At 41.4% G+C, this 57671-nt stretch carries 49 protein-coding genes and 1 pseudogene (2 of these 50 cut by a window edge); 43 read left to right on the top strand and 7 right to left on the bottom strand.

Annotated features, from left to right (window positions below; all coding sequences use genetic code 11):
• A protein-coding gene (locus tag IGJ45_RS12920) for a YccF domain-containing protein (RefSeq protein ID WP_003125563.1) crosses the window boundary here: on the top strand, positions 1-101 show its 3' portion. Its footprint begins 271 nt before the window's first position; 101 of the gene's 372 nt are visible here — the last part of the coding sequence; the start codon falls outside the window, past its left edge; it ends in the stop codon at positions 99-101.
• A 131-nt stretch (positions 102-232) separates the two neighbouring features.
• On the opposite strand, the gene IGJ45_RS12915 is transcribed toward IGJ45_RS12920, so the two are convergent.
• Positions 233-772: a VanZ family protein gene (locus tag IGJ45_RS12915; protein ID WP_349703655.1), complete on the bottom strand. Its 540-nt coding sequence runs from the start codon at positions 770-772 to the stop codon at positions 233-235.
• Positions 773-1052: 280 nt separating this feature from the next.
• On the opposite strand from IGJ45_RS12915, the gene kdpA reads away from it, so the two are divergent.
• The 5 genes and pseudogenes from kdpA (at position 1053) to IGJ45_RS12890 (ending at position 8626) form a co-directional block, all read left to right on the top strand.
• Positions 1053-2729: a potassium-transporting ATPase subunit KdpA gene (gene kdpA, locus IGJ45_RS12910; RefSeq protein ID WP_138371160.1), complete on the top strand. Its 1677-nt coding sequence runs from the start codon at positions 1053-1055 to the stop codon at positions 2727-2729.
• Between the two features lie 10 nt (positions 2730-2739).
• A pseudogene (kdpB, locus tag IGJ45_RS12905) lies at positions 2740-4776 on the top strand (potassium-transporting ATPase subunit KdpB); the annotation flags it as partial.
• A gap of 24 nt (positions 4777-4800) precedes the next feature.
• Positions 4801-5322 carry a potassium-transporting ATPase subunit C gene (locus IGJ45_RS12900; RefSeq protein WP_003125567.1) on the top strand — a complete coding sequence of 174 codons (522 nt, stop codon included), beginning with the start codon at positions 4801-4803 and terminating at the stop codon, positions 5320-5322.
• Between the two features lie 25 nt (positions 5323-5347).
• Positions 5348-7924: a sensor histidine kinase gene (locus tag IGJ45_RS12895; RefSeq protein WP_195957397.1), complete on the top strand. Its 2577-nt coding sequence runs from the start codon at positions 5348-5350 to the stop codon at positions 7922-7924.
• A gap of 15 nt (positions 7925-7939) precedes the next feature.
• A complete protein-coding gene (locus IGJ45_RS12890; RefSeq protein ID WP_021150372.1) occupies positions 7940-8626 on the top strand; it encodes a response regulator transcription factor in 687 nt (228 codons plus the stop codon).
• 261 nt (positions 8627-8887) lie between these two features.
• Here the strand turns inward: IGJ45_RS12890 and IGJ45_RS12885 are convergent, their stop codons facing one another.
• The gene (locus IGJ45_RS12885; RefSeq protein WP_003125570.1) at positions 8888-9736 is read right to left on the bottom strand and encodes a MurR/RpiR family transcriptional regulator; all 849 of its coding nucleotides are present in this window, start codon (positions 9734-9736) and stop codon (positions 8888-8890) included.
• 151 nt (positions 9737-9887) lie between these two features.
• On the opposite strand from IGJ45_RS12885, the gene gnd reads away from it, so the two are divergent.
• The 15 genes from gnd (at position 9888) to IGJ45_RS12810 (ending at position 23865) form a co-directional block, all read left to right on the top strand.
• Positions 9888-10790 carry a phosphogluconate dehydrogenase (NAD(+)-dependent, decarboxylating) gene (gene gnd, locus IGJ45_RS12880; protein WP_252711554.1) on the top strand — a complete coding sequence of 301 codons (903 nt, stop codon included), beginning with the start codon at positions 9888-9890 and terminating at the stop codon, positions 10788-10790.
• Between the two features lie 16 nt (positions 10791-10806).
• Positions 10807-11811, top strand: coding sequence for a D-isomer specific 2-hydroxyacid dehydrogenase family protein (locus IGJ45_RS12875; protein ID WP_103300213.1), 1005 nt, complete (start codon positions 10807-10809; stop codon positions 11809-11811).
• A gap of 12 nt (positions 11812-11823) precedes the next feature.
• On the top strand, positions 11824-12927 hold the full coding sequence (locus IGJ45_RS12870) for an iron-containing alcohol dehydrogenase family protein (RefSeq protein ID WP_156231863.1): 1104 nt from the start codon (positions 11824-11826) through the stop codon (positions 12925-12927).
• Between the two features lie 11 nt (positions 12928-12938).
• Complete coding sequence (locus tag IGJ45_RS12865; RefSeq protein WP_003125578.1) at positions 12939-13769, top strand: PTS mannose/fructose/sorbose/N-acetylgalactosamine transporter subunit IIC; 831 nt, start codon at positions 12939-12941, stop codon at positions 13767-13769.
• Positions 13770-13790: 21 nt separating this feature from the next.
• Complete coding sequence (locus tag IGJ45_RS12860; RefSeq protein WP_003125580.1) at positions 13791-14648, top strand: PTS system mannose/fructose/sorbose family transporter subunit IID; 858 nt, start codon at positions 13791-13793, stop codon at positions 14646-14648.
• A gap of 18 nt (positions 14649-14666) precedes the next feature.
• On the top strand, positions 14667-15173 hold the full coding sequence (locus IGJ45_RS12855; protein WP_003125581.1) for a PTS system mannose/fructose/N-acetylgalactosamine-transporter subunit IIB: 507 nt from the start codon (positions 14667-14669) through the stop codon (positions 15171-15173).
• Between the two features lie 123 nt (positions 15174-15296).
• On the top strand, positions 15297-16169 hold the full coding sequence (locus IGJ45_RS12850) for a hypothetical protein (RefSeq protein WP_349703654.1): 873 nt from the start codon (positions 15297-15299) through the stop codon (positions 16167-16169).
• Positions 16170-16215: 46 nt separating this feature from the next.
• Positions 16216-16671, top strand: a complete 456-nt coding sequence (locus tag IGJ45_RS12845) for a PTS sugar transporter subunit IIA (RefSeq protein ID WP_349703653.1) — start codon at positions 16216-16218, stop codon at positions 16669-16671.
• A 15-nt stretch (positions 16672-16686) separates the two neighbouring features.
• A complete protein-coding gene (gene uxuA / locus IGJ45_RS12840) occupies positions 16687-17781 on the top strand; it encodes a mannonate dehydratase (RefSeq protein ID WP_349703652.1) in 1095 nt (364 codons plus the stop codon).
• Between the two features lies 1 nt (position 17782).
• On the top strand, positions 17783-18415 hold the full coding sequence (locus tag IGJ45_RS12835; protein WP_103300216.1) for a bifunctional 4-hydroxy-2-oxoglutarate aldolase/2-dehydro-3-deoxy-phosphogluconate aldolase: 633 nt from the start codon (positions 17783-17785) through the stop codon (positions 18413-18415).
• A gap of 74 nt (positions 18416-18489) precedes the next feature.
• Positions 18490-19206 carry an HAD family hydrolase gene (locus tag IGJ45_RS12830; RefSeq protein ID WP_349703651.1) on the top strand — a complete coding sequence of 239 codons (717 nt, stop codon included), beginning with the start codon at positions 18490-18492 and terminating at the stop codon, positions 19204-19206.
• Positions 19207-19523: 317 nt separating this feature from the next.
• Positions 19524-20507 carry a LacI family DNA-binding transcriptional regulator gene (locus IGJ45_RS12825; protein WP_349703650.1) on the top strand — a complete coding sequence of 328 codons (984 nt, stop codon included), beginning with the start codon at positions 19524-19526 and terminating at the stop codon, positions 20505-20507.
• Positions 20504-21898, top strand: a complete 1395-nt coding sequence (locus IGJ45_RS12820) for a glycoside hydrolase family 1 protein (protein ID WP_349703649.1) — start codon at positions 20504-20506, stop codon at positions 21896-21898. Before IGJ45_RS12825 ends, IGJ45_RS12820 begins: the two co-directional genes overlap by 4 nt.
• Positions 21899-22141: 243 nt before the next feature.
• A complete protein-coding gene (locus tag IGJ45_RS12815) occupies positions 22142-22945 on the top strand; it encodes an AraC family transcriptional regulator (RefSeq protein ID WP_113849328.1) in 804 nt (267 codons plus the stop codon).
• Positions 22942-23865: a DMT family transporter gene (locus IGJ45_RS12810; RefSeq protein WP_349703648.1), complete on the top strand. Its 924-nt coding sequence runs from the start codon at positions 22942-22944 to the stop codon at positions 23863-23865. Before IGJ45_RS12815 ends, IGJ45_RS12810 begins: the two co-directional genes overlap by 4 nt.
• A 424-nt stretch (positions 23866-24289) precedes the next feature.
• On the opposite strand, the gene IGJ45_RS12805 is transcribed toward IGJ45_RS12810, so the two are convergent.
• Positions 24290-25456, bottom strand: coding sequence for an ROK family transcriptional regulator (locus tag IGJ45_RS12805; protein WP_349703647.1), 1167 nt, complete (start codon positions 25454-25456; stop codon positions 24290-24292).
• Between the two features lie 250 nt (positions 25457-25706).
• On the opposite strand from IGJ45_RS12805, the gene xylB reads away from it, so the two are divergent.
• The 8 genes from xylB (at position 25707) to rbsK (ending at position 35222) form a co-directional block, all read left to right on the top strand.
• Entirely contained in the window at positions 25707-27203 is a 1497-nt protein-coding gene (gene xylB, locus IGJ45_RS12800) for a xylulokinase (RefSeq protein WP_219645140.1), read from the top strand.
• Positions 27204-27299: 96 nt separating this feature from the next.
• Positions 27300-28607, top strand: coding sequence for a xylose isomerase (xylA, locus tag IGJ45_RS12795; protein WP_349703646.1), 1308 nt, complete (start codon positions 27300-27302; stop codon positions 28605-28607).
• A 532-nt stretch (positions 28608-29139) separates the two neighbouring features.
• Positions 29140-29946, top strand: a complete 807-nt coding sequence (locus IGJ45_RS12790) for an alpha/beta hydrolase (RefSeq protein ID WP_349703645.1) — start codon at positions 29140-29142, stop codon at positions 29944-29946.
• A 296-nt stretch (positions 29947-30242) separates the two neighbouring features.
• On the top strand, positions 30243-31268 hold the full coding sequence (locus IGJ45_RS12785) for a LacI family DNA-binding transcriptional regulator (protein ID WP_003125597.1): 1026 nt from the start codon (positions 30243-30245) through the stop codon (positions 31266-31268).
• A 233-nt stretch (positions 31269-31501) separates the two neighbouring features.
• The gene (rihC, locus tag IGJ45_RS12780) at positions 31502-32419 is read left to right on the top strand and encodes a ribonucleoside hydrolase RihC (protein WP_081131945.1); all 918 of its coding nucleotides are present in this window, start codon (positions 31502-31504) and stop codon (positions 32417-32419) included.
• 11 nt (positions 32420-32430) lie between these two features.
• Positions 32431-33801, top strand: a complete 1371-nt coding sequence (gene dcuC / locus IGJ45_RS12775) for a C4-dicarboxylate transporter DcuC (RefSeq protein WP_349703644.1) — start codon at positions 32431-32433, stop codon at positions 33799-33801.
• A gap of 4 nt (positions 33802-33805) precedes the next feature.
• Complete coding sequence (locus IGJ45_RS12770) at positions 33806-34306, top strand: GNAT family N-acetyltransferase (RefSeq protein WP_171917279.1); 501 nt, start codon at positions 33806-33808, stop codon at positions 34304-34306.
• A 4-nt stretch (positions 34307-34310) separates the two neighbouring features.
• The gene (rbsK, locus tag IGJ45_RS12765; RefSeq protein ID WP_349703643.1) at positions 34311-35222 is read left to right on the top strand and encodes a ribokinase; all 912 of its coding nucleotides are present in this window, start codon (positions 34311-34313) and stop codon (positions 35220-35222) included.
• Positions 35223-35370: 148 nt separating this feature from the next.
• On the opposite strand, the gene IGJ45_RS12760 is transcribed toward rbsK, so the two are convergent.
• Positions 35371-36462 carry a GntR family transcriptional regulator gene (locus IGJ45_RS12760; protein ID WP_096710731.1) on the bottom strand — a complete coding sequence of 364 codons (1092 nt, stop codon included), beginning with the start codon at positions 36460-36462 and terminating at the stop codon, positions 35371-35373.
• A gap of 201 nt (positions 36463-36663) precedes the next feature.
• On the opposite strand from IGJ45_RS12760, the gene IGJ45_RS12755 reads away from it, so the two are divergent.
• From IGJ45_RS12755 to IGJ45_RS12730, 6 genes are all read left to right on the top strand, one after another.
• Positions 36664-37551 carry a carbohydrate ABC transporter permease gene (locus tag IGJ45_RS12755; RefSeq protein ID WP_103300226.1) on the top strand — a complete coding sequence of 296 codons (888 nt, stop codon included), beginning with the start codon at positions 36664-36666 and terminating at the stop codon, positions 37549-37551.
• A gap of 13 nt (positions 37552-37564) precedes the next feature.
• Entirely contained in the window at positions 37565-38431 is an 867-nt protein-coding gene (locus IGJ45_RS12750; RefSeq protein ID WP_003125605.1) for a carbohydrate ABC transporter permease, read from the top strand.
• An 18-nt stretch (positions 38432-38449) separates the two neighbouring features.
• Positions 38450-39709, top strand: a complete 1260-nt coding sequence (locus tag IGJ45_RS12745; protein ID WP_176332942.1) for an ABC transporter substrate-binding protein — start codon at positions 38450-38452, stop codon at positions 39707-39709.
• Positions 39706-40749, top strand: coding sequence for a glycoside hydrolase family 76 protein (locus IGJ45_RS12740; RefSeq protein WP_349703642.1), 1044 nt, complete (start codon positions 39706-39708; stop codon positions 40747-40749). Before IGJ45_RS12745 ends, IGJ45_RS12740 begins: the two co-directional genes overlap by 4 nt.
• Positions 40750-40956: 207 nt before the next feature.
• Positions 40957-42246: a glycoside hydrolase family 125 protein gene (locus IGJ45_RS12735; RefSeq protein WP_113849336.1), complete on the top strand. Its 1290-nt coding sequence runs from the start codon at positions 40957-40959 to the stop codon at positions 42244-42246.
• 12 nt (positions 42247-42258) lie between these two features.
• Entirely contained in the window at positions 42259-43128 is an 870-nt protein-coding gene (locus IGJ45_RS12730) for an ROK family protein (protein WP_349703690.1), read from the top strand.
• A 189-nt stretch (positions 43129-43317) separates the two neighbouring features.
• Here IGJ45_RS12730 and mgrA read toward each other — a convergent pair whose 3' ends face one another.
• Positions 43318-44316: an L-glyceraldehyde 3-phosphate reductase gene (gene mgrA, locus IGJ45_RS12725; protein WP_113849338.1), complete on the bottom strand. Its 999-nt coding sequence runs from the start codon at positions 44314-44316 to the stop codon at positions 43318-43320.
• Between the two features lie 176 nt (positions 44317-44492).
• On the bottom strand, positions 44493-45707 hold the full coding sequence (locus tag IGJ45_RS12720; protein WP_311809700.1) for an amidohydrolase family protein: 1215 nt from the start codon (positions 45705-45707) through the stop codon (positions 44493-44495).
• A gap of 153 nt (positions 45708-45860) precedes the next feature.
• On the opposite strand from IGJ45_RS12720, the gene IGJ45_RS12715 reads away from it, so the two are divergent.
• From IGJ45_RS12715 to IGJ45_RS12700, 4 genes are all read left to right on the top strand, one after another.
• Positions 45861-47999, top strand: a complete 2139-nt coding sequence (locus IGJ45_RS12715) for a glycoside hydrolase family 65 protein (RefSeq protein WP_349703641.1) — start codon at positions 45861-45863, stop codon at positions 47997-47999.
• Between the two features lie 382 nt (positions 48000-48381).
• Positions 48382-49173 (top strand): MurR/RpiR family transcriptional regulator, encoded by a 792-nt coding sequence (locus tag IGJ45_RS12710; RefSeq protein WP_349703640.1) that lies wholly within the window; start codon positions 48382-48384, stop codon positions 49171-49173.
• A 4-nt stretch (positions 49174-49177) separates the two neighbouring features.
• Positions 49178-50620: a glycoside hydrolase family 1 protein gene (locus tag IGJ45_RS12705; protein WP_029486467.1), complete on the top strand. Its 1443-nt coding sequence runs from the start codon at positions 49178-49180 to the stop codon at positions 50618-50620.
• A gap of 235 nt (positions 50621-50855) precedes the next feature.
• On the top strand, positions 50856-52691 hold the full coding sequence (locus IGJ45_RS12700) for a beta-glucoside-specific PTS transporter subunit IIABC (protein WP_029486468.1): 1836 nt from the start codon (positions 50856-50858) through the stop codon (positions 52689-52691).
• A 397-nt stretch (positions 52692-53088) separates the two neighbouring features.
• Here IGJ45_RS12700 and IGJ45_RS12695 read toward each other — a convergent pair whose 3' ends face one another.
• On the bottom strand, positions 53089-53961 hold the full coding sequence (locus tag IGJ45_RS12695) for an AraC family transcriptional regulator (protein WP_029486470.1): 873 nt from the start codon (positions 53959-53961) through the stop codon (positions 53089-53091).
• Positions 53962-54277: 316 nt separating this feature from the next.
• Here IGJ45_RS12695 and IGJ45_RS12690 point away from each other — a divergent pair, with 316 nt between their 5' ends.
• The 4 genes in view from IGJ45_RS12690 to IGJ45_RS12675 are tightly spaced (at most 41 nt apart) and all read left to right on the top strand, a layout consistent with a single transcriptional unit that may run on beyond the window.
• A complete protein-coding gene (locus IGJ45_RS12690) occupies positions 54278-55651 on the top strand; it encodes an ABC transporter substrate-binding protein (RefSeq protein ID WP_103300235.1) in 1374 nt (457 codons plus the stop codon).
• Between the two features lie 12 nt (positions 55652-55663).
• On the top strand, positions 55664-56593 hold the full coding sequence (locus IGJ45_RS12685; RefSeq protein ID WP_103300236.1) for a carbohydrate ABC transporter permease: 930 nt from the start codon (positions 55664-55666) through the stop codon (positions 56591-56593).
• Positions 56590-57420: a carbohydrate ABC transporter permease gene (locus tag IGJ45_RS12680; protein WP_003125619.1), complete on the top strand. Its 831-nt coding sequence runs from the start codon at positions 56590-56592 to the stop codon at positions 57418-57420. Before IGJ45_RS12685 ends, IGJ45_RS12680 begins: the two co-directional genes overlap by 4 nt.
• 41 nt (positions 57421-57461) lie before the next feature.
• Positions 57462-57671, top strand: the beginning of a protein-coding gene (locus tag IGJ45_RS12675; RefSeq protein ID WP_113849344.1) for a glycoside hydrolase family 2 protein. The gene runs 1584 nt beyond the window's last position; only the first 210 of its 1794 coding nucleotides appear in the window; the start codon lies at positions 57462-57464; the stop codon falls past the right edge of the window.

Genomic DNA, 57671 nt, shown 5'->3' with positions numbered 1-57671 from the left:
CGATTACGATTATTGGGATTCCTTTTGCGAAACAGTCGCTGAAACTAGCGGGTCTAGCATTGATGCCTTTTGGTGCCACGATCGTTTCAACAAATCGCTAAACAAAGTGATCTGCTTGATTTCCGGCAACAGCAATACTCATCTAGTAAAACTGCAAGATTTTCTTTTCGAATAGACAGATACGAAAAAGAGCCTTTTGACGGGCTCTTTTTTGCTTGCTCCGATAGTTGATTTACGACTCACTAGGGGAATGAAGCATAAATTTTCTAAGAAAGGATCGCTCAGGCAGCACAGTGAAAAGAAAGCGACTGAGTAAATAACCAAGTAATGCCCCAAAGGTATTTGCAATCAAATCTACGACATCTGCCCCTCGCCAGCCGCCTAGGAAATAATTGCTTAAAAACTGCAGTACTTCGATACTAAAGCTGACTAAAAAACCTAGCAGAACAGCTCGTAAGGCAGAAGTTTTTTTTACCATCAGATAATAAAAAACAGCTAATGGCGCCAACATAATGAGATTAGGGAGTATCGAAAGATCTGCTGCTAAGGAGAAGTTGATGCGACTAAGCCAATCGGATTGATTGGCATAGACCCCTGTTTGGATTTGAAAAGGGAAAAAAGTCAAGTAAAGGACAGCGAAACTATAGAAAACAAAGGCTCCAACCGTTATTTTTTGAAAAAGTGAAAGCTGAGCAGCATTGTAACGCAGAATCAAATAGCAAGTAACAAGAAATAACGGGATTAAGACCAGACCCGAGATCGTAAACTGCATTATTGATTGCTCCTTTCTAGATTAAGTGAGACAAGTATAACCAAATATAACAGGGTGGGCAAGAAGATAAATCCGCTAATTCGCTGTAAACAGACAGATTGTGTTACAGCTCATCGTATAAAGAAGATATAAAGAAATCCAGCGAACCTTGATACTATCTTTACAACATTTTTTTTAAGATAAGATCAAAGGAGAGGAAGAAGATGTTACTACTTTTAGGATGTTTGAGTTTTGGATTGATGCTTTATCTATTTTGGTTTCTGTTCAAGGGGGAAGAGTTATGATGAGTTTTGTTTTTCAAGGGCTGTTTTTCTTTTTTGTATTACTGATTTTAGCAGCCCCTTTAGGGTTTTATATCAAGATGATCATGACGGGGGAGACGCCCCGTTTCGTCCGCTTTATCCAACCGATCGAGCGTGGTTTCTATCGGTTGATCGGTTCAGAAAGTCAGCGAAAAATGTCCGCAAAACGTTATTTGATCAGTGTATTAGGGCTAGGAATCAGTTCGCTGCTGTTTTTGACGGTACTTTTAATGGTTCAAGGCTGGCTGCCGGGTGGAGCAAAGGTTGATAATCTGTCTTTTGATTTAGCACTTAATACAGCTGTCAGCTTTATCACTAATACGAACTGGCAAGCATATTCTGGCGAGTTGGCACTATCCAATAGTACGCAAGTCTTTGGTTTGACTGTCCAAAATTTCTTGTCGGCGGCAGTTGGATTGGCTGTTCTTTGTGCATTCATTCGTGGATTGGTTCAGAAAAAAGAATCCTATTTAGGCAATTTTTGGCAAGACATGGTTCGCGGATTATTGTATATCCTATTACCACTGTCCACGATCATTGCGATTTTATTGATCTCTCAAGGAGTCGTTCAAACCTTCAGTAGCGGAATGGCCTACAACAGTTTGGAAGGAGAAAATCTTTGGTTATATCTTGGCCCTGTTGCTAGTCAGGTGGCTATCAAACAGTTAGGGACGAACGGTGGCGGCTTTTTTGGGGCCAATTCGGCCCATCCATTTGAGAATCCGACGATTTTTTCAAACTTTATCGAGAATTTAGCCATTCTCCTTTTACCAGCTGCGCTGATTTTTGCTTTTGGCTTTTGGGTAAAAGACTGGAAACAAGGACGAACGATTTTATTTGTTTCGCTGTTCTTCCTATTTGCCGCTTTTTTAGGTGTATTGATCAGTGAAAACTATGGACCGATTTTCAACGATGTCGTTGGTTCAGCCAATATGGAAGGCAAAGAAATTCGCTTTGGGATTGGCTGGTCGAGTTTGTGGGCAGTCAGTACCACGGCAGCTTCCAATGGATCGGTCAACGCGATGTTGGATAGCTTCACTCCATTAGGCGGTGCAGTGCCGATGTTTCTCATGCAACTAGGGGAAATCATTTTTGGTGGTGTCGGTAGCGGGCTTTATGGGATGTTAGCATTTCTGCTTTTAGCAGTGTTCATTGCCGGACTGCTTGTTGGACGCACACCAGAATATTTAGGCAAGAAAATCGAAGCCTTTGATATCAAAATGGCAAGTTTAGTCATTTTGACGCCGCTTCTGCTGACGCTGTTTGGGGCGATGGCGCTTGCGATGCACCCGGATATTTTGGAATGGTTGACCAACAAAGGGGCTCACGGATTTAGTGAACTGTTATACGGAGCAACATCATTGGCTAATAACAACGGAAGTGCATTTAATGGGTTGTTAGCAGATACCCCATTCTTGAATGTCTTAGGTAGTGGACTCATGCTTTTCTCTCGGTATATTCCGATCATCGCCGTTTTATTTTTGGCTGAAAACATGGGACGCAAGAAGAAAGTAGCTGTGAATGACGGTACTCTTTCTACCGTCAATCCGACATTCGTCACGATGTTGATGATTGTGATTTTAGTGATCGGGGCATTAAGTTTTCTACCTGCATTGGCATTAGGTCCGATCGCAGATTTTCTTACACTGAAATAAAAAGGAGAAGAATAAAATGAAAAAGATATATCGCTGGGCAATCAAGCAAGCATTTCTCAAACTAGATCCGCGGCAACAAATAAAAAATCCAGTGATGTTCGTGGTTTATATTGGTGCCATCGCAGCGACGGTTCTCTGCTTTGAACAATCTGACATTCCATTGTGGTTTACCATCACGATCACCAGCTTACTTTGGCTCACATTGCTGTTCGCAAATTTTGCTGAAGCGGTCGCGGAAGGTCGTGGGAAAGCTCAGGCAGATAGCTTAAAACAAGCCAAAAAAGACGTCATGACTTACAAAATCAATGATTTACAGGATATCCAATCAGAGCAGTTCATCGAAATGAAGTCATCAGATTTGAAAAAAGGTGACTTGGTTTATGTCGTTTCTGGACAACAGATTCCGGCAGACGGCGATGTCATTGAAGGTGCTGCCTCGGTAGATGAAAGTGCCATTACGGGTGAATCAGCGCCAGTAATTCGAGAATCAGGCGGAGACCGCAGTGCAGTCACTGGCGGGACAACGGTGGTTTCCGATTACTTGGTCATTCGAGTGACGTCTGAAAATGGACATTCGTTTTTGGATAAAATGATTTCAATGGTAGAAGGGACACAACGCAAAAAAACGCCTAATGAAATAGGGCTGCAGATTTTTCTGATCACATTGACGATCATCTTTTTAGCGGTGGCAGTAACATTAGTCCCATTTACGGAACTAAGCAGTATTCTTTCGCAAAAAGGAACCGCGCTTTCTAGTATTGTAATTATTGCATTGCTCGTTTGTCTAGCCCCAACGACCATCGGTGCACTGATCTCTTCGATCGGGATTGCTGGAATGAGCCGTCTGACGAAAGAAAATGTTATTGCCATGAGCGGTCGTGCCATCGAAGCGGCTGGTGATGTCGATATTTTGTTATTGGATAAAACAGGAACCATTACACTGGGAAATCGTCGGGCAAGTGCCTTTCTACCTGTAGCCGGTATTAGTGAAGAACAATTAGCAGATGCCGCGCAGCTTTCCTCATTAGCTGACGAAACGGCAGAAGGCCGCAGTATTGTTATTCTAGCCAAAGAAAAATTTGGGATTCGAGAACGCGCTTTTGAACAATCCGAAGTGAAATTTATCGATTTTAGTGCCAAAACACGGATGAGCGGCATGGATTATCGTGGCGATCAAATTCGTAAAGGTGCGGCGGATACGATCAAGAAATATGTGCTCGCTCGTGGCGGTACCTACCCACCGCAGTGTGACCAAATCGTAGCCAAAGTGGCGCACTCTGGGGGTACCCCGTTGGTAGTTGTCAAAAATGACCAAGTCATGGGGGTCATCTATTTGAAGGACATCGTCAAAAACGGTGTACAGGAAAATTTTGCCGATATGCGGAAAATGGGTATCAAAACTATCATGATCACAGGAGACAACCCGTTGACCGCAGCAGCGATTGCAGCAGAAGCGGGAGTCGATGATTTCCTCGCTGAAGCAACGCCAGAAAACAAAATGGAGTTGATTCGGCAATACCAAGAAAAAGGACACTTGGTTGCCATGACCGGCGACGGAACCAACGATGCACCAGCATTGGCTCAAGCAGATGTGGCAATGGCTATGAATACTGGAACACAGGCTGCCAAAGAGGCTGGCAACATGATCGATCTGGATTCCAGTCCAACCAAATTGCTGCAGGTCGTACGAATCGGTAAACAGCTGTTGATGACTCGTGGTGCATTGACGACATTCAGCATTGCCAATGATGTGGCGAAATATTTCGCCGTGATCCCTGTTCTTTTTTATGGCATCTATCCTGAACTGGCGCAATTGAACGTGATGCAGTTAGGTAGTCCACTGACGGCGATCTTGTCAGCCGTGATTTACAATGCGGTCATTATCGTTGCTTTGATTCCATTAGCTCTAAAAGGAGTCAAATACAAAGAAAAACCAGCCAGCCAAATTTTGCGCCACAATTTACTGGTATATGGACTAGGCGGATTGATCGCACCTTTCATTTTTATCAAATTGATCGATATCGTGCTAAGCTTTTTCCTACTATGAACAAATTGAAAGAAGGATGCAGAAATGAAAAAGATTCTAGGGACTCAATTGCGTTTCTTGGTGTTTAGTATTTTGTTTTTTGGCGGGGTGTATACTGCTGTGATCACTGGTGTCGGTCAATTGCTATTTTCCAACCAAGCCAATGGTAGTCAACGAATGGTAGAGGGAGAAGTAGTTGGTTCAACACTGATTGGTCAGCAGTTCCTGCAACCAGGCTACTTTGCTGGCAGAAGCAATGCGGTCTCCCAATTGTCTCCGGTCTCTGCGGAACAAGAGGGACTGGTATCCGACAGAAAGACCGCGCTTCAAAGAGAAAATCAAATCACAGAGGTACCGGTTGATCTGGTGACTGCATCAGCCAGCGGATTAGATCCGCATATTAGTGTCGCTGCAGCCGAGATACAAGTACCTCGCATCGCCAAAGAACGTAAACAGAAGGAAACAGCCATTCGTGCTATAATAAAAGAAAAGACACAAAAAGATTGGTTTTCTGATCGAACATTTGTCAATGTGCTTGAACTGAATTTAGCATTAGATAAACTGTAAGTGATTGTTGATGGGAGAAGCAAACATGGATAGACCAATATCAATAGATACATTGAAAGCAGAAAATCGAAAAAAAGGCCGGCTGCGGGTGTACTTTGGCTTTGCTGCAGGAGTAGGAAAAACTTACGCCATGCTTTTAGAAGCACAGGAACTAAAAGCCCTCGGCAAAGATGTGGTGATAGGCTACATCGAACCCCATGATCGTCCAGATACCAATAGTCTGCTGGCTGGTTTGCCGCAGATTCCGTTGAAAGAAATCCAATACAAAGGGATCACGTTGACTGAACCAGATATCGATGCGATCATTCAGCAGCAGCCTGCGATTGTCTTAATCGATGAATTGGCCCATACGAACGCTGAAGGATCAAGAAATCGCAAGAGGTATCAAGACATTGAAGAACTTTTAAATGCCGGTATTGATGTGCATACGACGGTCAATGTCCAACACATTGAAAGCTTGAATGATATTGTAGAAGAAGTAACTGGGATCGAAGTCAAAGAGACGGTCCCAGATACATTCTTCCAACAAGCAACATTGAAAGTGATCGATGTCGAGCCAGATGAGCTGATCGATCGGTTGGCACAAGGAAAAATCTATGCCAACGAAAATGCCAAGCGAGCGTTGCAGAATTTTTTTATTCCCAAAAAACTGGAACAACTGCGGGGATTGGCGATTCAGCGGGCTTCTGACCACATCAATCGAATCAGTGGCCGAACCAATGGAATCCAGAGCAAACTGATCACGATTGTCCAGGATGCATTCCCTAAAATGGCAGAAAAAAGTATTCGTTGGACAGCGCGATTAGCGCAAGGCCTAGGTGCTGAATGGACTGTGCTTTACATACGTTCGGAAGAAAAAAATGAAGCAACGACATTAGCCGAAAAGTTAGGCGCGGAAGTCGTTGTCATTGAAGAAGACAATTATTTTGAAACAATCATCGAATATGCCAAGCTGGTGGGAGCCACCGATATCATCATGGGTAAAAACCTGGCCAAGCCATGGTATGAGAAACTGTTTGTGGAAGAACTTGATGTGCGGCTACTGAAACGGTTGCCTGACACTGAGATTCATTTGATTCCTTACAAAGAGGAGCGTGCTTCTATTTTTTCTCTTTCCAAGAAAGTCATCGAAGGAGGGGGAAAGGATCTAGCGATTGCCCTGATCAGTGTTTTCTTAGCGACACTGACGACTGAAGTGATGCAGTATTTGCATTTTGGTGATCAGAATTTGATGCTCGTCTACATTTTTTTTATTCTACTTGTGGCGCGTCTAACTTCAGGCTATTTCTGGAGCGCTCTTTCTTCGATCCTGAGCGTCCTAGCCTTCAACTGGTTCTTCGTTGAACCACTGTACTCCTTGACCGTCTATAAACAAGGTTATCCGATTACGTTAGTCATCATGCTGCTTGTCGCACTAATGATCAGTAATCTAATGGTTCGTTTAAAAAAACAAGCTGTTCATTCAATGGAAAAAGAACAGCAGATGGAAATACTTTATGAGTTGAACAAGCAATTTGTTCTAGCAGAAGACCGGCAGCAGATTTTTGATTTGTCAGCCACCTATCTGGCCCGCTTGTTAGATCGCGAAGTGATTTTGTATGATGCACAAGCGCAAAAACAAAGCCAATATGGAGCAAAAAAACAATCCGCATTGAGTCATCCGGAAGAAGCGGCTGTTGCTTATTGGTCTGCCAAAAATCAGAAAGAGTCTGGCTATGGGACCGATACATTAAGTGGTGCAAAGGGATTTTATTTACCGATTATTGCCAACAGCAAAACACTGGCCGTTTTAGGAATTCGCAGAAGCCGTAATTTTCCACTTGAGAACAGCCAACTAAATTATCTGCGCTTAGTGTTGACCCAGTTAGCTGTGATTTTAGAACAAACAGAATTGAAGGATGAAAAAGAAAAAATTGAATTAGAAAATGAACGAGAAAAAGTTCGCAGCAATTTGTTGCGGGCCATCTCTCATGATTTACGGACACCTTTAACGGCGATTTCAGGAATTGCGGAGACACTCTTACAAACTAATAACTCTTTAAAAGAAGCGACTCGCAGCAAGTTATTGAGAGACATCCAAAGTGAGTCCCAATGGCTGATCCGCATGGTGGAGAATTTGCTTTCGATCACTCGTATCAACATGGACACAATGCAAGTCAAGAAAACCCCAGAACCAATCGAAGAGATCATTGGCGCAGTCTATGAACATGCCAAAAAAGTCTATCCGGAAAAAGAGTTGATCGTTCAGTTGCCGGAATCGGTCCTGTTCGTAGAAGTAGATCCGATTTTGATGGAACAAGCGATTTTTAATTTAGTAGAAAATGCCTTTCGACATGGTTCAGACTCGGAAAAAGTCTACTTGTCTGTATTTCAAGAAGGAGCAAAAACGGTATGTGAAATAAAAAATACCGGGGAAATATCGATGAAGCAGTTTGAACGGATCCAATCAAATCTGTCTTCAGACAATGAAGTGCCGGTAGACTCAAAAAATGGTCTCGGCATCGGCCTGAGTATCGTCAAAACCATTGTTCATGCCCATCATGGCAAGTTGGAGATGGCCGTAGCAGATGGTCAAACGGTCGTACGCATTTATTTGAATTAACTGGAGGTGGGCATCATGGGAAGAACTGTCTTGCTGATTGAAGACGATCCGACGATCGCCGATTTTATGGAAGTCGTTTTAGAAAAAGAAAGGTATCATATTCGAGTAGCAGAGACTGGAATGGCTGCTCTGACGATTTTTCAGGAACAATCCTTTGACTTGATTTTACTTGACCTAGGACTACCCGATATTGACGGCATGGAGTTATTGAAAATCATTCGCAAACGGATGGCGGTGCCATTGATCGTGATTTCAGCTCGCAGCAATGAAAGCGAGAAAGTCAAAGCGTTGGATCTTGGTGCGGATGATTATGTGACCAAGCCATTTGGTATGAATGAATTGCTTGCAAGGATCCGCACAGCATTCAGGCATCGGAAGCAAGAGCCAATGCCGCTAGTCATCAAGAATGGTGAATTAACACTTGATACTGAAAGGCAGCTTTTGACTAAGGCCGGAACAGAGATTCATTTAACCAAAAATGAGTACCGAATTTTAACTGTTTTGTTCCAACATCTAGGCAAAGTCGTAACGTACCAAACGTTGGCGACAGAAGTTTGGGGGCCTTATGGCACTGATCCGCAAGTATTGCGGGTCAATATGTCAAATATACGAAAAAAGATCGAGACCAATACCATCAGTCCCGAATACTTGATCACTGAGATCGGTCTCGGTTATCGCTTAAGGGATCATCGCGACTTGTGAGGATTTTTAACAAGAGAAAGCAGACTGTTTTTCTATGAGGAAAGACAGTCTGCTTTTTTCTATTATCATGGGCTAAAAATCGAACACGCTTATGCTTAGACGGTATCAGAACTTTAATCGTTAGCTTTGGTTTTTATTTAGACTAGCCATCAATCCTCTGAAGTCCAAAGAAAGGAGAGCAGAGGAAATTACTTTTACATAACCCATTAGTACATGATTGAAAGGTTTTAAAGATTAGGCTGCTACGCTATTTAAAGAAGGCTATTCTTTGATTTTAGAAATCGTACGTCGAACTTTCGCAATGGAGTCTTGGGATTTGTTGCGGTTGATAAACATCAAAATCACATAGAGCGAATCGATGATACTTAGTTGAGAGATTCTGGAAGCAAGAGCTTCTGAACGAAATTCGATCTCTTCGGAAACAGAAATAAATACGACATCCCCTAATTTGGCTAGCGGAGATGCTGCGTGACTGGTAATAACGATAACTTTGGCGCCGCAATCTTTGGCGACTTGCGCAAGTTCAATCGTTTCTTTCGATTTACCCGTATGAGAAATCAACAGGGCACAATCTTCTGGGGTCAGTAACGCTGCTTCCATCAACTGAATGTGATAATCCGCACTGTGAACGACAGAAATCGGTGAGCGCAAGAATTTATGGTATGCATCAGCTGCAACGATTTCAGAACCGCCTACGCCAAAAAAGAACAATCGCTTGGCACTGTCGATCATTTGGACGGCTTGTTTCAAATCTTCTTCTTGCAGTAGTTTTCGCGTATCGGTCAATGTGGTGAGGTTGGAATCAAAGACTTTGCGCGCCATGGTCAGCTCGTTATCTGATTGCTGAATATTTTCGTGGAAAGAGATGGCGGATAAATCATTTTCTTGCATCAACATGGCCATCTTAAAGTCTTTAAAACCGTTGTAACCAAGTTTTTTTGTAAATTGAAAAAATGTCGAATCCGCCATTCCTAGCTCATTTGCTAAATCACTAATGGAACTATGGCTAACCTTACTGGGGTTTTCGAGTATGTAATCGGCGATTGCTTGTTCTTTGGGGCTTAAGTCTTTATAGAGGGTCTTGATTTTTAAGCGAATCGATATAGTCATAGTGTTTTTCTCCTTTTTCAATACATTCCGAAGCCTTCATTTTTAAAGTACAACGATTTCCAAAGAAATGCAAATAAAAAATATTTTTTATTATTTATATTTACAAAAAAATATTTTTTTGTATAATGAAGATAGAAATGGAGGCGCTATCATGGAGATTGGTATTATCGGTCTTGGCAAAATGGGCTTGAACTTAGCAAGCAATTTAAAAGATCATGGCTATCGAACGAAAGGGCTGGATCTTTCAGAACAAGCACGACTTGCTGCACGAAGGGAGGGAATAGAAACATATGAGACTATCAGCCAAATGGTCGCTTCATTTACTGGCAAACGAGTCATCTGGCTGATGCTGCCAGCAGGGGAAATCACAGAATCGGTACTAAAAGACTTGCTGCCACTTGTTTTGCCAGAAGATATCGTGATAGAAGGTGGAAATTCAAATTATAAAGATTCGATTCGACGAGGGAAACAATTTGCAGACAAAGAGGTTGCCTATTTGGATTGCGGCACTTCAGGAGGAATCTCCGGTGCGCGCAAGAATGCTTGTCTGATGGTCGGCGGCGACTTAAATGCCTTTCATTCGATCGAACAAGTATTCAAAGATGTTGCTATTGAAGGCGGATATCTTTATGCAGGCGCATCAGGAAGCGGTCACTTCTTGAAGATGATCCACAACGGGATCGAATATGGCATGATGCAAGCAATCGGTGAAGGGTTCCAACTGATTGAGCAGAGTGAGTATGCTTTTGATTTAGCAGCAGTAGCCCATGTCTGGAACCACGGATCGGTAATCCGCAGCTGGCTGATGGAGATTGCCGAAGCACAATTTTCCAACAGCCCCCACTTAGAAGAATATCGGGGTATCGTTGCTGCTTCAGGAGAAGCCAAATGGACGGTGGAAACAGCACTGGAAATGGACGTTGCCGTTCCAGCGATTGCATTAAGTCTTTTCATGAGAAATTTATCACAAGAACAAGACAGCTTCTCAGCAAAAGTGGTGTCTGCGCTGAGAAATGGATTTGGCGGACACGAAATCGTAACAAAAACGGAATAAAGGAAGGAGACTTAGGATGCTTGAGTATAAGATTGCGATAGTCAACTCTAGTAGTTTTGGCAAAATATTTCCTCAACATATCCAGAGGCTCGAAAAAATCGGCACAGTGACTCATTTTGATGTGGAAAGTGACATTTCCGGGAAGGAATTGGCGCAACGTTTACAAGGTTATAATCTGATCATCGCCAGTGTGACGCCTCACTTTACAGAGGAATTTTTTGAACACAAAGATGAGCTATTATTGATCACTCGTCATGGTATTGGCTACAACAATATCGATCTAGCAGCTGCACGTAACCATCAAACGATCGTTTCGATCATCCCAGCATTGGTGGAACGAGATGCGGTGGCAGAAAATAATGTGACGAATCTGTTGGCGCTTTTGCGGTGTACCGTAGAGTCATCTGTGAAAGTTCGGCAAGATCAATGGGAGTCACGAGCCAAATTCGTCGGGCGAGCATTGTTCAATAAAACAGTAGGCGTCATAGGTGTAGGCAACACAGGAAGTTGTGTCGTGGAGATTTTGCGCAATGGGTTTCGCTGTGAGGTATTAGCCTATGATCCCTATCAATCAGCACTCCACATACAAAGTTATGGCGGGAAGAAAGTTGAGTTAGATGAGTTACTGACTCGTTCAGACATCATTTGTCTGTGTGCCAATTTGACAGAAGAAAATTATCATATGATTTCAACCAAAGAAATTGAAAAAATGAAAGACCAAGTATATTTGTCAAATAGTGCTCGCGGAGCACTTTTAGATGAACAAGCAATTGTAAACGGTTTAAAATCCGGGAAGATCGCTGGCTTAGCGACAGATGTTTTAGAAGAAGAACCGGGGCGCAAGGATCACCCATACCTGGCATTTGATAACGTAATCATGACACCTCATACGTCTGCTTACACAATGGAGTGTCTCGAACAGATGGGAGAAAAATGTGTGACGGACATCGAACAGATCATTCAAGGGCAATTACCAGAACGAGCTGTTCAAGATCAAAGCGATTTTCTTGTTTTCTCATAAGGAGGGAAGGAAATGTTAACTGATTTAAAAGTAAAAGTTGGTCCTCAGTTTTATCGTTACCATGAAGGTGCATTCGCCCATATTCCAGAGCTGCTGCAAGAATATCAAGCCAAACGATTATTAATCGTTCATGGCTCGATTTCATGGCAAAAAGCGCAACCCAAATTGACTTTTATCAACGAGGCGCCCCAGGATGTTTTTTATCATCAGTATACTGGGGAATGCAGTTACTACGGTGCAAATTTGATCAAAGATCAAGTAGAAGCACATCACATTGACTTTATTATCGGTGTCGGCGGCGGAAAATTGACCGATTTGGTCGGGTACGCAGCCCATCTGACCAATACGCCATTTGGTGTCGTGCCAACCTTAGCAAGTAATTGTGCACCATGGACACCGTTAGCTGTGATGTATAAAGAAAACGGCGAATCTGAAGGAAAGTCAGAGCACTTCTTGCGGCAAGCAGCTTTTTTGATTACAGATCCGACACTAGTGATTGATGCGCCAGTTTCCTACTTTATTGCTGGACTAGCAGATACCTTAGCAAAGTGGTATGAATCAGAAACAATTTTGGCGCAACCACAGCTTCAACATGAGCCTTTTCTACAATTGGCTGGCTACACAGCCAAACTATGCGAGAACGCGATTGTATCTCAGTCAAAACAAGCAATCCAGGATATGGAAGAGCAAAAGGTAACAGAAGAATTCATTCACTTGTCAGAGATTGTGTTTGCAGTTGCCGGTTTAGTTGGTGGATTGGGTGACAAATACGCCCGCAATGCGGCAGCCCATGCGATGCATGACGCAATCAGCAAATATCTGCCAGCAAGTCATCAGTTTTTGCATGGTGAAAAAGTTGCTTACGGCATTTTTTATCAATTAGCGATTGAAGAAAGATGGACGGTCATTGATCAGTTATTGCCGTTTTATCGAGAATTGCAGTTGCCAATGTCCCTGCATCAAATGGGGATCTATCCAGAAGACCCGCAAGTGATCGATCAGTTGGTGGCATTTGTTGATTCAAAAGAGAAAGTTCATCTGATTCCGGTTTCTATAACGAAAGAACGGCTGAAAAAAGCACTTTTAGATTTAGAAAACTATATTGAGCAGGTTTAGGAGGAGGAAAAATGGAAACTTTAAGCATTACACAGAGTTTACTGATTGCTTTATGGGTTGCGGCAGTCATGTCTAGATGGCTTGGTGGTGGGGCAACACTAACCCTTCGTTTCTCGCCATTGATGACTGGGTTGGTTGTTGGGATCGTGATGGGGGATGTAGCGCAGGCGATGATCGTTACTGCTGCACTACAGATGATTTATATGGGGGTCTTCTCTCCCGGCGGCTCAATGCCAGCTGAACCATCGATTGCTGCGGCTATTGCTGTACCGGTAGCATTATTAGGTAATCTGAAGCCCGAAGCGGCGATCGCAGTTGCTGTCCCAGTGGGACTTTTAGGCAGTTATTTGTATCAGTTCCGGTTCTTTATCAATACATTTTTAGGGAAATATACGGATAAAGCAGTGGAAGACATGAATACAAAAGCAATTACTCGTTCGATCATTTTGTATCCAACGTTGGCCTCATTTATTTTATTTGTACCGCTTGTTTTCATCGCACTTTATCTGGGTGCACCACTGATCGCTGATGTCATCAATGCCCTTGAAGGGACTGTCGTCATCCATATTCTGGAGGTAGTAGGTGGTGGCTTGGCAGCGATCGGGATTGCAACGACTGTTTATGTCATTGGTCGGAAAGATTACATGGTTTTCTTTTTCCTTGCCTATTTTATGAGTGTCGTACTGAAATCATTGGAAATCACTATGGTTACTTACGCAATCTTTGGTGTTCTGATCGCATTGATCTTTGTACAATCACAAAAAGGAAAATTAGCTCCAGCTGCTGAAACGAATACGTCCAATGCATCCTTTGATGAGGACGATTACGATGATGGATTCTAAGAAACAAGGAGGAAGGAAAAAATGACAGAATCAGTGAAAGCAACACAGATCGCTCCAGAGGAGATCACAAAAAAAGATGTCACGAAAGCATATCTTCGCTGGCACTTTGCCAACGAGATCCCTCATTCATTTGAACGCTATCTGGCACCGTCACTTTTATACGCAATGATGCCGATTTTACGAAAATTATATAAGAACGAAGACGCCCTCAAGGCTGCCTATAAGCGGCAACTGCTCTTTTTCAACACGCAATTGAGCTGGGGGGGCGGCGTGATCACAGGCCTGATGTCTTCTATGGAACAGCAGCGGGCAGAAGAAGAACATGAAAACAAAGAAGTTCTGATGCAAGATGATTTGATGTATAACACAAAAGCAGGGTTGATGGGTGCTTTAGCAGGGATCGGTGATGCGATCGATTCTGGAACAGTACAGTATATCTTTATTGCGATCGCTGTCCCATGGGCCCAGCAGGGAAGTCCGCTAGGTGCATTGTTCCCATTTGTCTGTTTCGCTTTATACCAAGCATTTTTAGGTGTATTTTTTGCTCGACAAGCTTTTGCAATGGGACGAAACGCGACCGGATTGATGCAAAGTACCGGTGTTCAGACAGCAATCGAAACGTTGTCTGTTCTCGGGTTGTTTATGATGGGGGTCTTAGCTGGAAACTATGTCAATGTTTCTTCTTCTCTGAAATTTGATATTTCAGGACGAGAATTTATCATTCAAGATATTCTTGACCAGATTGTTCCAGGTATCTTGCCATTGGCTGTTGTAATGGGTGTTTATTGGTTCTATACGAAAAAAGGCTTAAAAGTTACGCAAGCACTGCTCTGGCTGACTTTGATCTTGATCATTCTAGCCGGCGTAGGGATTTTATAGAAAAGGAAGTGGAAAACAATGGGTGTAGTAAATTTAGCACGTGTGGATGAACGGTTGATTCATGGGCAAGTCATGATGACGTTGTCTCAAAAAAGCGGGGTCAACTCTATCTTCGTCGTTGATGAAGTGGTTGCTAAGGATAAATTCATGCGAGATCTATACAAAAATGCCGGCAGTCGCACAGGACAAAAAACGATTGTCGTGACACCAGAAAAAGCAAAATTTTATTGGGATGAATATGCGTTTAAAGAGTACAACTGCATCCTGATCGCAAAAACCATCAGTGTGATTTATGATCTGGTCACCCATGGTGTGCCAATGAAAGAGTTGAACATTGGCGGGATCGCACAGAAAGATCCAGAAAAAGATCTGTTAGTTACAAAATCCGTCTACTTGAATAAAGCAGATGCCGCAAGATTAAAGGAAATGAATGAACACTATGGAGTCGAAAACATCTATTTCCAAGCAACACCTTCTGCTCCTAAATCCTCTTTAAAAGAGGTCTTGAAACAATTCGGATTATAACTGCCAAATACAGCAACTGAGCTAGTTCCATCAATAACAAAAAAGCAACGGTCATTTGATGGTTGCTAGCTCAAAGGCTGTTGAAAACGTGCTGGATCCTTCGAAAAATGGGAGATGAAAAAGATGCAGAAAGACCGTTTCAATGATTGGCTGTTTCGTTACCGCTATATTTATCGTTCTCGCTTAAGTGACCGCAGCAAAAAAAGATTCCTAAATGCTTTAGTGACAGATATCTCACAAATAAGAAAAGATATTCGCGTAATCGAATATGATTTGAAACATAAAGCAGCTTCGAGAAATGTTTACATCGGAGATATTGCTCAAGCAGATCGAATCATTTGTACGTATTATGATACACCGCCGCAACATTTTGGCGCTTATCATTTTTTTGATCGAAAGGCGCAAGGTCGTCAAACAATGAATTTTATTCTTGTCAGCTCATTCATAACGATTGGGATCGGCGCAGTAGCGACATGGTTCTATAGTCAATTCGCTGCTGACGGTTTTGTACTTTTTTCTTGGCAAACATTTTTCTTAGTTCTGGCATTTGGTTCGTACTTTTTTTTATTGGGAAAAGTGGTAAAAGGGGCGGTCTTCCAGAAAAACTTAACGAGAAATACTTCTTCGGTTTTGGCATTATTGGCTTTAATCAGTGAAAATGAACGACAAAACACTGCGTTTGCGTTCTTGGATGAAGGAAGCTATGGCGAACGAGGATTAGAAGTTTTGCGAGACTCAGCCAAACGCAAGGCTACGATTTATTATCTGGATTCTGTTGGTGCCAAAGCACCTCTACATGTAGTAGGAACAGAGTTTGATCGCAAACAATTAGCACGACTCGGAATCCTTCAAGAAGAAGGAATCCATGCAACAATCAATTATGTGATCAGCGGAAATAAGGAATCAACAGAGGGATATTATCTGCCTAAACAATTATTAAGGCAAAAAGACATCAATATGGAAAATGTAAACAAGACGATTGCCTTGTTACAGTAAACGTTTTGCATGGAAATCCATGCAGGGAGACAAAGGAGGAATGACAATGTTGGGAATCGTACTTGCTACTCATGGCACATTAAGCGATGGACTGAAAGATGCGGGAACAGTCATCATGGGAGCAGTCGAAAATATAGCGACAGTCAATTTGTATCAAGGAGATGATGTTCAAGCACTGGGAGAAAAAATCAGTACCGCGGTACATCAAGTCAATCAACAAGAAGGGGTGCTGATCTTAGTAGACTTACTGAGCGCTAGCCCTTACAACCAGTCAGTTTTGACGATCAATCAGTTAGAAAAAGAGCTGCAAGAAGAAGTTTACGTTATTGGCGGTACCAACTTGCCGATGGTGTTAGAAGCAATCAATCATCAATTACTGCAAACACCAATTGCATCAGCGGCACAAGCAGTGATCGATCAAGGAGAAGATAGTGTTGCTTTTTGGCATATCTCGAATGAGACGCCAGCTGCTGGTGATGAGGATGACGATGATGATTTTTAAGAAAGGATGTTGACTATGAAATGGGGCTTTAGATGGTATGGCGAAGGAGACTCGATTCCTTTGCAAAATGTCCGTCAAATACCTGGCATCAATGGGGTCATCGGCACCTTGTTAAACAAACTGCCAGGAGATATTTGGGAAATTGCCGAAATTGAGGAATTAAAGCAATCAATCGAAAAAGAAGAACTGACATTACTAGGAATCGAAAGTGTGGCGATCCATGACGCGATCAAGGCAGGAACAGAAGAACGGGATCACTACATCGATCATTACATTCAGACGATCAAAAATCTTTCTGCTTGTGGCATACATCTGATTTGTTATAGTTTTAAGCCGATTTTTGGTTGGGCAAAAACCAATCTTTTTTATGAAAATGAGGATGGCAGTTTCTCATTGCTGTATGACCAAGCAGTGGTTGATGGGATGGAACCTAGCGAAATGTACACATTGATCCACAGCCAATCAAAAGGATTCAAGCTGCCTGGTTGGGAAGAAGAACGGTTAAAGAAATTCGATCAGCTGATGAAGACTTATGACGGAGTGACAGAAGAGGTTCTTTTCGATAACTTGGCTTATTTTCTGAAACGAATTATTCCTGTTTGCGAAGAAATGAATGTTAAAATGGCCATCCATCCCGATGATCCGCCTTGGGAGATCTTCGGCTTGCCGCGAATCACCAAAAACTTGTCTGACTTGAAAAAAATATTGTCTATTGTTGACTCTCCTTATAATGGATTGACGCTATGCACTGGTTCGTTAGGCGCCGATCCGAAAAATGAACTAGTGTCGATCATCCATGAGGTTGGCGACCGAATTAATTTTGTACATTTCCGAAACGTTCTCTTTATGGGAGACCGCAAATTCAAAGAGTCTGCACACTTGTCTACAGAAGGTTCACTAGATATGTATGCCATTATGAAAGCCTTGGTGGATGTAGGATTTACTGGAGTGATTCGTCCAGATCATGGGCGAACGATCTGGGGGGAAGTAGCAATGCCAGGATATGGTCTGTATGATCGAGCTTTGGGGGTTAGTTACTTGCAAGGACTGCATGAAGCGGTTGTCAAATCGCAAATGTCTGCAGAAATTGATCAGAAAGCGGGGGAATAGAATGGCAAACGTCGAATCATTGACCGAACATTTAGCGGCTACGAAAGTTTTACCGCTTTATACCGCCACAGACATGTCGTTGCTAGATCCACTAGAAGAATTATTGATTAAACATGATATTCGTTTGATTGAAGTGACTTTCCGCAGCGAACTGGCGTTAAAAGCAATCGAACACTTAGCACGCTCAGGGAAGTTGCTCGTGGGAGCCGGCACGGTGAGAACACTTGAAGAAGCCCAACAAGCGGTAGCAAAGGGGGCCCAGTTTATTGTCTCTCCAGCTATTGTTCCAGAAGTTATCGATCACTGTCTAAAGAATCAGATCCCGATTTTTCCAGGAACAGCGACACCAAATGATATTCAGAAAGCCGTATCGTTTGGGATCAAAACTGTGAAATTTTTTCCAGCAGATATTTATGGCGGGTTACAAGCAATCAAAGCGTTAAGCGGTCCCTTCTATGATGTTCGATTTTTGCCAACTGGCGGAATCTCTAAGGACAATTGCCAAGACTACCTTGCTCATCCGCAAGTAATCGCAGTTGGGGGTTCTTTCATCCTTTCAGAAGAGCTGGTCAGAGATTATGAGCAAGGGGATGCACATTTAGCATCCTTAAAAGCAATCCTTGAATCGACCTGAGTATCAAAACGAAGAGCGGTGCGATCTAATGCTAGACGCATGGCTCTTTTTTAAAATAAAGTAGGAGAAAGCGAATGAACACAATCCAACTAGTAATTTTTGACATGGATGGCTTAATGTTTGAAACAGGACGACTTGCCTACCGTGCCTATCTAAAATCTGCTGAAGAACACGATTTTGAATTGATCCACGATGTCTATTATTATTTGACCGGGAAAAGAGAAGCCGAGATTCGTCAAGGAATGAAAGAGTTGTACGGCGATGTCCCTGTCGACCAATGGCGGGATTCGATGAACCGATACAAAGAAGCCATTTTAGCCGAAGAAAAAAGAGTCTACAAAAAGCCAGGTTTGCTCGATTTACTAAAGGAGCTGAAGCAGCACACCTGCCAAATCGCATTAGCCTCCTCTTCTTCCCGAGAAAAAATCGCCACCTATTTTGAGCTAGAAAAGATGCCGTCTATCTTTGATATCATCGTAGCTGGCGATCAAGTCAAGCAAGGAAAGCCCGATCCGGAAATTTTTTTGACGGCTTGTCGTCAGGCAAAGGTTCTCCCAAAAGATGCCTTAGTCTTAGAAGACTCGTTTGCCGGGATAGCTGCTGCTGAAAAAGCGGGCATCTCAGCGTTTATGGTCGAAGATGATTTGACAGACTTACCGACAAGAAAAGGAAGATACCCATTGAGCAAACAACCAATCATCGACAAAGAGGCGCTCTTTCAAGGTGTTCGGCGTTTTACTGATTTAATCGAAGTCAAAGACTTTTTACTAGCCAATCAATTACTTGGATAAGCGGGACATTGTTTGGTTTAATCTAGATGAATGGTTCTATTCAGCTCTTGAAGCGTATTAGCAGCCATTCATCTTTTACATTTTTAGCGTAATTATATGTAAAGGGAAAATGAATGCGTATCCAAAAAAGATTGCAATTTTGGAAAAACGTGCTATAGTTTAAAATTGAACCGGTTCAATTTTTTAACAAGCTGATGATTTTTATTAGATCGTGAAGGGGATCAACACTCGTTACCAAAAGCAAATCAATGAATCCAGCGATTCATAATCATTAGAAAATGGATCGTGAAAAATGGCATCAGAGAAAGGTGAGAAACATGGCTTCGATTCGAGATGTTGCGCAATTAGCAGGTGTTTCTGTAGGGACTGTTTCCCGATATTTGAATGGACATCAGCTGAAACAATTGAACAGAGAAAAGATTGCTGCTGCTATTGAGTCGCTTGACTACAAAGAGAATATTATTGCGAAGGGTTTAAAGAACAATCGTAGCTATTCATTTGGCTTATTGATGAATCGCATCTCCAGTCGTTTTGGCTCGGAAGTTGTTTCTGGTATCGAGAAAGTCGCGGAAGAAAATGGCTATAGTATTTTGCTGAGTGGTTTTACGAATAGCAAAGAGGACCATGACAAACTCGATTATTTATTGCAGCATGCTGTCGACGGATTGATTGTTTTCTTTTCTGATGAAAAAAAGTTTGATTTGTCGAAATGGCAGGACATTCCGATACCCATTGTCTTTTTGAATCATCCTGAGACACAAGGAATCGCCGATGTTCTCTTATTGAACGACCGTCAAAGTGTTTTTGACGTCATCAACCATTATTTAGCAGCTGGACATAAAAAAATCGGTTATCTTTCCGCCCCACAGTCGGATCACACTGCGAGAGAACGACTGTTTGGTGCGCAAGCTGCTATGGCAAACAATGAAGCAGAAATGAAAATCGTGGTGGGTGACTACACAAGACAAAGCGGTTATCGGGGAACTGAAGAATTAGTCGCATGGGGAGCGACTGCAATTTTTGTCAGTAACTACAACATGTCAGTGGGGGCTTTGGAATGTTTCAATCAAAAGGGACTGATTGTTGGAAAAGATATCGCCTTTGGTCACTATGATTATCTTTCTGAAGCAGAACAGAGTTTGTTGCCGCAAATAACTGTGAATCCGCCAGCAGAAAAAATGGGGGAGAAAGCCGCAGAACTTGTCTTAGAACGAATCAAAATGGGAAAAGCGGCCACTGAAAAACAAGTTGTCTTAATGGAAAATCAATTACTAGGATTACCGAAGGGAGCAGAAACATGAAGGTTCAATTTCCAGAAAATTTTTGGTGGGGTTCCGCAGCAAGCGGCCCACAGACAGAAGGTCGGGTAGCCGGGGACGGCAAAGGCGAGAATATTTTTGATTACTGGTATGCCAAAGAACCGGAAAAATTTTTTGATCAAGTAGGTCCAGACAAAGCATCGGAAGTCTATCTCAACTACAAAGAGGATGTCCAATTGATGGTTGAAACCGGCCATAACTCTTTTCGGACTTCGATTCAATGGAGCCGTTTGATTCCTGATGGAACGGGGGCAGTCAATCCTAAAGCTGTTTCTTTTTATAATGATTATTTTGATGAATTGATCAACAATGGGATCGAACCATTTGTCAATCTGTATCACTTTGATATGCCAATGGCATTACAAGAAAAAGGCGGCTGGCTCCAGCGAGAGACTGTGGAGGCATATGCCAGATATGCCAAGACATGTTTCGACTTGTTTGGGGATAAAGTCAAAAAATGGTTTACTCATAATGAACCGATCGTTCCTGTTGAGGCGGGCTATTTGTATCAATTGCATTATCCAGAAGAAAGTAACATGAAACATGCCATTCAAGTCGGATTTAATGAAGCATTGGCTTCTGCTTTGGCGATCAAGGCTTACCATGAAAGTGGGCAAACTGGTCAAATCGGCATCATACTGAATCTAACTCCAAGTTATCCAAGAGACAGTAATAATCCCGAAGATGTTCGAGCAGCAGAAATCGCGGATGCTTTTTTCAATCGTTCATTTCTTGATCCTGCGGTCAAAGGAATTTTCCCAGAAGAACTGGTAAAAATCGTGAAAGAATTAGACATGGTACCTGAGATGCAAGCGAGCGATCTCGACATCATCAAAAATAATACTGTCGATTTGTTGGGGGTCAACTATTATCAGCCACGGCGAATCAAAGCGAAAGAAACGCCTGTCGATCCTGCAGCAGAGCCAATGCCAGAAAATTATTTTGATGTGTATGATATGCCAGGCAAAAAAATGAATCCTTATCGTGGTTGGGAAATCTATGAAAAAGGCATTTACGATATCCTGATCAACCTGCGGGATAACTATGGCAACCTGCCGTGCTTTATCTCCGAAAATGGCATGGGGGTTGAAAACGAACGTCGTTTCTTAGGTGAAGATGGGATGATTCATGATGACTATCGGATTGAATTTGTCTCAGAGCATTTGAAATATGTTCATCAAGCAATTCAAGAAGGGGCAAATTGCCTAGGCTACCACATGTGGACCTGCATGGACAACTGGTCATGGACCAATGCTTACAAAAATCGATATGGCTTTATTTCTGTTGATTTAGAAAATGACCGCAAACGGAGTATCAAGAAATCAGGATATTGGTTCAAGCAAGTCTCTGGCAATAATGGCTTTGAGGGATGATTTTTCCGTGAGCATGCGCCGATAAAATGTCTGGTAAATCCAAACTAGAAGAGCGGATCAAACAATTAAAGCAGATAGAGGAAAGGCGATCTTTCTTTTATCTGCTTTTTCGTTGGTTCATAAATAGGGTCTGGAAAGGTTATCTGGAAAGGTTAAATGTAGGATGATTCCGAGAAAAGCATGGAATATTTTACAAGAAATCGAAAGGTTCAATGCTAAAATAGATAGAAAAGGAGGAACAGTATGAAAAAGGTTCACTATGATGAAATAGTTGGCATTGAGGCCTATGCGTTAGAAAAGTATCAAAAGAGCTTTCCCCTCCATTTTCATGATTATTATGTAGTGGGTATTTTGTTAGCAGGAAGAAGAAAGCTGTATTGCGGAGAGACACAAATCCTCGAAAAAGGCGATCTGAATTTATTCAATCCCTATCAGCCTCATAGCTGCCAAAGTCTGGAGAACCAAGAAATCACCTACCACGCCCTCAACATTTCCAAGCAAGCGATGATACAAGTGGTAAAAGAAATTACCGGCAAAAAGGATCTGCCTTATTTTAGTCAAGTCATCCTGCGAAACAATAGCACAGGAGAACTAGTCGAAGAATTGTACCAAGCGATTCTTTCAAAGAAATCGCCTCTATATCGAGAGGAATTGATGTATTTGCTTATTGAAAACTTGCTTGCCTATACAGCGGAAGGGTATCAGAATGAACCCGTTGAAAACGTCCTGTTAGAAAATGTTTGCCATCATTTACAAAAAAATTATACAGAAGACATTCGTTTAGAGAATCTCGTTGCGTTGACGAATTTGAAAAAAAGTTCTTTCATTCATCAATTTACAAAAAACTATGGCATGACACCTTATCGGTATCTGTTATCGATCCGAATCGATGAAGCAAAGAAATTACTGGCAAAACAGCAGTCCTTATCAGAAGTGGCGTTGATGACGAATTTCTCCGATCAAAGTCATTTCTCCAATGTATTCAAAAGCTTTATTGGGCTGACACCAAAACAATATCAAAAAATGTATTTAAGGAGTACAGAATGAATCATTTATTTAAGAATCCCCATGTCACTGCCTTGATCACGGTTTTCTTCTGGTCAACGACTTTTATTGCCACAAAACTGCTGCTGATTGATTTTTCACCCACGGCGATATTATTTTTACGATTTATCATCGGACTAGTGGCGTTGAGTGTGTTATCCAAATTTAGCAGGATACACTATCACTTTCGTCAACATCTTTATTTGATGGCAGCAGGAATATCTGGCGTTTGTTTTTATTTCTTTTTAGAGAACATAGCTTTAAGTTATACAAGTACATCGAATGTTGCGGTGATTGTTTCCATTTCTCCACTCTTCATTGGCTTAGCCTCTGCTCTCATTTATCGAACGAAATTAAAGGGAACATTCTTTATTGGTTTTTTGCTTTCTTTTTGTGGTATTTTTCTGATCAGCTTTGCAGGGAATCTTTCGTTTCATCCCTTTGGCGACTTTTTAGCTATAGCAGCCGCCCTGATGTGGATGGTCTATTCACTGTTGGTCAAAAAGATCGCTAGTTGGGGACATTCCGTGATCGACACGACGAAAATGATCTTCCTATATGGCATTCTATTTATTATGCCGCTATTCTTTTTGACGAAAAGTTCCCTTTCGTTAGATAAATTGCTTCAAACGGACAATCTGCTTTATCTGCTGTTTCTTGGACTGGGGGCTTCCGCGCTGTGCTTCGTTCTATGGAATTACACCGTCGAACAGCTAGGTGCTGTTATGGCTGGCCTCTATATTTATTTGGTTCCTGTGACGACATTATTTGCTTCTTTTCTTATCCTAGGAGAAAGGATCAGTTTAGTGAAACTACTAGGCGTGACGTTAACGCTATTCGGTCTTTTTGTATCAGAAGGAAAATCAAGCCTTCCAATAAGGGCAAGACTAAAAAAGACAAAACTAAAGAACAAAGATGAGTAATGATCAAAAGCAATGGGGAAAATTCAAGCAATTCTGACTTTGTAGGTCTATTCCTTTTTTAGAAGGGGAAGAGACCTTTTGATTTTGAATAGGAGTAAATGATTGCAGTCGAAATATATCGTTGGCGGGATCACTGCAGGAGACATAAAAGAGTAAGCCGCTGGGAGAAGGGATTGATGAGGGGGGTTCAATATTGTCTTGCTGGCACTGTATGATATAAGGAAAAATAAAGAATGAGAACCAAAGTATCTGACAGGAGAACACGTATGAAATTGTGCAGGAGCACAGAGTACTCCTGCAGCGCAGCGACAGTCAGCTACCCAAACTTATGTCCCAGTCCATTTGTTGTGTTGCCACTTATTGAAGTTATACGGTGGCTAAATGAATGAGTGGATTTTCTGTATCAGAAAAAAATTTTTATGGATTAAAGGAAATCAATCGTTGGAAAGCGCAGATCTTCAATGTTTAAGAAGTTCTTGGCAATCAGAACATTACCACCGAACAGAGGTGCCTGTTCGCCCAAACGACTGTTTTTGATTTTCGTATTCTGAGTGAACTGACTGGTTAATTTTTGTTGCAGGTCTTTGGTCAATTGAGGGATTTTGCGATAGACAGAGCTGTTGATATAAACCTCTTCAGGATCGAAAAATGTAATGACATTATTTAAGCCGATACTCAAAAATTCGACATTTTGTTGTGCTAGTTCAAGCGCTGATTTCTCGCCAGAACGAATAGCCTTTGCAAAAATATCTGAATTGACAAGCTCTTTTTTTGTATAGTGACTGTAGGTATCGAATAAAACTTTATTAGAAGCGTATTGCTCTAAACACCCGCGATTTCCACAAGGACAAAGGTTTCCATGAGGGAACAATGTAGAATGACCCACTTCTCCAGCTGTTCCGTGAGTTCCTGTCTGTAAACGTCCATTTACAATGATGCCGACACCGATGCCGCTATGAATACTGACACTGAGCAGATTAGTTGAATCAGACGAAAAGCAATACTCTCCTAATGCAGTCAAATTTGCTTCATTTTCGATATAGACTGCGGTATGGTATTTCTGACTAAGAGGAGAGACCAAATCAATGTGTTCCAGATCATAATAGGGCGTAAAAGTGATGTTCTCCTGATTAACGATACCGTGGATCGCTAAACAAATACCAACCAATCCATGGGTAGTAGGAGGCATCTTGGGGGTAAATTCAGCCATTATCGAATCAATCGTGGTGAATACGTTGTCTTTTGTAATCAAGATATCTTGTTTTTCCAAAATGGCTATTCGTTGACCATTGATATAAGATAGCATGCCATTGACATAATTATAACCAATATCAAACGTAATCGCTAAGCTGCTTTGATGATTGAACTGAAGCTGGATAGGTTTGCGTCCGCCAATCGATGTGGAATCACCAATTCCTACTTCTTTGACAAAATCGGTTTCAATCAATTTTTTCATTATTTGCGAAACAGAGGCTTTGTTAAGATTCGTTAAGTTGGAAACTTCAGCTCTAGAAATATGTTCGTTATCAATGATGGTTTTCAGGACGGCAGCTTCATTCTGCTCTCGGATGCCCCTTTTGTTAATAATCATAGTATCTCCTTCTTCGTCTATAGTAATGTTAGTTTACCGTGCAAATTAATAAAGTGCAAGTTTATCTGTAAAAGGAGATATTCCTCAGTTAGGTGCTTAAAAAAGTCTCAAATAACTGTTGAAAGCGCTTGACAAAAATGGATGGGTCGTTTACTATCCAATTAGTTAGTTTTTTAAGCAAATTAACCTAAAAGCAATATTTTGTAAACCATAACAAATAAGAATTTCATCAGTAGCAAAGGAGAAGAATATGGCTTATTTACTAGGACTGGATCTAGGAACGAGTTCTTTGAAAGGATTGGTTTTTGATCACTCAGGGAATCTGATTGACACTGCTAGTGCAGACTATCCATTGTCGTCCCCCCGACCTGGATTCAGTGAGCAAGATCCTAATCATTGGCGTCAAGCGGCTCATGCAGTCATTAAAGCGTTGATCGATAAAGTGCCTGAGTTGCGCAAAGAATTGATCGGCATCAGCTTTTCAGGACAAATGCACAGTTTAGTCTTGCTAGACGAACAAAACAAGGTCATTCGACCAGCAATTTTGTGGAACGATGTTCGGACGACGAAGCAATGTCAGCGAATCATGGAAGAGATGCCAGAGATTCTTTCAATCACAAAGAACATTGCACTAGAAGGATTCACATTACCTAAAATTTGTTGGGTTCAAGAACATGAGCCTGAGAACTGGCAGAAGGTCCAGCACTTGATGCTGCCGAAAGATTTCTTAGCATTGTGGCTATCAGGTACCTATTCAATGGATTATTCGGATGCAGCTGGGACATTACTACTGGACAGTGAGAAGAGCTGTTGGTCTGCAGAAATCCTCAACAAGTTTGCTATTCCAGAAGAAATCTTACCGACACTTTTTGAATCAGCAGCTGAAGTCGGGACACTGGTCCCTGATTTACAAACAGAATTTGGCTTTGAAAAAGAAGTCAAAATCTTTGCTGGCGGCGCCGATAACGCATGTGCCGCGCTAGGATCTGGGATTATTGACGAAGGCATTGGGATGGTATCGATCGGTACTAGCGGTGTATTCTTATCTTTTGAAGCGCAGAAGGTTGATTACCAAGGGAAATTGCATGTTTTCAATCATGCAGTGGCAAAAAAACAATACTCGATGGGTGTCACACTAGCTGCCGGTAACTCACTAAGTTGGTACCGAGATACATTCGCAGAAGGAGTAGACTTCTCCGAATTGCTAGCAGATATTGGGGAGGTTTCTCCCGGAGCAGATGGTCTGCTGTTCACCCCTTATATTGTTGGTGAACGAACTCCTTATACGGACAGCACTGTCAGAGGAAGCTTCATAGGGATCGATACCCATCACCGACGTCGGCATTTCAGCCGAGCGGTCTTGGAAGGCATCACTTTTTCTCTGAAAGACTCTCAACTGATCATGGAAGAAGAAGCAAAACGGAAATTTAGCAAAATCGTTTCTGTTGGTGGGGGTGCGAAAAACAAAGAGTGGCTTCAGATGCAGGCGGATATTTTTGCTGCAGAGATCACAACATTATCCACAGAGCAAGGTCCCGGCATGGGGGCCGCGATGTTAGCGGCAATCGGAAGCGGACTTTATCCTGACGAAGCGGCTTGTGTGAAGGCTTTTGTAAAGTATGGGTCAGTAATCCAGCCAATCGCAGAAAATGTAACGGAGTATCAACGGATCTATTCTGTTTATCATAAAGTGTATCAACAAACAGCACCTCTTTGTCGCGAATTGGCAGCATTGCAGTCAGAGTAATCAACGAAAGAATCGCCACTACTAAAGGTTTCATGTAACTTATTTTATAAGTAAGTTAGTTTGTTATGTTAAAAAACTAAAAATGGAGGAACCAAAATGAATTATTTTCCAACGATTGATAAAATCAAGTATGAAGGTCCAGAAACGGCCAATATGTTTGCTTTTCGGCATTATGATGCAGAAGAAGTAGTCCTAGGCAAGAAAATGAAAGACCATTTACGGTTTGCGATTGCCTACTGGCATACTATGACACAAGATGGTTCAGATCCTTTCGGAGCACCGGTCAATCAGCGCACTTGGTTCGGTGAAACGGAAATGGAAACCGCGAAAAATCGAGTAGAAGCATTCTTTGAAATTTGCGAGAAGCTAGGCGCTGAATTCTTCTGTTTCCATGATGTTGATGTAGCACCAGCTGGTGAAACTTTAGAGGAGTTCTTCCAAAATTTAGATGTGATCACAGACCTGATCAAAGAAAAGATGGATCAAACAGGCATCAAATTGTTATGGAACACAGCCAATATGTTTTCTCACCCACGATTTAACAACGGTGCTGCTTCAACGAACAATGCAGAAGTCTATGCCTATGCAGCTGCCCAAGTCAAAAAAGGGTTAGATATCTCTAAAAAACTAGGCGGCGAAAACTACGTCTTTTGGGGTGGTCGTGAAGGGTACGAAACGTTGTTGAACACAGATATGAAACTCGAACAAGACAATATTGCCCGCCTATTTAAAATGGCAATTGCTTATGGAGAAAAAATTGGTCACAAACCGCAATTTCTATTAGAGCCTAAACCAAAAGAACCGTCGAAACATCAATATGACTTTGATGCCGCAACGACGATGGCCTTTATCCAACATTATGGCTTAGAAGGCGACTTCAAGTTGAATCTTGAAGCCAATCATGCAACTTTAGCTGGGCACACGTTTGAACATGAAATTGCTGTTGCTCGTAGCTATAATGCATTAGGATCTTTAGATGCTAACCAAGGAGATATGCTTCTAGGATGGGACACCGATGAATTTCCAACGAATGTTTTTGACTCAACGCTGGCATTATACGAAGTATTGGAAAATGGCGGTATCGCACCAGGCGGGATCAATTTTGACTCCAAAGTCCGTCGTTCATCTTTTGAAATGGAAGACTTGCTATTGGCACATATTGCTGGGATGGATACCTATGCACGAGCATTGAAAGCCGCAGCAAAAATCAAAGAAGATCGTTTCTTAGATGAATTGAAGGAAAAACGCTATGCCTCATTTAACGTAGGGATCGGTGCAAAGATCGTGGCAGATCAGGAGGATCTTGAAAGCTTAACGGATTACGCATTGGCACATGATCAAGTGGGGCTGGAATCTAGCCACATTGAATACGTGAAATCTCGTTTGAATGATTACTTGATTTAATGAAATAGGCTGTGACATAAGCCGAAACAGATAACTACCTAATTGCTACCAGAGAAGTCAGCAAGTTATGGCTTTTTGAGGCAAATCGACCATTTTCGTCAGGAGACGACCGTTCTGATCGGGTAATTATTTGTTCAACTTATGCCACAGTTTTTTTTATGAAAAAAACAAAAATCTGTTATGTATGATTGAAAATATGATACGATCATATGTAATCGTTTTATTGTGATTGCTGGGAAGGATTATGAACAGGTCTTACAGCAAATGGGATTCTTTTTCCTCGGGATTTTCATGGGGCGATTGCTGCCGCGTACCAGATTGAAGGAGCCTGGAATGAAGGGGCAAAGGACTTTCGATCTGGGATACCTATTCTCAAATTGTCGGCAACCCCTTTGAAAAAACCAAGAGAAATTCGCCATCGATCGTTCCTTGACTTGACAAGTAACTACAGCTGGTCTAAAAATCTAGTATACTCATCTACAAATCAAAGAACCAGTTGTTAGCAAAATTATCATGAAATGAGGCAATTACTATGATCCATGAAGTGATCCAACCGTTTTCTAAAAGTGAAGCAACGCTTACTACCTATGTGATTGACAACTCTGAAGAGATGGAGCAGGATCGGTTGCGACCGGCAATCATTATTTGTCCTGGCGGAGGCTATGAGTTTTTATCAGACCGTGAGGCTGAACCCATAGCAATCAAGATGATGAGTTTTGGGTTTCAGGCATTTGTTTTCCACTATAGTATCAAACCCCATGTGTACCCATTAGCATTGCAAGAGCTTGCTGCGAGCGTTCAATTGATTCGCCAAAATCATTCACAGTGGCACGTTGATCCGGAGAAAATCATTGTCGCGGGCTTTTCGGCTGGTGGGCATTTAGCAGCAAGTTTGGGCGTATTTTGGCAAGAAGACTTTTTAACAGAAACATTGTCAGGAGCCAATCACGAATGGCGCCCAAATGGGTTGTTGCTAAGTTATCCGGTTCTTTCAAGCGGTGAATTTGCTCATGAAGGGTCTTTCCGTGCTCTTTTAGGAAACCGTTATGAAGAACAAAAGGCGCAGCTTTCCCTTGAAAAGCAAGTAAGTCGCAACACACCACCAACATTTTTATGGCACACATTGGAAGATGGTCTGGTACCGGCAGAAAACAGTCTCTTGTTTGCAAAACAACTGCGTAAGTTTGACATTCCTTATGAATTACACATTTTTCCTAGAGGTGGGCATGGTCTAAGTCTCGGAACCAAAGAAACGGCCAGTGGTGGCGAACACGCCATTGAAGACTCGGTGGTTCGTTGGCCCGAGCTTTTTGCCGATTGGGTTCGATTTAATATTTAGTTAGAACCAAGATCACTCACGCTAAGAATGATTAAACTAAGGAAACGTGTAAAAGAACAGGACCGGACTTCTCGAAACCCAAAAGAACGTCCGGTCATTGTTATGTTTCATGGGTGCTGTATTTTAAAAACGCAATAGGCGCTCTTTACGTAGGTGAATTCCAAATACTCATGTCAGAAAAAATAGCCAATCGTTTGACTCTGAATGTCTTACATAAACAGAGCTATGATAGAATAGAGAAAGGACGAACCTTAAGGACTGGCGTAGAATAAAACAGGAAAGCGAGGAGAAGAAGAGTGAAGATCCGCTTGAAAGATATCGCTGAAGAAGTAGGCGTCTCAATCGCTGCTGTCTCACAAGTCTTAAATGACAAACCGATTCGCATCTCGGAAAAGAAAAAACGCTTGATCAAACAATTAGCGAAGGAAAATAATTATTCGCCTAATATTGCGGCAAAAAGTTTAGTGCTAAACAAAACAAATACGATCGGATTGGTCATACCAGACATCAATAATCCTTTCTTTGCACAATTAGCAAAAGTACTGGAAGACCAGTTGCGAAAAATTGGTTACCTTTTGATTTTAGTCAATTCAGATGATCACTTTGCGGCAGAGAAAGAATTGATTCAATTATTGATCGATCGTAATGTGGATGGACTGTTACTAGCCCTTTCGAGTGAATCTTATACTTACGAAGAAGAGTTGAAAGAGTTTTTAAGCAGTATTTCTGTACCATTGGTGCTGGTTGATCGAGGGTTGGATAATTTTCCGGTTGGACAAGTGTTTTATAATAATCGACAAGGCGGCTATCTTGCGACCATGGAATTGATCAATAATGGCCATCAAAACATTGGTATTATGATGAACCCCGATAAAAATATCAACTGTATTTATCGCTACCAAGGATATCTGGATGCTCTGAAAGAAGCGCAGCTGCCCCAGCAAGAAAGCTGGCGGGTGGTCACAAAATTTCAGTTTGAAGATGCTTATGACAAAGCAGACCAGCTTTTGAACAATCAAGCAATCACCGGTATCGTGGCGGGAAATGATTTGATTGCTTTAGGGATCATGAAAAGAGCCAAGGAGTTAGGAATCAATATTCCAGAAGAAATGTCCATCGTTGGCTATGATAATTTGATTTTAAATGATTTATTAGAAGTACCACTTACTTCTGTCGAACAAGATGTGACAGTTCTGGGGGAAAAAGCAGTTGCTTCTTTATTATCAGCGATGAAAGAACAAGCGCCGCGTTATCTTCAATTGACGCCAAAAATCGTACGAAAAAAAAGCGTTGGCAAACGGTTGGAATCAAAGATAGAATGAAAAAGGTAATCGTTGTGTTTATATCAGGAGGTAGCTGTTTAACTGATCAACACAACGATTGTCTAGGTTAGAATTCAGCGCAAATTTATGGAAAGCTTTTTTGTATTCGTTATTGACAGCGCTTTACATAAGTGGTATTCTTTGGGAGAACAAATGATAAAACGTTTTATCAAACGTTTTTATTTTTAGCCAATTGATAAAACGTTTTATCAAAAAACGAAAGGGGTTTACTTATGAACAAAGCAGTAATTATTGATACGGATCCGGGAATTGACGATGCAGTAGCATTAGGAATTGGCTTGTTCAGTGATCAGTTAGACGTGAAATTAATCACGACAGTTGCTGGAAACGTAGGGATCAATTATGTGACGGAAAATATGTTGAAGTTGCTGACTTTTTGGAACTTGAAAATTCCTGTGGCCCAAGGCGCAGCTGGACCTTTGCTTCGTGAAGTAAAAGATGCCAGCGATGTTCATGGTGTAACAGGAATGGCAGGGTACGAGTTTCCAACACCAAATCGCAGTTGTTTATTGGAAGAGAGTGCCGTTGAAGCCATGCATCGCACATTGATGGCTTCTGCAGAGAAGATGACGATTATCGCAATCGGACCACTGACTAATATTGCACTTCTTCTTAAAACGCATCCTGAAGTCAAAGAAAGAATTGAAGAATTGGTTTTAATGGGTGGTGCGCTAGGCAGAGGAAACTTTGGTATTTTGTCAGAGTTCAATATCGCGATTGATCCGGAAGCAGCCAAAATCGTTTTTGAAAGCGGTCTTTCGCTAGCAGTCGCACCATTAGATGTCGGGTTGAAAGCACTGGTTTATCCTGAAGACAGCGAAAAAATCAAAGACATGAATCAAACTGGAGATATGATGTACCACCTTTTCAAGAAATATCGAGGTGGAAGTTTTGGTACCGGATTAAAAATGTACGACAGCTGTGCTTTAGCTTACGTTCTTTGTCCGGAAATGTTTGAGATCAAAGAAACCTTTGTCGCAGTAGAAACAAAAGGGGAGTATACTTCTGGCGCTACGATCATCGATCTGAACAATAAACTTGGCAAAGAAAAGAATTGCCGTGTCTGTGTCGATGTCGATGAGAATAAATTCAAGGAATGGTTTTTACATGCAATCAGTCAGTGTAAATAGGAGGGGAAAAAATGATTGAAGCAATTTTAGTATTAGTTGTTTTAGGTATCGTTGGTTATTTTATTATTAAGAGTTATAATCCAGCGCTTATTTTGATTATCGGTGCGATTGTCTTATTAGGTGCGTCGGTGGCATTGGGAAATCCTCTCTATCCTGAAGGAGAAGGAGCTGGTCTGGCTTTCTTTGATATTTTTCTGAAACTGAAAGACACGATCATCTCACAAGTTAGCTCAGCAGGATTAGTGATCATGATTTTATTTGGCTATTCCGGCTATATGAATTTGATTGGTGCCAATCAAAAAGCGGTCAATATCTTAGTCAAGCCAATGACCAAAATCAAATCCAAAGCGTTGTTTATACCGATTGTTTTCCTGTTAGGAAATTTGATGTCTCTAGTTGTTCCAAGTGCCTCTAGTTTAGCAATTATTTTAATGGCTATTTTGTATCCGCTCTTACAAGGTATTGGAATTTCATCAATGACAGCAGCAGGGGTCATTGCAATGACCGCAACGATCATGCCAACACCATTAGGAGCAGACAATGTGATTGCTGCACAAACGTTGGATTACAACATTCTGACTTATGTGCTGTATCATGCGAAGGTCTCGATCCCAACCTTACTTATTTTAGCTGTTGTCCACTACTTCTGGCAAACGTATTGCGATAAAAAGGAAGGTTCAGAAGCGTTTGTCGAGATGAAAGAAGTTGAAAGTGCGGCGGATGAAAAAGTTGTCCCGACATTTTATGCCATTTTGCCATTATTACCTTTAGTCTTGATCATTATCGTTGGAATTATTGGTATTTTTAGAGAAAATGTGACGATGGACATTTTTGTTTTGACAATGATCTCATTCTTCGTAGCATTGATCATTGAAGGGTTCCGTAAGAAATCATTTAAGATTGCCCAAGAAAGTGCAGTCGAACTGTTCAAAGGAATGGGACAAGGTTTCAGCCAAGTCGTTATGTTAGTAGTTGGGGGTTCCTTATTCACCACAGCGATTCAAAGTCTAGGCGTGATCGATTCTTTGATGAGTGCGGTTGAAAACTCTCAATCTGCCGGTGTTCTAACCACACTGATTTTCAGTGGCGCGACAGCGTTATTTGGTATTTTGAGTGGTGGTGGATTAGCCATGTTCTATGCTGTGATCGAGCTGATTCCCAATATTGCCCAAAAAGCCGGTATCGATGGTATCTTGATTGCGCTGCCAATGCAAATGATTGCTAACTTAGCGCGGACGATTTCACCAGTTGCAGCAGTTGTCATGATCGTTTCGTCATCGATTGGTGTGAGTCCGGTTCGTTTGCTGAAACGGACCAGTGTTCCTACGATCATAGGAATTATCCTAGTAGTTGTCTTGTCGCTGTTGTTACTGCCTTATTGATTTGATGGATAAGTTAATATATGCATGCCATGAAGAACTGGATGAAATTTGGCAGTTGTTTGTTGATGCAAAAAAAAATATGGAGACACAGGGGATCTGCCAATGGACAAGCAGTTACCCTGATAAGGAGATCGTCAAAACAGATATCTGTAAAAAACAATTACTGATTCATAAAAATGAATCAGGAGAAATCGTTAGTGCAGGAACCCTTAGTCCAGAATTTTTGGCGCAAGAAGAGAGTCATGGGTATAATGAACATACAAAATGTATCCAAAGGCTCGTGACAAAAGCATCAGAAATGGGGAATGGGTTGGGCTCGGCTTGGTTGAAAACTTGTCTAAGAGACTTTTGTAAAGCAGGGGATGCCATTTATTCTCTGACCAACCATACGAATAAGCCGATGCAGCACTTATTTGAGAAAACCGGTTTTTCTTTGATAGAGACAACTTCTGTTACGGGTCGCGAAGCGTTTGGCCCGTTCTATATATACAAAAGAAATAGGTGATTTAGTGGGTAAAATAGCAGTTTTGGGCAGTGTGAATATGGATATTGTTATCACGACTGGGCGAATGCCAAAAATTGGCGAAACGATCATAGGAGATCAAATTGATTATTTTGTCGGCGGGAAAGGGGCCAACCAAGCAGTTGCAGCCGCCCGTTTTGGCGGAACAACGACATTCTTAGGAAAAATTGGTCAAGATACGTTTGGGGAAAAAGTCTATCGACACTTAAGTGAAGAGCAACTGGATGTCCAGTCAGTTGCACAAGAAAAAAATATCTTTACTGGTATCGCAAGTATTTTTAAATTACCGCAAGATAATTGCATCACTGTAATCTCCGGTGCCAATGGACTGGTAGATCGTGAATATGTAGATCAAATAGCTGATAAAATCATAGAAAGCGATGTTTTGCTGGTACAAATTGAGATTCCGGTAGATACGCTTCGGTATGCGTTACAGCTCGCAAAGGAAAATGGCGTGACAACACTACTGAATCCCGCACCTTATCATGATATCGTAGGGGAATTACTGCCTTATGTCGATATCTTAACGCCAAATGAGACGGAATTTGCCGCATTGATCGGTAAAGAATTGATCCCTGAACCTGAAATCGAAGCAACGATTCTAGCTTGGCAGCAAACGCACGCTACCAAATTGGTAGTGACACGAGGCAGTCAAGGGGTAAGTTTCGTTGATTCCGGTAAAATCGTGACCGTGGCATCAAAGAAAGTGACCGTCGTTGATACTACCGGTGCAGGAGATACCTTCAATGGTATCTTAGCGGCTGCATTAAGTGATGGGGTGCCATTTAAAGAAGCGGTCGTTTTAGCGAATCTTGGTGGAGGACTTTCTGTTCAAAAATTAGGTGCCCAAACGGGGATGCCTACAAGAAAAGAAGTCGCAGTCATCGAGAATAACTAAAAGGAGGACTGTCTAGTTTAAAGAATGACAGCTATCCCAATAAACACACCTCCGTTCTGACTCGTTCAGCGAGTCAGAACGGAGGTGTGTTTTTTTGTCTATTTGTAGTCGGATCGCTAATGTACTGCTTCGATAGAGGAACAGACGATCATCTAGAAATAACGGAATCTCCTTCAATCAACCGATAGCCGAGGTTGATCTTTTCAATCGTATCAGGATGAGCAATTTTTGTCAGTAAAAGATCAATGGCATGCTTGCCGATGGCTGTTTGGTCTTGCTCGATATGAGTGAAAATAAAAGCATTCAAGTCAAAAATGTTGACGGTAGGATGGTCAAAGCAAACAACTGAAAAGTCATGTGGGACTTGCCTTCCCAATTGTTCAATCGCACTCTTGGCAAGTAAAGCAATATTGTATTCTGTGGTAAAAAGAGCTGTGATCTCTGGGTTCTTTTGAAGAAAGGCCACGATAAGTGCCACATCATCTTCGATCTTGCGAGAAGAACTGGGGACCACAGAGTCGATCCTCGACAAAATTTGCTTTTGGCTGACAGCCCGGTTGGCATCCACATGCGCAGAGAGAAAACCATTGACTCGTTCATCAATCGTTGAAACACTGCTATCGGAAGTAATCAAGCCAATCTTGTCATGGTGTTTGGCAAAGAGATAATTTGTCAATTCTTTTGCAGCAGCAAAGCTATCCGTTTGCACACTGCAGATCGGCAAATTTGCCATCAGACGATCAATTACAACGATCGGGAAATTTTTAGAAATCAATTCTAAGATTTTTGGCGAGGTATATTCTGATGATGTCGGCAGTAGGATCAAACCCTGAATGCCCATTTCAATCAATTCTTGGATCAACTCATTTTCGCGATCAGGATCACCATAACTGATCTTGACGATGAAATTGATTTCTTCAGCATTTGTTTCTAGAACTGTTCGCAGTATTTGAGCACCAAAAAAGTCTGTAAAGTTGGTGATGATCAATCCGAAAATGAGTTTGTTCGGAACAATGTCTGCCTTCTTATTTGTGACAACGACAGAACCTTTTCGAGGCTTTCTGACAATGTAGCCATCCTCTTTTAACAGATCCAGTGCTTTTTTGACCGTGATCGTACTAACACTATAGGTAGTTGATAATTCTTTTTCAGTAGGCAGTGTGTCATTGATTGCGACAGTGCCTGTTTCGATTTGATGTTTCAAATCTTCATAAATCGTTTGGTACAAAGGTTTACTCATGCATGCGCCTCCATTTCTCAAAAAATAAAAGAACTATTTATGTATATATTAAATATATTATATTAATAAAGCAAGCAGTTTAATCAAAAAAAACTTTTTATGAAACCGTTGACATATCCTTTTTAATTCTATATAATTCGCTTGTAAAGATATTTAATATATTAAATAGTTTTATATTATATTTAATAAGGGGGTTAATAAATGGAGTTAGGAAAGAAAAAGAGAGGGATCAATGAACAGCAAAACATTGCCTATGTATTTATTCTGGTTCCTGTTCTTCTACTAGTTGTTTTTGCAATTATCCCGATAGTGATGGCACTTTTCTATAGTTTTACCGATTATACGATCATTGAAAGCCCCAATTGGATCGGTTTAAAGAATTTCACGCGTATCTTTCAAGATGAATTTTTCTTTATTTCCTTAAAGAACACTATCGTCTACACCTTACTGTATGTGCCATTGGGATTAGTCGTCTCTCTAGCAGCCGCCATGTTGCTGAATCGCAAAATGAAGACCACCAGTCTTTTCCGAACATTTTTTTACTTGCCAGTCTTATGTTCATCGGTGGCTACAGCAACCATTTGGTATTGGCTCTTAAATCCACAGTATGGTTTGCTCAATCAGTTGCTTGGTTTGATTGGAATCAATGGTCCAGCTTGGCTGTATAGTTCCAATTGGGCGATGACTGCAATCGTCATTATGAGTGTCTGGATGAGTTTTGGCGGAAACATGATGATTTTCTTGGCGGGTTTACAAGGGATCAATCCTGCTCTTTATGAAGCAGCAGATATTGAAGGCGCAAATGCGTGGCAAAAATTTAAGAGTATCACTTGGCCCCAATTATCCAAAACAACATTCTTAGTTAGCACACAATTGATCATCGGCGCTTTCCAAGTATTTGACCAAGCCTATATGCTGACAAAAGGCGGACCTGGAAATTCCACAATCACCCTTGTTTACTATATTTATAATAAAGGATTTGGTGGACTAGAAATGGGGTATGCTTCTGCGCTGTCATTTATCTTGTTCATGATCATTTTCATTTTTTCACTGGTGAATATGCGTTTGACCAATACAGAAACAAACTAAAGGAGAAAAAACGATGGCTAAAACAAAACATATGCAGTCATTCATCTGGTATTGCTTGGTGATTCTGATCAGTTTGACAACGGTTCTGCCGTTTATCTGGACCTTGTCGACATCCTTTAAATCCGATAGCGAGATTCTCAGCGGATCGATGCAAATCATTCCAAGCCACTTTACTTGGGATCATTATAAAGAAGTTTTTGAAACGATGCCTTTCTTAAACTATTTAAAAAATTCATTGATATTAGCACTTGGGGGTGTAGCGACAAATTTATTTTTTGGTTCATTAGCTGGTTATTCTTTTGGTCAGCTGAAATTCAAAGGGAAGAAACCAATCTTTCTCGTTTTTCTAGCTTCAATGATGGTTCCAAGTATTGTCACAATGATTCCAACCTTTATTGTGCTTCGCGGATTCCCGTTGGCTGGAGGGAATGATCTAACTGGTACTGGTGGGTTAGGATTGATCAATTCCTATTGGGCAATCCTGCTTCCCGGAGCAGCAGGAGCGTTCTCGATTTTCTTTATGAAACAATTCTTCGAACAATTACCAAAAGAACTCGGAGAAAGTGCTCGAATCGATGGTGCAAGTGAGTTCAAGATTTTCTGGAATGTTTATTTTCCGCTAGCAAAACCTGCTTTGACAACGCTAGGTATTATGACTTTTCAAGCAGGCTGGAATGCCTTTATGTGGCCGATGATTGTCTTGAATGCAGATGAGATGAAAACGGTCCAAGTTGGACTGGCAGCTTTCCAATACAACTACAATACAAATTATGGTCCATTGATGGCAGGAACGATTTTGGCAACACTACCTGTTTTAGTTCTATTCATTTTTGCACAACGAAATTATGTACAAGGCATGGCAGATGCCGGTATCAAATAAAACGAAGGAGTGAATGTGATGAAAAACATAATCAAAGGATTGCTGTTAGTAGCAGCGATGACAGTGTTAGGTGCATGTGGTGGAGGCAATGATCAGGCAAGCAATGATGGAGCTGGCGGAAAGCAGAAAATCACTTTTTGGGGTTCTTGGAGTGGTGACCAAGTCGATCAGCTCAATCAATTGATCGATCAATACAATGATAGCCAAGACAAATACGAGGTGACCTACAAAGTTCAAGACAACGTTGAAGAAAAGCTGCTGACCGGAATGGCGGGTGGCGAAATTCCAGATGTTATCTTGTGGGATCGCGTCAATACAGCGATGTATGCCAAAAAAAATGCCTTATTGGATCTAGATGATTTGATCAAAAAAGACAATGTAGATATGGGCGATTTTTATGAAGAAACTGTCAAAGAAATGCAATACGACAATAAACAATATGGAATCCCACTTTTAGTAGACAACCGCTCTCTCTTTTATAACAAAACATTACTGAAAGAAGCTGGAGTAGAACCACCAAAGACTTGGGATGAGTTGTTGGATGTTGCGAAGAAAACAACAAAATGGGATGGAAAAACGTTAGTGCAAGCTGGTTTTTCTCTTGATGACGTTGGATTGTTCAATATGTGGTTGCAGCAAGCTGGCGGAACCATGCTGAACGCTGATAATACTGCCACTGCTTTTAATTCTGAGGCAGGAATGACCGTTCTTGATTTCTGGGATCAATTAATGAATCAAGCGAAGGTCTATCAACAAGGATTTAATGATGGATCTGATGCATTTGCAGCTGGTAAAGTTGCGATGACCTATAACGGACCTTGGGCATTAGCAGATTATGATAAAGTGGATGGCTTGGATTATGGGGTCGTCCCTCCAGTAACTGGACCAAATGGGGACAAAGGGGCGTTGACGGGTGGCTTTGGTTTAGTGATTCCCAAAACGGCCAAAAACCAAGAAGCTGCTTGGGACTTTATTAAATGGTGGACGACCAACCCAGATATCGGTGTCGAGTTTGCAAAAATTTCCACTTGGCTACCAGCAAATATCGAAGCAGCGCAAAATACCTACTTTACTGAAAATGAGAAGTACAAAGCTTTTGTGGAAACCATGGATTTTGCTAAAATTCGACCAACTGTTATGGGGTATTCCGATGTCGAAAAACTAGCCCTTATTCCACAATTAGAAAATGTCTTTTCTGGAAAAACAACGCCGCAAAAAGCACTAGAAAATGCTCAACAACAAGGTGACAAAATATTGAAAGAAGGATCAGGAGAATGACCGATTTTAACAAGTATGCCGATCTTGCACAAACAAGTATCGATTATTTCTATCAAGCAGCTTCCAAAGAACAATTTATGAACAACGTTTATCCATTGCGGGATGAGAAAGAAAATGAAACCTTCAATTACTGGTGGATCGCGCATTTAGTGGATGTACGCATTGATGCTTATCTGCGGACCCACGATATGGCTTACTTGCAGCAAGCAGAAGAAACCTATCATTACAATAAAGCAAGAAACCATAACACATTGCTGCATGAATTTTATGATGACATGTTGTGGAACGCATTAGCTGGATTACGTTTGTATGACTTGACTAAGAAAAAAGAATACCTAGCTGACGCCCGAGAAGTATGTCTGGATATTTTTGATACTGCTTGGAATGATCATATGAATGGCGGATTTGCTTGGAAACGCACGCAGCTTGACTATAAGAATACACCTGTAAATGCACCAATTATTATTCTAGCATTACGTCTGTATCAAGTTGAAGCCAATGAACGCTATCTGACTACAAGCCAACAGACACTGGAATGGATGAAAAAATATTTGGTACAGCCGGACACACAATTCGTAGAAGATGGTATCAATCGTAACGGCGATGGCAAAATCGATGTGCAATGGCAATTTACTTACAACCAAGGGGTCTATATTGGAGCATTGATAGAATTTTATCATGTGACTGACGATATTTCTTATTTAGAAGATGCAATCACTTGTGCCAAAACATCCTTTGAAGTTATTGGTAAAGATGGGGTCTTCAATGATGAAGGAGATGGTGGTGACATTGGATTGTTCAAAGGCATTGAATACCGTTATTTGAATCTCTTAGTCAAAGAAGCAGAAAAAGTGGGCTTAGACATAGCCTCCATCAAAGGATTTGTGACATCCAGCTGTGAACGCTTGTTAGAGCATAGTCAGAAGGAAGGACATCTGTTAGCTTACCGAGACTGGTTAGTCGCAGAAATTCCAACTAGTGTTTTCTTGTCTGACCAATTATCAGGGGTCATGGCATTAGAAAGTGCTGCAATCATTTAAAGTTTGAAGAGAAATATCAGTAGACAAAGCGAAAGGACTGGCAGCAGATTTTCAAGATCAGCGAAGGTTGGTTCATTCTTAGCAAATCGGGCATCGGATGGAGGATTGAACAGTCTTGAACATCAACTACCCGAAGCTTTTCGTTGCAGAAAGACCAGCGGCTTTGTCTACTTTTGTCGGCTCTTCTTTGTAAAAGGGGAAAAGAAGATGGGATACAGCGAAATACCGAAAGTAATTAAGAGTTTTATGGAGAAAATCACGTTGCTTTGTGGCGAAGACCATGCAAATTGGGCGGAAAACTTTAATGCGGCATTTGCCAATACCGTATTAACCACTGTCAAGAAGCAAGAAGATGGCAGTACCTTTGTTTTGACAGGTGATATTCCTGCAATGTGGCTGCGAGATTCAACCGCTCAAGTCCGTCCGTACCTGTGTTTAGCAAAAGATGATCAAGAACTGTCTGATATGATTGCCGGATTAGTCAAAAAGCAATTTATGTTTATCACTATCGATCCTTACGCCAATGCCTTCAATGAAACAGAAAATTTTGCCGGACACCAAGATGATCTAACCGAAATGAACGGCTGGATCTGGGAACGGAAATATGAGATCGATTCATTGTGCTATCCGATCCAGTTAGCCTATCTACTTTATAAAAACACCGGGCGCACCGATCACTTTGATAAAAACTTTATTGAAGGGGTCAAAAAAGTCCTAACCGTCTTTCGGACAGAACAAGATCACGCGCAGTCACCATATCAATTTGAGCGCCAAACAGAACGTCAAGAAGATACGCTGAAGTTCGCCGGCAAAGGAACCCCAGTTGCTAAAACAGGGATGACTTGGTCAGGATTTCGTCCAAGCGACGACGCTTGTGTCTATGGCTATTTGATTCCGTCAAACATGTTCGCTGTTGTGATATTAGGTTATTTGGAACTGATTTTCTCCGACATTTTAGATGTGCCTGAATTAGTGGCCGAAGCAGCCGATTTAAAGCAAGAGATCCAAGCGGGGATCGAAAAATATGCGTATACGACGAATCAAGCTGGCGAAACGATCTATGCCTATGAAGTGGATGGGTTAGGCAATGCCTCTGTCATGGACGACAGCAATGTACCTAACCTGATTTCTGCACCTTATCTAGGCTATGGCTCCATGGAAGATCCAACTTATCTAGCTACGAGAAAAACACTTTTAAGTGACGAAAATCCTTATTACTATCAAGGCGAATTTGCTAGTGGGATCGGCTCATCTCATACACCGCATAATTTTGTTTGGCCGATCGCGATGGCGATGACTGGATTGACGACACCAAACAAAGAAGAAAAAGCCCAAATTTTAGATCAGTTGGTAGCGATCGATGCAGGAACGCATTTGATGCATGAGGGTATCAATGTCAATGATCCAACGGATTACACTCGTGAATGGTTTTCTTGGGCAAACATGATGTTTTGTGAGCTAGTAATGGATTATTTCGATATTCGAGTAGAAAAGTAGGGATAGACAATGATGTATGGAGGCATAGAAGCAGGCGGAACAAAAATGAACTGTGCAGTAGCGGATCAAGAGGGGAAGATTATTGCTTCACAGCGAATCGCTACGAGAGAACCCGCAGAAACACTGGCCGAAATTTTCCGATTTTTTGATAGGTATGAGCTGGCCGCGATGGGGATCGGCAGCTTTGGTCCAATCGGATTGGATCCCAAGCAAGCCAACTATGGGCATGTTTTGGCAACACCTAAAGCGGGATGGCAAAATTTTGACTTTTTGGGGACGTTAAAACAACGCTATCCGATTCCAATGGTTTGGACAACAGATGTCAATGCAGCGGCCTATGGGGAATTAAAAAAAGGGGCTGCTCAAGACTGCGATACCTGTATTTATCTGACGGTGGGGACTGGGATCGGTGCCGGTGTAATCGTGAATAACCAGTTATTCCAAGGCAAATCTCATCCTGAAATGGGGCATATCCGGATCAAACGGCACCCAGAGGATTCATATGTCGGCACTTGCCCTTATCATCAGGATTGCTTTGAAGGGCTGGCTGCCGGTCCTTCCATCGAAGCACGAACGGGGCAAAAGGGAGAGACTCTTCTTGAAAATCATCCTGTATGGGAGCTGCAAGCCTATTATATAGCGCAAGCATTGGTCAATTATACATTGTCCTTTGTACCAGATAAGATTATTTTAGGCGGTGGTGTCATGAATCAGACCCACTTGCTGTCAAAAATCAGAGAAAAATTTTTGTTGGAACTAGGGGGCTACATTTCGATTCCAAGTGTAGAAGAGTACATTGTTCCATGGCAACTAGTGAATGAAAGTGGCATCAAAGGCTGCCTGCAATTAGCCATTGATTGGCAAAAAGAATCAATCAACTAAAATGTAGCAAAAAATGTAGCAAAAAAGAACCAAACGACCGTGAGGGTTATTGCATCGAAGCATTAATAGCTTCTGGACAATACACACTGCGGTCGTTTGATTTCTTTGTTGTTTGAAATGAAGTTTCCGCCATTTTACTCAATGCGGGGCAGTTCCCCCATGGGAAAGGCCAGCGAGCAAATCAAACGCTTATTTCTTTAAAAGCACTAAAATTTCATCGATCTTTTTTAGTTCTTCAGCAGAAAAAGTTAATTGGTCCAAAGCCCGGACATTTGCTTGTAGTTGACTCAAACGAGAAGCACCAATCAATACGCTAGCAACAGTCTCTTGACGCAACAGCCAAGCTAATGCCATTTCTGCCAAACTTTGTCCTCGCTCTTGAGCAATATCATTCAATTGTCTGACTACATTTAAGGTTGGAGCTACACGATCTTCTGTCAAAAAAGGACTATCTGAGCGATGCGCTCGAGAGTCTTCGGGAATACCATGCAGATAACGATCAGTCAATAATCCTTGTGCCAGAGGGCTAAAGACGATCGCACCTAATCCTTCCTCTTCTAAGACAGCTGTTAATCCATCTTCGATCCAACGATCAAACATATTGTAGCGAGGTTGATGGATGATAAAGGGGGTTCCTTGGTCCTTCAAAATCTTGGCGATTTCTTTTGTTTGTTCTGCAGAATAATTGGACACACCAACATAGAGGGCTTTTCCTTGCCGTACTAACAAGTCCAGTGCATGAGCCGTTTCTGCCAATGGTGTGTCTGGATCTGGGCGATGATGGTAAAAAATATCGACATAATCTAGGCCTAGACGTTGCAGGCTTTGATCACAGCTGGCAATCAAATTCTTCTTAGAACCCCATTCACCATAGGGACCAGGCCACATATAGTAACCAGCCTTTGATGAAATAATCAATTCATCCCGATAAGCCTGTAAGTCTTCTTTTAAAATGCGGCCGAAATTCTTTTCTGCCGATCCTGCAGGGGGACCATAGTTGTTGGCCAAATCAAAATGGGTAATGCCTAGATCAAAGGCTCCTAGGATCGTTTCCCGCTGTTTCGCAATTGGATCTGTATCACCGAAGTTGTGCCATAGACCAAGGGAAATTGCAGGAAGTTTTAAACCTGATTTTCCGACACGGTTATATGTCATGCGTTCATATCGTTGCATATTTGCAGTATACATAGTAATCCCTCACTTTTTGTATTCGCTATCATAAGTAAACCGAATAATCGGATCAGCGTCAAGCGAAATCAGCAAAAGAGAGGTGACCGAATCATTTTTTGTGCAACCATTGATTCGTAAAAAGCCGATTTCCTACATTTCTGTAGCAAATCGGCTTTTTTGTCAGTAATTATTGGTTATGCGTTGTAGATTGGTTGTCCTTTAAAGAAACTGCAGCTGACGTGACCTTTGCGGGCGACAAATTCAGCCGTTGAAGAAACAGGGGTCAAAAGAAAATCAGCAGAATCGCCAACTTTTGGCCATTGTTGATTTCCTTCTTGATCTAATGGCACTCTGCCATCTGTTACCAAGCCTAATGCCTGGGTCAATGCCTCTTGTGATTGAACGCCAAAAATCTCTAAATAACGAGCGAGCTTTTCTTGCAAGGAGCCGTCACCCAGTGATGACCAAGAATCATAAATATTGTCACAACCAATGTGAACAGCAACCCCATAACTTTGTAATTCTTTAAGGGGAGGAATCGTTCCCTGACTGATTGGAATACTTGAAACGATATGAATGTCCTGATCTGCTAAAGCTTGAAAAACTTCTGTGCGTTCAGCTCCTTCAAAATCATTTAAGCCAAAGGCATGGCTGATGAAGACATTGCCTGCCATAGCATATTCTTTGGTCAGCCGAATGATTTCTTTGATCGTTGCACGACCGGCTTCTTTGCGGTCATGCAGATGAATGTCTATGCCAACATTGCCTTTTTTTGCCAGCTCAAAGGTCGTTTTTAATGATTGCTGATAATCTTGATCTAATGTATAAGGATCGACCCCACCAATGAATGCAGCTTTACCAGTAGTTAATGCTTCTTCGATTAATGCGACGGCATTTGATCGCAGCAGACCGTGTTGCGGGAACAAAACAAGTTCCGAACCAAATGGTTTGTCAGCAAGCAATTCAGTTAGTGCATCAAAATAGCGCAGTTCAGTCATTGGTTCAATATCAATATGGGAGCGAAAGGACACGACACCATGAGGCAATTCCAAATCGATCAATTGTTGTGCCCGTTCTTTAATCGAAAGAGGCAATGCATCCAATTGAGGAATCTCTGTTTCAAAACGTTCTACTAAGTTGGCTGCCGGTGTGACAGGACGCCATGGAGTTCCTAATTTGCTTTTATCCAAATGGCAGTGTTTTTCAATCAAGCCGGGTAATAATAACTGGCCTTGACCATCGATAACAGTTATTCCTGGCGTGTCTTTCCATTCATCCATGGGAAGGATCTCGGTAATTTTTTCTTCACTGATCCCAATTGCCGCCCGTTTGGTTTGGCTGCCAGAGGACCAGCCATTTTCTTTGATGTAGCTTGTTTCCATTCGAATATTTGTTAGCCATAAATCCAAGTAATCGCCTTCTTTCAAGTTTGTTTCATGGTACCATACTCTGTCAGAAGAACCAAAGTAGATGCCCCTCCCAGCTGAAGTCGGATTCTTTGCAATGGGTGTTTAGTAGTGTAGGATAGAACTGAAAGAAAAAAGCGGAGGAGACGAACAGAGATGGACAAACGATTTTTATTGCAGGCACAAGAACTCTCTCACCAGAAACCGGAATATTTAGAAACGCTGTTCGCTGTGGGGAATGGTCAAATCGGTGTCCGAGCAGGGCATCCCCTTAAAGTGAATGCGAACTATCCTGGGAATCCCGGGGCTTTTGTCAATGGTTTTTTTGACAGTGAACCGATCCAATACGGCGAATGGGCTTATGGCTATGCTAAAGAACACCAAACCATCTGCAAGTTACCCAACCTGCGGGGGCTTTCTTTAAGCATCGGACAAGAGCAGTCGTCGGACAGCGTTTGGCAGACGGAACAAATCCAGCTGACATTAGATATGGCAGAAGGCATCCTTCATGAGTCTTACCATGTAGAAACCCCATTAGGAAAAAGCTTTGATCTTGAGATGCAATCTTTTGCCTCCATGACGCGCAGTGAATTTTATGTTTGTCGTTACACAATCAAAAATGCAAATTTCACAGAGCCAATCACTGTTTCCCATCCATTGGACCAGCGCTTCACAGTCAATCAAACAGATGATCCTCGTGTTGCGAATAAAGAGCATCAGCTTCTGAAAGAAGAGCATGGCGACTATGCCATTTGGACAGCCCCTCATAGTCAAAAAAAACTGGCGATTCGGGTGATAGGCGGCGATGGGCAAATCCAAACTGGAGAATCCCTGACGACGATTTTTCAACTGCGATTACAAGAAGCAGAGGGCGCACCCTTTTATCAAGAAGCGGTTGATTTTGAAACATTTGTTGCCGAACAGAGGGAAAGCTATCAGCAGTTTTGGGCAGCGAGTGATATCGAGATCACGGGTGATCAAGAACTACAAAAGGGGATCCGCTTCAATCTGTTTCACCTGAATCAGGGGGCAGGACGTGATGGCAGAACCAATTTTGCTGCCAAGGGGTTGACAGGTGAAGGGTATGAAGGTCATTATTTTTGGGATACTGAAATGTATTTGTTGCCTTTTTTTACTTACACCAATCCAGACACTGCGAAAGCATTGCTTACTTATCGAGCAACTATTTTACCGCAAGCGCAAAAACGGGCACAAGAGCTGAGCCAAGACGGTGCACTGTTTGCATGGCGCACCATTGATGGTCAAGAAACGAGTGCCTATTATCCTGCCGGAACCGCACAACTGCATATCAATGCCGATATCGTTTATGCTTTTCAACTCTATGAACGGGTCACAGGAGATGTCCGCTTTATTGAAGAAGTCGGCAGTGAAGTCGTTTTCGAAACGGCAAAATTTTGGTTGAGTTATGGTGATTTCATCGAAAAAGACGGCAAACCTTCTTTTTGTATCAATGGGGTCACCGGACCTGATGAATACAGTGCATTGGTCAACAATAACTTTTATACCAACAAAATGGCTCAAAACAATTTATATTATGCCATTGAACTGGCGAAACGATACGAAAAGCATATGGAACTGATCGATCAATGGCAGCAAGCCGCAGACCTCATGTATTTCGGTTATGATGCGTCTCGTGGACTTACCAAGCAAGATGATGAGTTTCTTGAACAATCTGTCTGGCCTTTTGAAGAGACACCAGCTGCTAACTATCCTTTATTGTTGCATTATCATCCGATGATAATTTACAAACATCAAGTCTGCAAACAAGCGGATACCGTATTAGCGCAAATGCTTTTTACGGGTGATTTTACCCTAGAACAACTAAAACAAGATTATCAGTATTATGAAAAAGTCACCACCCATGATTCTTCGCTGTCTCGTTCGATTTTCAGTGTGATGGCTAGTCGTATCGGAGAAACAGCAAAAGCATATCGCTATTTCATGGATACGGCATTGATGGATTTGACTGATCTGCAAAAAAACGTCGTCGATGGCATCCATGCGGCAAATATGGGAGGCAGCTGGCTAAGTTTGATTTATGGTTTTGCTGGTCTTTATTATGATGAAGGCATTCGCTTGTCCAATCACATACCAAAAGAAATAACAGAACTTGCCTTTAAGCTTTTTTATCAAGGGGAAGAATTGCGAATTACTTTAAAGGAAGGTAAAGTTGAGTGTCAGCTAGCTCCTGAAACTGAATTATTTATTGAACAAACTGGTAAAGACATCTGGGTGAGAAAAACTAGCAAAGAACATCTGAAAGAAGGTCTGTAAATAGAGCATGACAACATTCTATAATGAGCAGATGTCAGCAACCGCTCCGAGGTTGTAAGCCGTGAGCAACTGTTTGCTGGATCATTCGCAAGAATCAATTGGTAAAAAAACAATTGATTCTTTTTTTTTCGTAAAAAGGCCCCCATTTTATTCAAACACTATGCCCCAGCAATACGAACTGTCTAAAAGCTATCTTCAGGTGACATGCAATAAATCTTCTAATCAAGGAGTCGTGATTGATTGATAAACTGGAAGGGAAGGGCAACAAACTTAGTTGATTTCCTAGGATATTCCTTGTGGGTGCAAGATATGCACCCCATTTTTGTAAACGGATACGCTATACTATGGATACAATCAAACTTGGCCAAGGGAGATTAAAAAAATGGATAATAATCGATTGAATTTTATTTATAAGCTGAATCATATTGTGAACGAAAATGAAGTAGGAACAGTGGAATTTGAGTTGGCAAAATTTTTCTTGGATAACTTTAAGAGTGTGGCACGATGGAACATTTATCAAATTGCGGAAGAAAAGCATGTCTCGCGAGCTTCAATTAGAAGGTTTGCCAAACAATTAGGGTACGAAAATTTTTTGGAAATGAAAAGAAACGCAGAAACATTTGATGATGGCATCAGTGAATTTCAGAAATTTTATGGGTATGAGGATTTCTTGTCGAAGCTTCAAAGCAACATTGTTTCTTTAATGGAAGAACTCAGCTTACGCTTTAACACACAAGAAGTCGATCGCTTGGTTCGACTGATCAATAGCAATCAGGAGGTAATGATTTTATGCTCCAGCAATATCGCAGGGAGCGTCAAAACTTTTCAGCAACGGATGGTTATTTTTGGCAAACGAATCACATTGCTAACCTCAAAAGATGATCTAACTGTCGCATTAACCACTTATAAAGAGCCACTGATCATTGTTTTTTCACTTTCGGGTCTATTTGTTTCTTCCATGCTAGATGTATTTAAAGAGATTCCAGCAACAGCGATCATGTTTACCAACAACCGCAACCCAATTTACAATCGTTACTTTGACAAATTATATCATTTAAGTTCACAAACGCATGAGAAAGAAATCAATGAGTTGCTTTACTATACCTATGGCATTGATTTTGTCCTTGATTTATTATTCAACGGTTATTTACTTAAATATAAGAGAGAAGGCTAAGGTCATGCATTTTAAAGATCAACCAACATTTCCAGATAATTTTTTGTGGGGAGCATCAAGCGCTGCTTGGCAAGTAGAAGGCGCAGTGGCAGAGGATGGTCGTTCTACAGCGATCATTGACTTGAATAGTAAGAAAAAAAAGCCCTATACCGATAATTCGATTGCAGCTGATCATTATCATAAATACAAAGAAGACGTTCAATTGATGGCTGATGCAGGATTTACCTCTTATCGTTTCTCTATTGCTTGGCCTAGAATTTATCCAGATAATTCTGGTGTTCCGAATCAATTAGGCATTGATTTTTATAATCAGTTGATTGATGAACTCGTTGCTCATGGGATTACACCAATCGTTACCTTGTATCACTATGACATGCCGGTATGGGTAGATGAAGAGTTTAATGGTTGGTATGATCGTGGGATCATCGATGCCTTCGATCAGTATGTCAGAACTTGCTTCAATGCGTTTGGAGACCGTGTAAAATACTGGCTAGCAATCAATGAACAAAATATGCAGATCGTCTATGGTGATTGGTTAGGTGTCTGTAAGTATCCAGAGACGTGGTTCGAAGACAAATGGAGAGTCAACCATATTATGAATCTCTGTCATGCTAAAGCAGTTATTGCTTGTCATGAGTTAGTTGAGGATGGGAAAATTGGACCCGTTCCTGGGATGGTTCCGTTTTATCCTGAATCTGCTAAACCAGAAGATCAGATTGCAGCAATGAATGCCGAAGAATTAACCGAAAAAATTTGGAATGATTTCAATGCCAATCGTGAATACAATGGATTTATCAAACGTTACTGGAAAGAACACAATATTGATCCAGATATTCGCCCTGGAGACATGGAACTCGTTGCCCAAGCAAAAATTGACTTCTTTGGCATTAATTGTTATCGCAGCAATGTTGCAAAAGAATCACCAGCTGATTCACAACGTCAAGAAATTGGGTTAAATAAGTCTGGGAAAAAAGGAGAATTCGTTTATCCAAATTATCCAGGTATTTTTGCTCAAACAGTGAATCCATTTGTAGAGACCACGGATTGGGACTGGGAGATCGATCCAGTTGCCATGCGTTACTTATTACGCTATATGGAGGATCATTATCATTTGCCGATGATTATAACGGAAAATGGTTACGGTGCCCATGAAACGTTAGGAGAAGACGGCAAAGTCCATGATCAAGAACGAATTGCATTCTTGAATGACCAAATCTACCAAGTTGGTCTAGCCATTGAAGATGGGGCAAAAGTATTTGGTTACAATCCATGGTCCTTTACGGATTTATTGAGCACGGGAAATGGCATGGCAAAACGTTACGGGCTTGTCTATATCAATACGACAGATGACGAATTGCTTGATTTGCGAAGAATTCCTAAAGATTCTTATTATTGGTACAAAGAAGTGATTCATTCAAATGGGCAGTCCCTGAAACGTCCAGAGTGAGAAGGAAACGGGGTACAACTATAAATTTGTAACATAAAACAGTAGACACTATACTATCCGAACGATAGTCATTGAACGGTGCGAGTAATCGTATTTTTATGACACTGATCTTGCGGTTCCTAGGAGCAAAATCAGTATCGTTCGGATAGGCAGTTTGCTAAGAAACAGATGATCCAGTTTTGATTATCAAATGAAATGAAAGCGATTTATAAAATGAAATGAGGATGAATCGGCTATGACAAATTATAGTGAACTAGTTGAGTATATCATCGATCACATCGGCGGAATCGAAAACGTGCAAACAGCGAACCATTGTGCTACTAGATTACGACTCCAATTGAATGATCCATCCGCCTTCGATGATGATCAGCTGAAGAAAAATAAACTGATTTTAGGTACAGTAAAAAGAGATCACGATGTTCAATTAATCATTGGACCAGATGTCCCTAAGGTATATGCAATGTTTATGGAGAAATTAGAGCATAAAAGTGAAAACACATCCACTGATCGAAAAAAAAGAAGGTTAAAAGATTATGGGGCATTAGTCGTTGACTTTATCAGTGGTACCTTTGTTCCAGTATTGCCTATCCTTGTAGCAGCCGGATTGGTATCTGCCGTTTTAACTATTGGTGTGACCTTTTTCGGATTATCTGCAGAAAGTGGAACTTATACGATTTTAAATGCAGTGAATGATGCTGGATTCTATTTTTTGCCTATTTATATTGGATTTAGTGCTGCTCGCAAATTAGGTATCAATGGCATGATGGGGATGTTCCTAGGGGCAATTCTTGTTCATTCACTGATCAATGGTGTAGAAGGACTTACCTTCTTAGGCCTTTCTGTACCGACAATGAGTTATAATACCACAACGATTCCAGTGATATTCGGGGTATTATTTATGGCAGTGATTGATCGAATCGCGGATAAATTGATTCCCCAGTCTATCAAATACTTTGTTAAACCATTGCTTGTCATTTTGATCACAGTACCGGTAACCTTGATTCTATTAGGTCCTATCGGAAATGAAGTGGGAGGCTATATTGCTAATGGCTTGAGCTTTTTGTATGATAAATTAGGCTGGTTTTCCGTTGGTTTGTTGGGGGCAACGACACCTTTACTTGTGATGACAGGAACAAACCAAGCATTGTTTCCACTCGTTTTTGCAATGCTAGGAGATTATGGCTATGACTCATTTGTCATGCCAGCAATGTTAGCAGCGAATGTCGCCGTTGGTGCTTCAGCGTTAGCGATTGCGTATAGTGAAAAGAATACCGAGAAAAGGGCCCTAGCACTCTCTTCTGGATTAACTGGCGTGATGGGAATCACTGAACCTGCTATCTTTGGTGTCTTGATCAATTACCGCAGTGCCTTTATCGGGGCAATCACAGGTGGAGCAGTTGGCGGTATTTTAGCTGGATTTGTTCAACTGAAGCAGTACGCAGTCGTATCACCAGGATTAATTGCCATTCCGACATTCATCCCAACAGATGGCTCTGGCTTTAACGCAAACTTCTGGTTTTCGATCATTGTTATTCTGCTTGCGATTTGTGTCTCATTTACTCTCACTGTTTTCATGGAAAAGAAGCGTATTAGAGAAAATAAACTCAATCAGGCGAATGAAGCTGTAAAAATAAATAGCCCTGTAAAAGGAACGGTTGTCTCTTTGGAATCAGTGAATGACCCGATGTTTTCAGAGAAAATGATGGGAGACGGCATTGCGATTCTCCCTGAGGATGACGTCGTTTATGCTCCATTCGATGGCTACATCATCATGACTACCCCAACAAAACATGCTATCGGATTAAGAGGAGAGAATGGCGTGGAACTTTTGATCCACATTGGGATCGATACGGTACGTCTGGAGGGGGATGGCTTTACTCTTCATGTGGAAGAAAATCAATATGTGAAAGCAGGTGAACCGCTGATCTCTTTTGACAGACAACAAATCAAAGAAGCGGGATATGATGTAACGATACCTGTCATTGTCACAAATACTCCCGAACATGGTAGTTTTGCTAAAACGATTCAAGAGCAAGTAAAAACGGGGGACTATTTATTCTCTACCAATTAATTGAGTGCTGTTTATTCTATTTGATCCGTACAAGGAAGTTCTGTATAGATGAAGCATTTGGGTAGCAAGTCATTCTTCTTTAGAGCGTGGAACAAAAGTTTTTTCCTTTTGTTCCACGCTCTAAACACGCCTACACAGAGGGAGCAGAAGCAGCATCTTCGAAAATAAGTCAAAATACCCCAAAAATTGAAAAGCAAATTTCGTGGAGTCCTCTGTTATCTCGGCAGTTAACCCTCCTGTCTCCCCCGCTTTTTTATTACTCCTTCGAGAGAACAAAAAAGAGATCTGGAAGTCTCCGATCTCTTTTTCTCTGATGAACTATTGCCTATTCTAGATAAAAATGATAAATGCGGTTTCAACGATTTGTAATCTATTTCGGTTTTGTTTGCGTAGTTATTTAGTGAAAGCCGAAAATATTTTTTTGAAATTTCATAGGAGAAGTGCCAACCATTGATTTAAAGACGTGATGAAAGGTTTTGACGCTAGAAAAACCTGAGCGGGCAGCTACTTCTGCCATGGGAACCAGCTCTGTTCCTAAAATATACTTTGCCCGATGGATGCGGTATTCTGCCAGATAACTGGTAAAAGACATCCCGATATTTTTTTTGAAGAAGCGTGAGAAATAACTAGGACTAAACCCCACATGATCAGCAACATCCTGAATCGTGATCGCATGTAAATAATTGGACTCAATATAGTCGAGGATGGTGTCGATCTGGAACAATGTCTCGCGATTTTTTAATGTACTATCTAAAGCGGCTTTTTCTGTTTTTTTGTTCTTCAATGGCAGTTGGTACAAGAGATTCGCTAATTTATACAAACTGCTCAAAATACTGTATTGATACCCTTCACGCTGTTTCTGGTTTTCATGATAAATAGAAAGCAAGATAGTCTGGATCTCTTTTTGGATCGGGGTAGGCCAATCTTTACTGTAATTGACGACGGTCTCAAATACTTTGGCCAATGGACGATCATTTGGCGAGATATTGTCATGCCCTTGAAAGAGTTTGATATCAAATTGATAAACGATTCGTTCACTATTTGGCGAAGACAAGAAGAAGTGCGGTTCACCACTAGAAAAAAAATAGATCTCGTCTTCATGCATTTGAATGATCTCGTCATCCACCCCTAATCTGACAGTTCCTTCCAAACAATAAATAAATTCAATTTCTTTGTGCCAGTGAGGATAAGTGATCGACCACCCTTCATTTGTAAAGGTTTTGAAAGGGAACAGCGGATTGATTTCAGGAATTTCCAAGTATAAGCTCATGTATTCTACTCCTTTGTTCTATAGATAGTGATGCGGTGTTGCTCTCTTTATTTTACTGTGTGATGTGCCTGATAGAATAAATGTAATCGATTTCTAATTTAGAAAATAGAGCCAAACAAAAATCGGGAATAAGGAACACATAACTCGGGAAGAAATATGTATTTTCGTTTTGTATAGTATAAATTGTAAAGAAAAACAGACAGCATTATTTTGGCAACATGAAGCAATCATTTTGTAAAAAATAATCCGTCTGATTTTCTTTTTGAACTATTGTATGCGCATACAAATGGAATATAAAAAGGCAGGAGCAAAGAAGATGAAAAAAATTGGTCTACTCATTTCCACATTGGTTATAGGCGGAAGTTTTTTATTATCGGGATGTGGGAGCAATGATGATGCTGGTGATCAAGCGAGTAAAGTTACCCTCAATTTTTCTTTTTGGGGCGATACATTGGAGAAAGATTCGATCGATAAATTGATCAAAAACTTTAATGAATCACAAGACGAGATCCAAGTAAAAGCGCAGCAGATCCCTTATGACAATTATATGGAGAAGCTAAACACACAAGCTAGTACCAAAACACTTCCAGATGTCGGCTATATGGTTGAAACAAGCACGGCAGAGTGGGGGAAGAGCGGCAACTTAAGGGATCTGACAGAGCTGTATGAATCAGGAGGACCATTTGAGAACAAAATCGCAGAGACACGCTCGGAGTACAACGGGAAAGTCTTTGGATCGCCTGCAGGGCCAGGAATGCTTACACTGTTCTACAGTACGAAATATTTTGAAGAAAAGGGGGTTGAAGTCCCACCTCATGACGTCAATCAAGCGTGGGATTGGGATAAATTTGTATCCATTCTGAAAGAACTGACAGTCGACCGAAATGGCAATCATCCAGGCGATGCTGGTTTTGACGAAAAAAATATCAAAACCTATGGGATCTCCAATTTTACTGGTCTAGGCTATGAATCTTTCTTAATCAGCAATGGCGGTGGGGTGCTTAGTCAGGACGGCAAACAAATCCTGATTGGAACAGATGCTTCGATTGAAGCGTTAGAGAAAATTCAGGATTTGATGTACAAAGATTATGTGATGCCGAAACCCTCACAGGCAAGTACGATTCCTTCAACTGATACCGCAATGCTGACAGATAGAGTAGCGATGACGATCACAGGATCTTGGGACTTACGTTCCCTGGGGGACGCTATCGAACAAAAAGGGTTAGCGTTAGGTATGGGTGTTTTACCAAAAATGGGAAAAGTCGTTCAAATGAATTTTGGTCCGCCAATCGTGGTTTTTGATAATGAAAACACACAAGAACATTGGGAAGAAACCAAAACATTTTTAGAGTATCTTTTAGACCCTGAGAATAGTTTAGATGTCATCGATTCAGGATTATGGTTACCTAACCAAGACAATTGGTTCTCAGATGAAACGTACCTTCAAAAATGGGCCGTAAGCGATCGTTCACCAGAATATAAAAAAGAAGCACTGGTTGAAGCGAAAGAGCAAGCGTTGACAAAAAACAAGGCCTTCTACAGTGAAGATGCTGCTTCGATCGAGCAAATCGTGAACCCCGCGTTAGAACAGGTCTGGACTGGCAAGAAAGCTCCAAGAGAAGTAGTTGAGGAAGACATTTTGCCAAAACTAGAGAAACAGTTCGGGGACAAATACGAGTATGTGAAGTAGGTGGACGAAGGAATGATCACACTTAAAACAGATGAACAATCTAAAAAGAAACGATATGATTTATACAAAGAAGAGAATCGTGCAGGGTATGCTTTTGCAGCCCCTGCAATTCTCGGATTATTGATTTTTACCATCATCCCAATGATCGTTAGTCTGATTCTTAGTTTTACAGATTATAATGTCATCGGTGATTTCAAATTTACCGGCATCGATAACTACCGTACGATTTTTATGGATGATCTTTTTTTCAAAAAATCGGTGGTTGTGACATTCACCTTTGCTTTTGGCAGTACGCTAAGTAGTTTGATCGCTGCACTAGTGATCGCATTGTTGATGAATGTCAAAGTTCGAGGACAGGCATTTTTTCGAACATTGTTCTACTTGCCGGTGGTAGTTCCAGCGGTGGCTTCAAACATTTTATGGATGTGGTTATTCAACCCGGATTTTGGCTTGCTGAATTCTGTTTTGCAATTTTTCCATTTGCCGCCGTCTAACTGGATTTTTGATGAACAAACAGCGATCCCATCTTTGATTTTAATGGCCGTATGGGGATGTGGTGGTACCGCTCTGGTTTTCTTAGCTGGGCTGCAGGATGTTCCCCAAGACCTAATGGAGGCTGTGGAAGTAGATGGCGGCAATTGGCGCCATAAATTTTTGTATGTGACATTGCCAGCCATCTCGCCCATCATTTTCTTTAACTTGGTGATGGGGTTGATTGGGTCTTTCCAGACATTCTCGCAAGCATACATTATGACTGGAGGTGGACCCAATAATGCGACCTTGTTTTACGCATTGTTGATCTACCGGAAAGCATTCCAAGAAAATCAGTTTGGTTATGCATCCGCATTAGCATGGATCCTATTTGTGATTATTGGTTTGTTTACGATGCTGGTTTTTGGTACGGCAAAAAATTGGGTGTATTATGGAGGGCAAGAAAAATGACCATGAGAAAAGCAAAATACATGATGTATGTTCCATTAGTGGTGATTGGACTGATCTCATTGGTTCCATTTTTATGGCTAGTACGCAGCTCGTTTATGGATTCCTATGAAATTTTTGAGTTCCCCCCTAAGTGGCTGCCTGATCAATTATTATTTTCTAACTACGCAGATGTCTTTCAAGTTTTGGATCTAAAGACCTATCTCGTTAACACGTTTTTGATTATTATTCCCTGCATTATCGGGAATGTCTTTACTTCTTGCTTATGCGGTTACGCATTTGGCCGCTTGAACTTTAAATACAAGAATATGTGGTTTGCGATGGTCATTGCGACAATGATGCTTCCAGGTGCAGTGACGTTGATTCCGACATTTATGATGTGGAATAAATTAGGATTTGTAAATTCCTTTGTACCTTTGATCGCCCCAGCCTTTTTTGGCGGTGGTGGGTTCAATGTCTTTTTGATGCGACAATTTTTTGCTGGTATCCCAAAAGAATTAGATGAAGCGGCGATCCTGGATGGTGCAACCCACTGGCAGATTTTTTATAAGATCATGCTTCCGTTAGTTAAACCTGCCATGATGGTTGTAGGATTTTTTACGTTTATGAATACTTGGAATGATTTTTTTGGCCCCTTGATTTACTTGAATGATCCTAGCAAACAAACATTAGCTCTCGGATTATTGCAACTAAAAGGGCAATTTTCTTCTCAATGGAATATCATGATGGCGGCTTCTACATTAATGACGATTCCTGCGTTAGTCTTGTTTTTCTTCGGTCAAAAGTATTTCATTCAAGGAATCAGTCTTACTTCTGGAAGCAAAGGCTAGTTTGCCTCGTAATAAAAAAATTTGAAAAGGAAAGGACGACTATGAACAGACCAGAATATCCGCGCCCACAATTTGAACGAAGGAAATGGCTGAATTTAAACGGTAAGTGGCAATTTGATTTTACCGACAACTTAGAGGAACAACAGCCACAAGCATTGACACAGATGATCGAAGTTCCTTATGTCTTTCAGTCCAAGCAAAGTGGAATTGAAATCAAAAGCTTTCATGACGGTGTTTGGTATCAGCGAGAG

Source organism: Enterococcus sp. DIV0574, assembly GCF_051711125.1.
Classification (GTDB): Bacteria; Bacillota; Bacilli; order Lactobacillales; family Enterococcaceae; genus Enterococcus_D; species Enterococcus_D gallinarum.
This window is presented reverse-complemented; position numbering and strand designations above follow the sequence as displayed.

Bases quoted from the DNA above. Each gene is read 5' to 3' on its own strand.
- IGJ45_RS12730 (WP_349703690.1), top strand. From the start codon at position 42,259: ATGTATGGAGGCATAGAAGCAGGCGGAACAAAAATGAACTGTGCAGTA.
- IGJ45_RS12805 (WP_349703647.1), bottom strand. From the start codon at position 25,456: ATGATTATTAACAAAAGGGGCATCCGAGAGCAGAATGAAGCTGCCGTC.
- xylB (WP_219645140.1), top strand. From the start codon at position 25,707: ATGGCTTATTTACTAGGACTGGATCTAGGAACGAGTTCTTTGAAAGGA.
- rihC (WP_081131945.1), top strand. From the start codon at position 31,502: ATGAACAAAGCAGTAATTATTGATACGGATCCGGGAATTGACGATGCA.
- IGJ45_RS12735 (WP_113849336.1), top strand. From the start codon at position 40,957: ATGGGATACAGCGAAATACCGAAAGTAATTAAGAGTTTTATGGAGAAA.
- IGJ45_RS12705 (WP_029486467.1), top strand. From the start codon at position 49,178: ATGCATTTTAAAGATCAACCAACATTTCCAGATAATTTTTTGTGGGGA.
- xylA (WP_349703646.1), top strand. From the start codon at position 27,300: ATGAATTATTTTCCAACGATTGATAAAATCAAGTATGAAGGTCCAGAA.
- gnd (WP_252711554.1), top strand. From the start codon at position 9,888: ATGGAGATTGGTATTATCGGTCTTGGCAAAATGGGCTTGAACTTAGCA.
- IGJ45_RS12815 (WP_113849328.1), top strand. From the start codon at position 22,142: ATGAAAAAGGTTCACTATGATGAAATAGTTGGCATTGAGGCCTATGCG.
- IGJ45_RS12685 (WP_103300236.1), top strand. From the start codon at position 55,664: ATGATCACACTTAAAACAGATGAACAATCTAAAAAGAAACGATATGAT.
- IGJ45_RS12760 (WP_096710731.1), bottom strand. From the start codon at position 36,462: ATGAGTAAACCTTTGTACCAAACGATTTATGAAGATTTGAAACATCAA.
- IGJ45_RS12810 (WP_349703648.1), top strand. From the start codon at position 22,942: ATGAATCATTTATTTAAGAATCCCCATGTCACTGCCTTGATCACGGTT.
- IGJ45_RS12845 (WP_349703653.1), top strand. From the start codon at position 16,216: ATGTTGGGAATCGTACTTGCTACTCATGGCACATTAAGCGATGGACTG.
- kdpA (WP_138371160.1), top strand. From the start codon at position 1,053: ATGATGAGTTTTGTTTTTCAAGGGCTGTTTTTCTTTTTTGTATTACTG.
- dcuC (WP_349703644.1), top strand. From the start codon at position 32,431: ATGATTGAAGCAATTTTAGTATTAGTTGTTTTAGGTATCGTTGGTTAT.
- IGJ45_RS12820 (WP_349703649.1), top strand. From the start codon at position 20,504: ATGAAGGTTCAATTTCCAGAAAATTTTTGGTGGGGTTCCGCAGCAAGC.
- IGJ45_RS12695 (WP_029486470.1), bottom strand. From the start codon at position 53,961: ATGAGCTTATACTTGGAAATTCCTGAAATCAATCCGCTGTTCCCTTTC.
- IGJ45_RS12835 (WP_103300216.1), top strand. From the start codon at position 17,783: ATGGCAAACGTCGAATCATTGACCGAACATTTAGCGGCTACGAAAGTT.
- IGJ45_RS12900 (WP_003125567.1), top strand. From the start codon at position 4,801: ATGAAAAAGATTCTAGGGACTCAATTGCGTTTCTTGGTGTTTAGTATT.
- IGJ45_RS12915 (WP_349703655.1), bottom strand. From the start codon at position 772: ATGCAGTTTACGATCTCGGGTCTGGTCTTAATCCCGTTATTTCTTGTT.
- IGJ45_RS12865 (WP_003125578.1), top strand. From the start codon at position 12,939: ATGGAAACTTTAAGCATTACACAGAGTTTACTGATTGCTTTATGGGTT.
- IGJ45_RS12740 (WP_349703642.1), top strand. From the start codon at position 39,706: ATGACCGATTTTAACAAGTATGCCGATCTTGCACAAACAAGTATCGAT.
- IGJ45_RS12875 (WP_103300213.1), top strand. From the start codon at position 10,807: ATGCTTGAGTATAAGATTGCGATAGTCAACTCTAGTAGTTTTGGCAAA.
- IGJ45_RS12870 (WP_156231863.1), top strand. From the start codon at position 11,824: ATGTTAACTGATTTAAAAGTAAAAGTTGGTCCTCAGTTTTATCGTTAC.
- mgrA (WP_113849338.1), bottom strand. From the start codon at position 44,316: ATGTATACTGCAAATATGCAACGATATGAACGCATGACATATAACCGT.
- IGJ45_RS12750 (WP_003125605.1), top strand. From the start codon at position 37,565: ATGGCTAAAACAAAACATATGCAGTCATTCATCTGGTATTGCTTGGTG.
- IGJ45_RS12745 (WP_176332942.1), top strand. From the start codon at position 38,450: ATGAAAAACATAATCAAAGGATTGCTGTTAGTAGCAGCGATGACAGTG.
- IGJ45_RS12890 (WP_021150372.1), top strand. From the start codon at position 7,940: ATGGGAAGAACTGTCTTGCTGATTGAAGACGATCCGACGATCGCCGAT.
- IGJ45_RS12860 (WP_003125580.1), top strand. From the start codon at position 13,791: ATGACAGAATCAGTGAAAGCAACACAGATCGCTCCAGAGGAGATCACA.
- IGJ45_RS12830 (WP_349703651.1), top strand. From the start codon at position 18,490: ATGAACACAATCCAACTAGTAATTTTTGACATGGATGGCTTAATGTTT.
- IGJ45_RS12710 (WP_349703640.1), top strand. From the start codon at position 48,382: ATGGATAATAATCGATTGAATTTTATTTATAAGCTGAATCATATTGTG.
- uxuA (WP_349703652.1), top strand. From the start codon at position 16,687: ATGAAATGGGGCTTTAGATGGTATGGCGAAGGAGACTCGATTCCTTTG.
- IGJ45_RS12700 (WP_029486468.1), top strand. From the start codon at position 50,856: ATGACAAATTATAGTGAACTAGTTGAGTATATCATCGATCACATCGGC.
- IGJ45_RS12825 (WP_349703650.1), top strand. From the start codon at position 19,524: ATGGCTTCGATTCGAGATGTTGCGCAATTAGCAGGTGTTTCTGTAGGG.
- IGJ45_RS12790 (WP_349703645.1), top strand. From the start codon at position 29,140: ATGATCCATGAAGTGATCCAACCGTTTTCTAAAAGTGAAGCAACGCTT.
- IGJ45_RS12885 (WP_003125570.1), bottom strand. From the start codon at position 9,736: ATGACTATATCGATTCGCTTAAAAATCAAGACCCTCTATAAAGACTTA.
- IGJ45_RS12850 (WP_349703654.1), top strand. From the start codon at position 15,297: ATGCAGAAAGACCGTTTCAATGATTGGCTGTTTCGTTACCGCTATATT.
- IGJ45_RS12715 (WP_349703641.1), top strand. From the start codon at position 45,861: ATGGACAAACGATTTTTATTGCAGGCACAAGAACTCTCTCACCAGAAA.
- IGJ45_RS12690 (WP_103300235.1), top strand. From the start codon at position 54,278: ATGAAAAAAATTGGTCTACTCATTTCCACATTGGTTATAGGCGGAAGT.
- IGJ45_RS12895 (WP_195957397.1), top strand. From the start codon at position 5,348: ATGGATAGACCAATATCAATAGATACATTGAAAGCAGAAAATCGAAAA.
- IGJ45_RS12755 (WP_103300226.1), top strand. From the start codon at position 36,664: ATGGAGTTAGGAAAGAAAAAGAGAGGGATCAATGAACAGCAAAACATT.
- IGJ45_RS12855 (WP_003125581.1), top strand. From the start codon at position 14,667: ATGGGTGTAGTAAATTTAGCACGTGTGGATGAACGGTTGATTCATGGG.
- IGJ45_RS12770 (WP_171917279.1), top strand. From the start codon at position 33,806: ATGGATAAGTTAATATATGCATGCCATGAAGAACTGGATGAAATTTGG.
- IGJ45_RS12680 (WP_003125619.1), top strand. From the start codon at position 56,590: ATGACCATGAGAAAAGCAAAATACATGATGTATGTTCCATTAGTGGTG.